Origin of the sequence: Blautia hominis, assembly GCA_002270465.1 — a bacterium.
Classification (GTDB): Bacteria; Bacillota; Clostridia; order Lachnospirales; family Lachnospiraceae; genus Blautia; species Blautia hominis.
In genome coordinates, this window is the sequence record NQOF01000002.1 from 1 (window position 1) to 57,671 (window position 57,671).

Annotated in this window: 55 protein-coding genes, 2 pseudogenes and 1 riboswitch (1 of these 58 running past the window's edge); of the genes and pseudogenes, 45 read left to right on the plus strand and 12 right to left on the minus strand. The window is 48.4% G+C overall.

What is annotated here, in order from left to right:
- Nucleotides 1–115 precede the first annotated feature (115 nt).
- The 3 genes and pseudogenes from CI595_RS27065 to CI595_RS26570 form a co-directional block, all read right to left on the minus strand.
- Nucleotides 116–214 (minus strand): annotated as a pseudogene (locus CI595_RS27065) (manganese catalase family protein); the annotation flags it as partial.
- Nucleotides 215–232: 18 nt separating this feature from the next.
- Entirely contained in the window at nt 233–493 is a 261-nt protein-coding gene (locus tag CI595_RS06025) for a spore coat protein CotJB (protein WP_065541125.1), read from the minus strand.
- On the minus strand, nt 490–777 hold the full coding sequence (locus CI595_RS26570) for a spore coat associated protein CotJA (protein WP_242987161.1): 288 nt from the start codon (nt 775–777) through the stop codon (nt 490–492). Before CI595_RS26570 ends, CI595_RS06025 begins: the two co-directional genes overlap by 4 nt.
- Before the next feature lie 214 nt (nt 778–991).
- Here CI595_RS26570 and CI595_RS06035 point away from each other — a divergent pair, with 214 nt between their 5' ends.
- Both CI595_RS06035 and CI595_RS06040 read left to right on the plus strand, forming a co-directional pair.
- Entirely contained in the window at nt 992–2,293 is a 1,302-nt protein-coding gene (locus CI595_RS06035) for a phenylacetate--CoA ligase family protein (protein WP_095173222.1), read from the plus strand.
- Nucleotides 2,294–2,310: 17 nt separating this feature from the next.
- Nucleotides 2,311–2,748, plus strand: a complete 438-nt coding sequence (locus CI595_RS06040) for an ACT domain-containing protein (protein WP_018596575.1) — start codon at nt 2,311–2,313, stop codon at nt 2,746–2,748.
- A 96-nt stretch (nt 2,749–2,844) separates the two neighbouring features.
- On the opposite strand, the gene CI595_RS06045 is transcribed toward CI595_RS06040, so the two are convergent.
- Complete coding sequence (locus CI595_RS06045) at nt 2,845–3,369, minus strand: hypothetical protein (RefSeq protein WP_095172414.1); 525 nt, start codon at nt 3,367–3,369, stop codon at nt 2,845–2,847.
- Nucleotides 3,370–3,564: 195 nt separating this feature from the next.
- Between CI595_RS06045 and CI595_RS06050 the strand changes: the two genes are divergently transcribed.
- From CI595_RS06050 to CI595_RS06100, 11 genes are all read left to right on the plus strand, one after another.
- Entirely contained in the window at nt 3,565–5,385 is a 1,821-nt protein-coding gene (locus tag CI595_RS06050; RefSeq protein ID WP_095172415.1) for a glycerophosphodiester phosphodiesterase, read from the plus strand.
- Nucleotides 5,386–5,452: 67 nt separating this feature from the next.
- Nucleotides 5,453–6,667, plus strand: coding sequence for an FtsW/RodA/SpoVE family cell cycle protein (locus CI595_RS06055; protein WP_242987160.1), 1,215 nt, complete (start codon nt 5,453–5,455; stop codon nt 6,665–6,667).
- Between the two features lie 153 nt (nt 6,668–6,820).
- Nucleotides 6,821–7,054 carry an acyl carrier protein gene (acpP, locus tag CI595_RS06060; protein WP_065541130.1) on the plus strand — a complete coding sequence of 78 codons (234 nt, stop codon included), beginning with the start codon at nt 6,821–6,823 and terminating at the stop codon, nt 7,052–7,054.
- A 126-nt stretch (nt 7,055–7,180) separates the two neighbouring features.
- On the plus strand, nt 7,181–8,122 hold the full coding sequence (gene fabD / locus CI595_RS06065; RefSeq protein WP_095172416.1) for an ACP S-malonyltransferase: 942 nt from the start codon (nt 7,181–7,183) through the stop codon (nt 8,120–8,122).
- A 35-nt stretch (nt 8,123–8,157) separates the two neighbouring features.
- A complete protein-coding gene (gene fabG, locus CI595_RS06070) occupies nt 8,158–8,898 on the plus strand; it encodes a 3-oxoacyl-[acyl-carrier-protein] reductase (protein ID WP_095172417.1) in 741 nt (246 codons plus the stop codon).
- Between the two features lie 9 nt (nt 8,899–8,907).
- Nucleotides 8,908–10,143: a beta-ketoacyl-ACP synthase II gene (gene fabF / locus CI595_RS06075; RefSeq protein WP_095172418.1), complete on the plus strand. Its 1,236-nt coding sequence runs from the start codon at nt 8,908–8,910 to the stop codon at nt 10,141–10,143.
- 10 nt (nt 10,144–10,153) lie between these two features.
- Nucleotides 10,154–10,651 carry an acetyl-CoA carboxylase biotin carboxyl carrier protein gene (gene accB, locus CI595_RS06080; protein WP_095172419.1) on the plus strand — a complete coding sequence of 166 codons (498 nt, stop codon included), beginning with the start codon at nt 10,154–10,156 and terminating at the stop codon, nt 10,649–10,651.
- Between the two features lie 11 nt (nt 10,652–10,662).
- Nucleotides 10,663–11,091, plus strand: coding sequence for a 3-hydroxyacyl-ACP dehydratase FabZ (fabZ, locus tag CI595_RS06085; RefSeq protein WP_095172420.1), 429 nt, complete (start codon nt 10,663–10,665; stop codon nt 11,089–11,091).
- A 10-nt stretch (nt 11,092–11,101) separates the two neighbouring features.
- Nucleotides 11,102–12,442, plus strand: coding sequence for an acetyl-CoA carboxylase biotin carboxylase subunit (locus CI595_RS06090; RefSeq protein ID WP_095172421.1), 1,341 nt, complete (start codon nt 11,102–11,104; stop codon nt 12,440–12,442).
- Nucleotides 12,443–12,597: 155 nt separating this feature from the next.
- Complete coding sequence (locus CI595_RS06095; protein ID WP_095172422.1) at nt 12,598–14,355, plus strand: acetyl-CoA carboxylase carboxyltransferase subunit alpha; 1,758 nt, start codon at nt 12,598–12,600, stop codon at nt 14,353–14,355.
- 18 nt (nt 14,356–14,373) lie between these two features.
- On the plus strand, nt 14,374–15,423 hold the full coding sequence (locus tag CI595_RS06100; RefSeq protein ID WP_095172423.1) for an NAD(P)H-dependent flavin oxidoreductase: 1,050 nt from the start codon (nt 14,374–14,376) through the stop codon (nt 15,421–15,423).
- A 126-nt stretch (nt 15,424–15,549) separates the two neighbouring features.
- Here CI595_RS06100 and CI595_RS06105 read toward each other — a convergent pair whose 3' ends face one another.
- Together CI595_RS06105 and CI595_RS06110 are read right to left on the minus strand one after the other, a co-directional pair.
- Nucleotides 15,550–15,879: a hypothetical protein gene (locus CI595_RS06105; protein ID WP_095172424.1), complete on the minus strand. Its 330-nt coding sequence runs from the start codon at nt 15,877–15,879 to the stop codon at nt 15,550–15,552.
- Between the two features lie 128 nt (nt 15,880–16,007).
- Nucleotides 16,008–17,891: a beta-N-acetylhexosaminidase gene (locus CI595_RS06110; RefSeq protein ID WP_095172425.1), complete on the minus strand. Its 1,884-nt coding sequence runs from the start codon at nt 17,889–17,891 to the stop codon at nt 16,008–16,010.
- Nucleotides 17,892–18,506: 615 nt separating this feature from the next.
- Nucleotides 18,507–18,604: riboswitch (purine riboswitch) on the plus strand.
- A 70-nt stretch (nt 18,605–18,674) separates the two neighbouring features.
- Between CI595_RS06110 and CI595_RS06115 the strand changes: the two genes are divergently transcribed.
- From CI595_RS06115 to xdhC, 4 genes are read left to right on the plus strand one after another with little or no spacing between them, the layout of a single operon-like run.
- Nucleotides 18,675–19,967 carry an amidohydrolase family protein gene (locus CI595_RS06115; protein ID WP_095172426.1) on the plus strand — a complete coding sequence of 431 codons (1,293 nt, stop codon included), beginning with the start codon at nt 18,675–18,677 and terminating at the stop codon, nt 19,965–19,967.
- Nucleotides 19,968–20,027: 60 nt separating this feature from the next.
- The gene (xdhA, locus tag CI595_RS06120) at nt 20,028–22,430 is read left to right on the plus strand and encodes a xanthine dehydrogenase subunit XdhA (RefSeq protein WP_095172427.1); all 2,403 of its coding nucleotides are present in this window, start codon (nt 20,028–20,030) and stop codon (nt 22,428–22,430) included.
- Nucleotides 22,423–23,316 (plus strand): xanthine dehydrogenase subunit XdhB, encoded by an 894-nt coding sequence (gene xdhB / locus CI595_RS06125; protein WP_095172428.1) that lies wholly within the window; start codon nt 22,423–22,425, stop codon nt 23,314–23,316. The genes xdhA and xdhB overlap by 8 nt, the downstream gene beginning before the upstream one ends.
- Nucleotides 23,309–23,803, plus strand: a complete 495-nt coding sequence (gene xdhC / locus CI595_RS06130) for a xanthine dehydrogenase subunit XdhC (protein WP_095172429.1) — start codon at nt 23,309–23,311, stop codon at nt 23,801–23,803. The genes xdhB and xdhC overlap by 8 nt, the downstream gene beginning before the upstream one ends.
- A 51-nt stretch (nt 23,804–23,854) precedes the next feature.
- Here the strand turns inward: xdhC and CI595_RS06135 are convergent, their stop codons facing one another.
- From CI595_RS06135 to CI595_RS27310, 3 genes and pseudogenes are all read right to left on the minus strand, one after another.
- Nucleotides 23,855–24,352 (minus strand): AraC family transcriptional regulator, encoded by a 498-nt coding sequence (locus CI595_RS06135; RefSeq protein ID WP_147737695.1) that lies wholly within the window; start codon nt 24,350–24,352, stop codon nt 23,855–23,857.
- 150 nt (nt 24,353–24,502) lie between these two features.
- Complete coding sequence (locus CI595_RS06140; protein WP_095172431.1) at nt 24,503–24,757, minus strand: AraC family ligand binding domain-containing protein; 255 nt, start codon at nt 24,755–24,757, stop codon at nt 24,503–24,505.
- Nucleotides 24,738–24,821: pseudogene (locus CI595_RS27310) on the minus strand (DUF6783 domain-containing protein); the annotation flags it as partial. The pseudogene CI595_RS27310 and the gene CI595_RS06140, both read right to left, overlap by 20 nt.
- Before the next feature lie 216 nt (nt 24,822–25,037).
- Here CI595_RS27310 and CI595_RS06145 point away from each other — a divergent pair.
- The 8 genes from CI595_RS06145 to CI595_RS06180 all read left to right on the plus strand — a co-directional run bounded on the left by CI595_RS06145 (nt 25,038) and on the right by CI595_RS06180 (nt 35,128).
- Nucleotides 25,038–26,396, plus strand: coding sequence for an ABC transporter substrate-binding protein (locus tag CI595_RS06145; RefSeq protein WP_095172432.1), 1,359 nt, complete (start codon nt 25,038–25,040; stop codon nt 26,394–26,396).
- A 139-nt stretch (nt 26,397–26,535) separates the two neighbouring features.
- The gene (locus CI595_RS06150) at nt 26,536–27,429 is read left to right on the plus strand and encodes a carbohydrate ABC transporter permease (RefSeq protein WP_095172433.1); all 894 of its coding nucleotides are present in this window, start codon (nt 26,536–26,538) and stop codon (nt 27,427–27,429) included.
- A 15-nt stretch (nt 27,430–27,444) separates the two neighbouring features.
- A complete protein-coding gene (locus CI595_RS06155) occupies nt 27,445–28,278 on the plus strand; it encodes a carbohydrate ABC transporter permease (RefSeq protein WP_095172434.1) in 834 nt (277 codons plus the stop codon).
- A 166-nt stretch (nt 28,279–28,444) separates the two neighbouring features.
- Complete coding sequence (locus CI595_RS06160; protein ID WP_095172435.1) at nt 28,445–29,077, plus strand: YesL family protein; 633 nt, start codon at nt 28,445–28,447, stop codon at nt 29,075–29,077.
- A gap of 20 nt (nt 29,078–29,097) precedes the next feature.
- Nucleotides 29,098–30,990 (plus strand): beta-L-arabinofuranosidase domain-containing protein, encoded by a 1,893-nt coding sequence (locus tag CI595_RS06165; protein WP_095172436.1) that lies wholly within the window; start codon nt 29,098–29,100, stop codon nt 30,988–30,990.
- A gap of 111 nt (nt 30,991–31,101) precedes the next feature.
- Complete coding sequence (gltX, locus tag CI595_RS06170) at nt 31,102–32,562, plus strand: glutamate--tRNA ligase (RefSeq protein ID WP_095172437.1); 1,461 nt, start codon at nt 31,102–31,104, stop codon at nt 32,560–32,562.
- 80 nt (nt 32,563–32,642) lie between these two features.
- The gene (locus CI595_RS06175) at nt 32,643–34,511 is read left to right on the plus strand and encodes an ATP-dependent helicase (RefSeq protein WP_095172438.1); all 1,869 of its coding nucleotides are present in this window, start codon (nt 32,643–32,645) and stop codon (nt 34,509–34,511) included.
- A gap of 2 nt (nt 34,512–34,513) precedes the next feature.
- Complete coding sequence (locus CI595_RS06180; RefSeq protein WP_095172439.1) at nt 34,514–35,128, plus strand: 4'-phosphopantetheinyl transferase family protein; 615 nt, start codon at nt 34,514–34,516, stop codon at nt 35,126–35,128.
- A gap of 44 nt (nt 35,129–35,172) precedes the next feature.
- On the opposite strand, the gene CI595_RS06185 is transcribed toward CI595_RS06180, so the two are convergent.
- Entirely contained in the window at nt 35,173–36,159 is a 987-nt protein-coding gene (locus tag CI595_RS06185) for an aldo/keto reductase (RefSeq protein ID WP_095172440.1), read from the minus strand.
- A 368-nt stretch (nt 36,160–36,527) separates the two neighbouring features.
- On the opposite strand from CI595_RS06185, the gene CI595_RS06190 reads away from it, so the two are divergent.
- Entirely contained in the window at nt 36,528–36,938 is a 411-nt protein-coding gene (locus tag CI595_RS06190; protein ID WP_095172441.1) for a MerR family transcriptional regulator, read from the plus strand.
- A gap of 237 nt (nt 36,939–37,175) precedes the next feature.
- Here CI595_RS06190 and CI595_RS06200 read toward each other — a convergent pair whose 3' ends face one another.
- A complete protein-coding gene (locus tag CI595_RS06200; protein WP_095172442.1) occupies nt 37,176–38,177 on the minus strand; it encodes a helix-turn-helix domain-containing protein in 1,002 nt (333 codons plus the stop codon).
- Between the two features lie 88 nt (nt 38,178–38,265).
- Here CI595_RS06200 and CI595_RS06205 point away from each other — a divergent pair, with 88 nt between their 5' ends.
- Nucleotides 38,266–40,209 (plus strand): glycoside hydrolase family 127 protein, encoded by a 1,944-nt coding sequence (locus tag CI595_RS06205; protein WP_095172443.1) that lies wholly within the window; start codon nt 38,266–38,268, stop codon nt 40,207–40,209.
- A gap of 676 nt (nt 40,210–40,885) precedes the next feature.
- A complete protein-coding gene (locus CI595_RS06215) occupies nt 40,886–41,773 on the plus strand; it encodes an Rpn family recombination-promoting nuclease/putative transposase (RefSeq protein WP_095172445.1) in 888 nt (295 codons plus the stop codon).
- A gap of 323 nt (nt 41,774–42,096) precedes the next feature.
- Here the strand turns inward: CI595_RS06215 and CI595_RS06220 are convergent, their stop codons facing one another.
- Nucleotides 42,097–42,657: an HD domain-containing protein gene (locus CI595_RS06220; protein WP_095172446.1), complete on the minus strand. Its 561-nt coding sequence runs from the start codon at nt 42,655–42,657 to the stop codon at nt 42,097–42,099.
- Nucleotides 42,658–43,009: 352 nt separating this feature from the next.
- On the opposite strand from CI595_RS06220, the gene spoIIIAA reads away from it, so the two are divergent.
- From spoIIIAA to CI595_RS06305, 17 genes are all read left to right on the plus strand, one after another.
- The gene (gene spoIIIAA, locus CI595_RS06225; protein ID WP_095172447.1) at nt 43,010–43,981 is read left to right on the plus strand and encodes a stage III sporulation protein AA; all 972 of its coding nucleotides are present in this window, start codon (nt 43,010–43,012) and stop codon (nt 43,979–43,981) included.
- Nucleotides 43,975–44,493 (plus strand): stage III sporulation protein AB, encoded by a 519-nt coding sequence (locus tag CI595_RS06230; protein ID WP_095172448.1) that lies wholly within the window; start codon nt 43,975–43,977, stop codon nt 44,491–44,493. The genes spoIIIAA and CI595_RS06230 overlap by 7 nt, the downstream gene beginning before the upstream one ends.
- A 78-nt stretch (nt 44,494–44,571) precedes the next feature.
- Nucleotides 44,572–44,766 (plus strand): stage III sporulation protein AC, encoded by a 195-nt coding sequence (spoIIIAC, locus tag CI595_RS06235; RefSeq protein ID WP_026255597.1) that lies wholly within the window; start codon nt 44,572–44,574, stop codon nt 44,764–44,766.
- Nucleotides 44,767–44,785: 19 nt separating this feature from the next.
- Nucleotides 44,786–45,172 carry a stage III sporulation AC/AD family protein gene (locus tag CI595_RS06240; protein ID WP_065541165.1) on the plus strand — a complete coding sequence of 129 codons (387 nt, stop codon included), beginning with the start codon at nt 44,786–44,788 and terminating at the stop codon, nt 45,170–45,172.
- Nucleotides 45,169–46,740 carry a stage III sporulation protein AE gene (locus CI595_RS06245; protein WP_243135113.1) on the plus strand — a complete coding sequence of 524 codons (1,572 nt, stop codon included), beginning with the start codon at nt 45,169–45,171 and terminating at the stop codon, nt 46,738–46,740. The genes CI595_RS06240 and CI595_RS06245 overlap by 4 nt, the downstream gene beginning before the upstream one ends.
- A 40-nt stretch (nt 46,741–46,780) precedes the next feature.
- Entirely contained in the window at nt 46,781–47,134 is a 354-nt protein-coding gene (locus tag CI595_RS06250; protein WP_095172449.1) for a stage III sporulation protein AF, read from the plus strand.
- Nucleotides 47,131–47,616 carry a SpoIIIAG-related protein gene (locus CI595_RS06255; RefSeq protein ID WP_095172450.1) on the plus strand — a complete coding sequence of 162 codons (486 nt, stop codon included), beginning with the start codon at nt 47,131–47,133 and terminating at the stop codon, nt 47,614–47,616. The genes CI595_RS06250 and CI595_RS06255 overlap by 4 nt, the downstream gene beginning before the upstream one ends.
- A gap of 60 nt (nt 47,617–47,676) precedes the next feature.
- A complete protein-coding gene (locus tag CI595_RS06260; protein WP_095172451.1) occupies nt 47,677–48,462 on the plus strand; it encodes a SpoIIIAH-like family protein in 786 nt (261 codons plus the stop codon).
- Nucleotides 48,463–48,601: 139 nt separating this feature from the next.
- Complete coding sequence (locus CI595_RS06265; RefSeq protein WP_095172452.1) at nt 48,602–50,194, plus strand: peptide chain release factor 3; 1,593 nt, start codon at nt 48,602–48,604, stop codon at nt 50,192–50,194.
- A gap of 240 nt (nt 50,195–50,434) precedes the next feature.
- Complete coding sequence (locus tag CI595_RS06270; RefSeq protein WP_095172453.1) at nt 50,435–50,974, plus strand: M48 family metallopeptidase; 540 nt, start codon at nt 50,435–50,437, stop codon at nt 50,972–50,974.
- Between the two features lie 238 nt (nt 50,975–51,212).
- The gene (locus CI595_RS06275) at nt 51,213–52,019 is read left to right on the plus strand and encodes an ATP-binding protein (protein ID WP_242987157.1); all 807 of its coding nucleotides are present in this window, start codon (nt 51,213–51,215) and stop codon (nt 52,017–52,019) included.
- A 15-nt stretch (nt 52,020–52,034) separates the two neighbouring features.
- Nucleotides 52,035–53,240: a 2-hydroxyacyl-CoA dehydratase family protein gene (locus CI595_RS06280; protein WP_095172454.1), complete on the plus strand. Its 1,206-nt coding sequence runs from the start codon at nt 52,035–52,037 to the stop codon at nt 53,238–53,240.
- Nucleotides 53,233–54,879: a 2-hydroxyacyl-CoA dehydratase family protein gene (locus tag CI595_RS06285; RefSeq protein ID WP_095172455.1), complete on the plus strand. Its 1,647-nt coding sequence runs from the start codon at nt 53,233–53,235 to the stop codon at nt 54,877–54,879. The genes CI595_RS06280 and CI595_RS06285 overlap by 8 nt, the downstream gene beginning before the upstream one ends.
- Nucleotides 54,880–54,906: 27 nt before the next feature.
- Nucleotides 54,907–55,701 (plus strand): acyl-CoA dehydratase activase, encoded by a 795-nt coding sequence (locus CI595_RS06290; RefSeq protein WP_095172456.1) that lies wholly within the window; start codon nt 54,907–54,909, stop codon nt 55,699–55,701.
- 13 nt (nt 55,702–55,714) lie between these two features.
- On the plus strand, nt 55,715–55,915 hold the full coding sequence (locus tag CI595_RS06295; RefSeq protein WP_095172457.1) for a hypothetical protein: 201 nt from the start codon (nt 55,715–55,717) through the stop codon (nt 55,913–55,915).
- Nucleotides 55,915–56,628 (plus strand): hypothetical protein, encoded by a 714-nt coding sequence (locus CI595_RS06300; protein ID WP_095172458.1) that lies wholly within the window; start codon nt 55,915–55,917, stop codon nt 56,626–56,628. The genes CI595_RS06295 and CI595_RS06300 overlap by 1 nt, the downstream gene beginning before the upstream one ends.
- On the plus strand, nt 56,625–57,671 hold the 5' portion of the coding sequence (locus CI595_RS06305) for an oxidoreductase (RefSeq protein WP_243135114.1). It continues 1,236 nt past the right edge of the window; 1,047 of the gene's 2,283 nt are visible here — the first part of the coding sequence; the start codon lies at nt 56,625–56,627; its stop codon lies off the right edge, out of view. The genes CI595_RS06300 and CI595_RS06305 overlap by 4 nt, the downstream gene beginning before the upstream one ends.

Sequence of the window (57,671 nt, forward strand, 5' to 3'; positions counted from 1 at the left end):
TTCTGATTATACTGCCAGAGAACAGAGAATCTAAATAGGAACCACCAGCCCGGCGCCGGGTCATATGCCGGACTTATATGTTTATCTATATAAATCTATATAATAGGTTATTACACTCCGGTCCACCATACTGACTCATAATATACAAAGCAGCCTTGGCATTCGGAGTCTTAATATTAATCGGATACTGTAATCTCTTCTCATAATTCCACATATTCTAGCAAACTCCTTTCTATTCCCAAGGCCACGGCTGCATCACCCAATCCCAGGAGTTGCTGCAGTCATCATCAGCAGTTGCAATGGTAAGCGGGCCATAGTACATGGCATATTCTTTCAGTGCTTCTTCGCGGATGCGGATTTTATCGCACATAAATTCCATGGCGGACTTGTCATCCGGATGGGTGTCAAGATAGAGGTTCATATCGTTGACAGCAAAGCTGACTTCATTGATCAGCTGCATTAACTGCGCTTTACTGCGTCTGCATTCTTTCATCGACAGCCACCTCTCTTTCCGCAGAATGGCTTGCACAGTTCAGGGAAGATGGTTCCCATCTGCAGGCCTTTGCAAAGTTCAAATGTTTTTTTGTATTTCTGCATAGGTACATATGCCATGGTAAGCGGCAGCTTATCGGCATGTTCATAGATTGAAGTGTTGTCTACCATATCGCAGTTACAGCCGCAGGGGGTACGGCGGCCGCAGTTGTCCCGGGCCGGCATTTCCCTGTTCGGCGGATAATACGGACGGACGCCCTGATAATTCATTCGACATTTTTCCATATCTGGTTATCCTTTTTATTTACTTATACAGTAATATCTTATGAAAGAAAGCATAAAATGTTAAATATTCTTTACGCTGAAGCGCTAAAATGGTATAATAACAAAAACGAGCCGCTGCGGGACAGGTTTCGGCGGCAGGCGTGTCAGGACCCAAACAATATATGGTCCGGGATGTTGTTTTTATAGTAAAATGGATGGAAAGGAATTTACAGTAATGGAGAATTATTATCAGCCGGAAGTCGAATGTGCCTCAAGAGAGCAGATTCGGGAGTGGCAGGACGAGCGCCTGGCAAAACAGGTAAAGCATGTATATGACAACGTGCCCTATTACAGAGCGAAAATGGAAGAAAAAGGCATAGTGCCTGAGGATATCAAATCCGTGGATGACTTACATAAGCTTCCCTTCTTGACAAAAGAAGACCTGCGCGAGGCATATCCCTACGGACTGCTGGCAGTCCCTCTCTCTGATTGTGTGCGTATTCAGTCAACCAGCGGCACTACGGGCAGAAGAGTGGTGGCATTTTATACCCAGCATGATTTGGATCTGTGGGATGACTGCTGCGCCAGAGCGATCATGGCTGCAGGCGGTACAAGAGAGGATGTGGTACATGTATGTTATGGATATGGACTGTTTACAGGCGGTCCTGGTCTGAACGGCGGTTCCCACAAGGTAGGCTCTCTGACACTCCCTATGTCCTCCGGAAATACGGACAGGCAGATACAGTTTATGTGTGACCTTGGCTCCACTATCCTCTGCTGCACCCCTTCTTATGCGGCGTACCTGGCAGAAACCATCTGTGAGAGAGGCCTCAGGGACAAGATCAAGCTGAAAGCAGGTATCTTTGGAGCAGAGGCTTGGAGTGAGGAAATGCGCCGTGATGTGGAGGACAAGCTTGGAATCCGCGCGTATGATATTTATGGCCTCACAGAGATTTCCGGCCCTGGTGTATCTTTTGAGTGCAGCGCACAGGGTGGTATGCATATTAATGAAGACCATTTTATTGCTGAGATCATTGACCCGGCCACAGGTGAAGTGCTGCCGGACGGAGAGAAGGGCGAACTGGTATTTACCAGCATTACAAAAGAAGCATTCCCTCTTCTCCGCTACAGGACCAGAGACATCTGCGTGCTGAACCGTGAAAAATGTTCCTGCGGCAGGACTCATGTGCGCATGTCCAAACCAATGGGCAGAAGTGATGATATGCTCATTGTCAAAGGCGTCAATGTATTCCCAAGCCAGATTGAAACCGTACTTCTCAACAAGGGTTATCCGGCTAACTACCAGATCATCGTCAGCCGCGAAAAGAACAGTGACAAGCTGGAAGTTCAGGTGGAGATGACACCGGAAATGTTCTCAGACTCCATCCGCGAGATCGAAGTGAGAGAGCGGGAGCTGATCGAGGCCCTGAAGTCTATGCTGGGTATCTATGCCGTTGTGAAACTGGTTGCGCCCAAGACCATTGCCAGAAGCGAAGGAAAAGCAAAACGTGTGATTGATAACCGCAATCTTTACTAGAAAAAGGGGGGATTTTTATGACAGTAAAACAGATTTCCGTATTTGTGGAAAATAAACCGGGTATGCTGGCAGAGCTGGCGAACGCTCTGAATGAAAATAAGATCAATATGAGAGCCTTGTCTTTGGCTGAGACCAAAGATTTCGGAATCATCCGCCTGATCTTGGATGATCCCTTTAACGCAGTCAGAGTTTTAAAAGACTGCGGATACATCTGTTCCATCACAAAGGTATTGGCCATAGCCATTTCCAACAAACCGGGAAGCCTTGGAAAGGTGATGCAGATTCTGGGGGATAATCAGATCAATGTGGAATACACATATGCCTTCACCGCGGGCGTGAAAGATAAAGCATGTATGATCTTAAGAGTAGGTGACAATGAAAAAGCAATCGAAGCCCTGACAAAAAACGGTGTGAAACCACTCTGCCAGGATGACCTGGATGAACTGTACAAATAATTATATTTAGAAAAAAGATGCTGCTGGATTACTTAATGATATGCCCCTTGTCAAGAGGACAAGGGGCATATCAAACAGTAACCGGCGGCATCTTTATTAAACTTCCACAAGCATTCCCTGTACTTTGTCATACCTGCAGTATTTTCCGTTTTCGGATATAAATGGGAAATAGTCTCCTGTCCGGATGTTTTTTATGTACACAATATTGGTGGCCTTCATATAGACAAAGGAAAATCTCTCATTGGGTGAGGAGATCCATTCAAAGAGATTCTGTTTGCCATCTTCGGCAAGAACCAGCGAGTAGCCGCCCTCACAGGCATCCAGATGGAAATAGCTCCTCTTTTGTTCACGTTCCTCTGCGAATACGTGGTCATAGATATAGTCGGAAAATGTATTTTCCACAAATTTCCGAAAGCTTTTCAGATTTAAGACATCTCCGGAATCCTCCACAGTGATCCTGTCCCCACGCTCCAGACGTGCCCGGAAAACACTGAGGATCTCAACGGCCTGGTTTAGAAACGAAATACTGCTGTACTCCAGCGATTCCAATAAAGTATCGGTTACTTCCTGTGACAGGACCGAAGATTCCTTGGCCTGCGTATACAATTCATCTGGTGTCATAACGTTACCCTCCACTACATGTTTTTAACTACCTAAATTCATTATAATATAGAGGGGGAGAAAGTCAAGGTTTGCTTTGCAGCATAAATAATTATTTGTATACTTGTGTTTCGGGTATAATATTTGTTAAAATAGAAGAAACGGCCAGCGCGGCATCTGTGGGCTGACAGAATCATAGGCGGGAAGTGACAGGGCATGAAGCAGATTTTCAGAAGTATGTTAAGAGCAGTAAAAAAGAATATGGTAAGTCTTATACTTTTTGAGACAGGTTACAGGACGGCATCCTTTCTGCTGGTGATGCACGCTGTCTCCGCTGCAGTCAATTACTCACTGAAAGCACAGAACTTCAGTTACCTCACAGCGGAAAACTATCTGAAATTTCTGGCAAGTCCTCTGTCCATTGTGCTGCTGCTGGGGATTCTGGTGCTTATCCTTTTATTGTTTTTGATAGAGATTTCTGCCCTCCTGTCCTGTTTCCGCCACTCTTATCAGGGCAGGAAGATTTATATCAGTGATATGCTCATTGAAGGTGTGAAGCGTTCCTGGGATTTTCTGAAAAACAGTCATGTTTCCTGGTTTTTATGTATCATTCTGGCGGCTCCCTTTTTGTCCATGTATTTTCTTATTCGGGAAATTTCATATATTAGGGTTCTGGAATTTACGGCCAGACAAATCTATAAAGTGATAAGGCCGCACTGGATCTTGTATGGCCTTTTGGGGATCATACTGTTGGTCTCCTTCTTATTTATCTTTTCCCTGCCTTACTGTCTTTTAGAGGAGCAGAAGAGTATTAAGGGAATGAAGGATGGTCTCAGGCTGCTGAAAAAGCAGTGGAAAAAAACGCTTGGCGGATTTGTCCTGCTTCATATAGGAATGCTGGTATTTATCGCTGTGGTCTACGTTCTGGTGCTGGCAGGTATGACCGGGGCTGCCATGCTTACAAAATCCGGTTCCTCGGTAGTCAGTACCGTGCTCATATACAGCAGCTGGATCGACATGGGCCTTGGAATCTTTGCCGGTGCGGTGCAGCTGATCTGCAGCCTGGCATTTGTGTATGTGATATATGCCAGATTCCACGTACAGCCCCAGACAGAGGCTGCCATGGAGGCGATCATCCGAAACCATATCTGGTTTTCAAAAGTGGGCAGGCGTAAGATCGCAGCGGCACTTACCTTGATACTGCTTATGGGAGAGGGGGCTTATCTTGTGGTTTTGGCTTCCTCCCATGACAGTGTGGTGAGCAGCCAGCTGACTACCATGGGAGTTACGGCCCACCGGGGCGGGGCTTTGATGGCACCCGAGAACACGATAAGCTCTCTGGGCTATACCATTGACAGCGGCGCGGATTTTGCAGAGATTGATGTGCAGGAGACAAAAGAGGGGGAGCTGGTGCTGCTTCATGACAACTCCTTGAAGCGGACGGCAGGTGTCAACAAAAATGTGTGGGAAATGGAATACGCGGAGATTGAAAAACTGGATGCCGGTTCCAGTTTCCATAAAAAGTTCAGAGGTGAAAAAGTCCCCACTCTGGATGAGGTTTTAAAATTTTGTAAAGGAAGACTGGACTTAAATATAGAGATTAAGTATAATGGTAAAAATAAGGGCATTGTAAAAAAGGTGGTCAGGGTCATCGAACAGAATGGATTTGAAGACCACTGTGTCATAACTTCCATGAATTATGGTTTTCTGCAGCAGGTGAAAAAGGCAAATCCCAATATCAGAACCGGCTACATCATGACCATGACATACGGAAGTGTCTCACGGATCACAGCAGCGGATTTTTTCAGCGTAAAGTACACCTACATTGACGAAGCCTTTGTCAGAGAAGCACATTCCCTGGGTAAAGAAGTTCATGCTTGGACAGTCAATTACCGTGGTGATATCAAGCGCATGATGGATGTGGGAGTGGATAATATCATCACAGATAATCCGGTTCTGGTGCGAAAGGTCATGAACCGGGAAAGTGAGACGGAGACAGGTTTTTGGGAGCTTATGAAATATGCCCTGAGGATATAAGACAGCATAAAATGCAAGGCGTCATTTTAAGAAGGCACGACAGATGTGAGTAAAGTGGAGGAAACAGATGGCATTAAATGTGGCTAAAAAAGCCGGAACAGCAAAAAAGAGAAAAAGAGGCCAGCCCATAGGCAGATTTGCGAACAGAGTCCGCTACTATGATTTTAATCTGGTGGCAGTGGTTATTCTTCTCACCTGCTTTGGCCTGGTAATGCTTTACAGTACCAGTTCTTATCTGGCACAGGTAAAGAGGGGCAGTGATATGGCTTATTTTGGGAAACAGGCAGTGATCAGTGCGGTCAGTATTGGCGTTGCGCTGTGGCTTTCAAGATTTGATTATCATGTGCTGTTTCACCTGTCACCCATTATCTACATGGTATCCATGTTCCTGATGTGTCTGGTTCCCACACCGCTTGGTGTTACAGTCAACGGTGCAAAGCGTTGGCTGAAATTCGGTCCATCCTGGACACAGTTCCAGCCCTCTGAGATTGCCAAGATAGCTGTGATCACGTTCATTCCCTGTCTGATCATCAAGATAGGGCGGAAGATAAAGCAGTGGCAGTCCATGGTCCTGCTATTGGCGGTTGGCGGTGTGCTTGCACTCGGAGCTTTCCTCTTGACAGATAACCTGAGTACAGGTATTATAATCGGAGCCATCACTGTACTTCTGATATTTATGGCACATCCAAAGATGAAACCGTTTCTGATCAGCGGAGCCATATTGGGTAGTGTAATTGTGGCTGTGATCATTATCCTGCATATGACACTGGGAAGCGGTGTGGGCAACATTGAGGATTTCCGTCTCCGCCGTATCATGGTGTGGCTGCAGCCTGAGCAATATTCTAAGGATGGCGGCTATCAGATCATGCAGGCCCTGTATGCCATCGGCTCCGGGGGATTTTTCGGGAAAGGGCTTGGCAACAGTGTGCAGAAGCTGGGACCGGTTCCGGAAGCACAGAATGATATGATCTTCTCTATCATCTGTGAAGAGCTTGGGGTGTTTGGCGGGATGATCGTCCTAGCACTGTTTGGCTATCTTTTGTACCGGCTGTTTTTCATTGCACAGAATGCGCCGGACTTGTACGGTTCCATGATCGTGAGCGGGATATTTTTCCACATTGCCCTTCAGGTCATCCTGAATATCTGCGTGGTCATCAACCTGATCCCAACTACCGGAATCACACTGCCTTTTGTCAGTTACGGAGGTACATCTATTCTCTTTCTTATGATAGAAATGGGGATTGCCCTAAGTGTATCAAAACAGATAAAATTTGAAACATAGAAGTAACTGTACAGTTACCCTTAGAAAAGGGTTGACAAATGGTGGTAAAGAAGATATACTTTGGTCATCAAAGTATTTCAAAAAATCAAATCAGAAAAACAAATTCACAAGATGGATTTGAATAAGATGTATTTTAAAGGAGAATAAGAAATCATGTTAGAAAAAATGAGAGAAATCATTGCAGAGCAGTTAAATTGTGAAGAAAGCGAAATCAATCCGGAAACAAATTTCAAGGATGATTTAGGAGCAGATTCTCTGGATTTATTCGAACTGGTTATGGCACTTGAGGATGAGTATTCCGTAGAAATTCCTGCTGAGGAATTACAGGAACTGACAACTGTGGGCGCTGTTATGGAGTATCTGAAAAATAAGGGCGTTGAAGAATAAATGTAACTGTATAGTGCAGATGGATGGAATCTGCCGCGGCGGTCTGTACTGCCATGGCAGGTTCTATTTTTAAAAATAATTACTTTGAAATACAAAATATTCTACAGCCAAAGGAGTTTGAGCCATATGAGTAAAACAGCATTTATATTTCCGGGCCAGGGAGCACAGTATGTGGGAATGGGCCAGGACTTTTACGATAAAATGCCTGTCTGCAGACAGGTGATAGAGAAAGCAAGCCAGGTTTCCGGCCTGGATCTCCCCAAGATCTGCTTTACGGAGAATGAGGAGATTCATATTACAGAGTACACACAGATTGCTATGCTGAGCGTGGAAGCTGCCATATTAAAGGCACTGGAGCAGGAAGGCCTTATGCCTGATGTGAGCGCAGGCTTGAGCCTTGGCGAGTATGGAGCCTGTATCGCATCAGGAGTCCTCTCTTTGGAGGATGCCTTCTATGTGGTAAGGAAAAGGGGAATCTTCATGCAGGAGGCAGTGCCCGCAGGCGGCGCCATGTCCGCGGTTATGGGCACAGACGCAGAGGTCATCGAAAAAGCCTGCCGGGAGACGGAAGGGATCGTCTCCATAGCCAATTACAACTGTCCCGGACAGATTGTGATCACCGGGGAAGAAGGGGCAGTGGCAAAGGCTTCCGAAAAGCTGAAGGAGCTGGGAGCCAGAAGGATCGTTCCACTGAACGTGTCAGGGCCGTTTCATTCGGCCATGCTGGCAGGAGCCGGAGAAAAACTGGCAGAGGTCCTACAGAGTGTTGCGGTTGGGGAGCCAAAGATACCCTACGCCACCAATGTGACGGCAGAGTATGTGACAAAAGCTTCCCAGGTAAAGGAGCTGCTGGTAAGGCAGGTGTCCTCCTCAGTGAAATGGCAGCAGTGCGTGGAGAAAATGATCGCGGACGGAGTGGATACTTTCGTGGAGATCGGACCTGGCAAGACCTTGAGCGGCTTCATGCGGAAAATCAGCAGGGATGTAAAAATGCTGAATATCCAGACCGTGGAGGATTTTGAAAAAGCAGTGGAAACGCTGAAAAACCAGACGGCAGATAGAGAATAGAGGCAGTATGAGCCTGAAAAGTGAGGGAATGTATTATGTTGGAAAATAAAACAGCTTTAGTGACAGGAGCAAGCCGCGGCATAGGCAGAGCCATTGCACTTGCCCTTGCAGCACAGGGGGCAGCAGTGGTTGTAAATTATAACGGTTCCGAAGAACGCGCCCAGGAAGTTGTGGATACGATCAAAGCCCAGGGAGGCCAGGCGTCCCTGTATCAGTGCAGCGTGGGAGATTTCCAGGCGTGCCAGGAAATGATACAGCACGTGATAAAAGAATACGGACATTTGGATATCCTGGTAAACAATGCAGGCATCACAAGAGATAACCTGATCATGAAAATGAAAGAGGAGGATTTTGACGCGGTCATTGAGACCAACCTGAAAGGGGCTTTCAATACCATCCGCCACACTTCCCGCCAGATGTTAAAGCAGAGAAGCGGAAAGATCATCAATATCTCCTCTGTATCGGGAATTCTGGGGAACGCCGGCCAGGCCAATTATGCGGCCAGCAAGGCAGGGGTCATCGGACTTACAAAGACCATGGCAAGAGAGCTGGCAAGCAGAGGGATCACAGTCAACGCCATAGCTCCCGGATTCGTGGAGACAGAGATGACGGATGTGCTGAAAGAGGATATCAAAGAGGCAGCCTGCCGCCAGATACCCCTTGGAAAATTCGGAAAACCGGAAGATATTGCCGACATGGTGGTATTTCTGGCATCAGAAAAAGCAGATTATATTACCGGCCAGGTCATCAGTGTGGATGGCGGTATGAACATATAGGAGGATTTCATGAGAAGAGTAGTAGTGACAGGAATGGGTGCCATTACCCCGCTGGGATTAAACGTAGAGGAATTCTGGAACGGCATAAAAGAAGGAAGGCACGGGTTCGGAGAGATAACCAAATTCGATGCTTCAGAATATAAAGCCCATCTTGCAGGGGAAGTAAAAGGCTTCGTGGGCAAGGAATACATGGATGTGAAAGCGGCAAAACGTATGGAACTGTTCTGCCAGTACGCAGTGGCAGCAGCAAAAGAAGCCATTGCCCAGTCAGGGTATTCCCTGGAAGAGGAGGACCCGTACCGGGTGGGATGTTCCATCGGTTCCGGCATCGGAAGCCTGCAGACGATTGAGAGAGAGCACAAGAAACTGCTGGAAAAGGGACCGAACCGGGTAAATCCGCTGATGGTCCCCATGATGATCTCCAATATGGCAGCAGGAAACGTGTCCATCCAGTTTGGTTTAAAGGGAAAGAGTATCAATGTGGTGACTGCCTGCGCATCCGGTACCCATTGTATCGGTGAAGCTTACAGAACCATCCAGTTCGGCGATGCGGATATTATGGTAGCCGGCGGCGCGGAATCCTGTATTACCCCGGTGGGTGTCAGCGGATTTGCAGCTTTGACAGCCCTTTCCAAATCCACGGATCCGGACCGCTGTTCCATTCCTTTTGACAAAGAGAGAGATGGCTTTGTTATGGGGGAAGGTGCAGGCATTGTGGTTTTAGAGGAACTGGAACATGCAAAGAAGCGTGGAGCTGCAATACTGGCTGAGGTTGTGGGATACGGCGCAACCAGTGATGCTTATCACATCACATCCCCTGCAGAGGACGGGGAAGGCGCGGCCAGAGCCATGAAGAACGCGGTGGAGGAAGCAGAGATCTCTCTGGAGGATGTGACATATATTAACGCCCATGGTACCAGCACACATCACAACGACCTATTTGAGACAAGAGCCATCAAGAAGTTATTTGGGGAACATGCATATAAAATGAAAGTCAATTCTACAAAATCCATGATCGGACATCTGCTGGGGGCAGCAGGAGCCGTGGAGTTTATTGCCTGTATAAAAGAGATGGAAAATAATTTTGTACATGTTACAGCAGGATACCGGATGCCGGACGAAGGCTGTGATCTGGATTATGTGACAGGAAACGGCGTGGAGATGGAAATCCCCTACGCACTCACCAATTCCCTGGGCTTTGGCGGACACAACGCCAGCCTGCTGATCAAAAAGTACGAAGACTAGGAGGCCGCATATGGAATTTGAAAAAATCATTCAGCTAATTAAAACAGTCAGCGACTCAAACCTGACACAGTTTGCCATGGAGGAGGGAAACCTGAAAATCTCCATGAAGACAAATAAACAGACTAAGGTGATCGCAGCGCCCATGATGGCACCTGCACCGGGACCTGATATGGGACCAGCAGCCGGCGGTCCTGTTATGCAGGCTGTCCAGGCACAGGCAGGGCCGCTTCAGACGGAAGTCTCTTTTCAGGAAGCAGGAGAGACAGTCCTTTCCGGCAATGTGGTGAAGTCCCCGCTGGTAGGTACCTTCTACAACGCACCCTCACCGGATGCGGAAACATTTGTAAAAGTCGGAGATACTGTAAAAAAAGGCCAGGTATTGGGAATTGTGGAGGCCATGAAACTGATGAATGAAATCGAATCTGAATTTGACGGAACCGTGGAACAGATTCTGGTGGAAAATGAGGAAGTAGTAGAGTACGGACAGCCCCTGTTCGTAATCCGTTAGGAGGCATAACTATGAAATTGACTACAAAGGAAATCATGGAAATCATCCCTCACAGACAGCCCTTTCTGCTGATCGATACTATAGAGGAGCTGGAACCCGGTGTCCGTGCGGTGGGGAAAAAATGCGTGAGCTACAACGAACCGTACTTTGCCGGACATTTTCCCCAGGAGCCTGTAATGCCGGGGGTGCTTCAGTTAGAATCGCTTGCCCAGGTAGGCGCTGTGGCCATTCTCAGCAAGCCTGAAAATAAAGGAAAGACAGCTTACTTTGGAGCCATCAATTCCGCAAAATTTAAAACAAAAGTAGTACCGGGGGATGTACTGACTCTGGAATTGGAGATCATTAAGGAAAAAGGGCCTGTCGGCGTGGGAAAAGCAGTTGCCAGAAACCAGGACGGCAAGATAACCACATCCGCTGAGATGACATTTGTAATCGGATAGGAGAACGGATATGTTTCAGAAGATATTAATCGCAAACAGAGGAGAAATCGCGGTGCGCATTATCCGTGCCTGCAGGGAAATGGGGATCAAAACGGTTGCCGTCTATTCTGAGGCGGACAGGGATGCCCTCCATGCGCAGCTGGCGGACGAGGCGGTCTGCATCGGTCCGGCTGCTGCATCGGAGAGTTATCTGAACATGGAGCGGATCTTAAGTGCCACCATCGCTACAAAAGCGGAGGCCATACATCCGGGATTCGGCTTTTTGTCTGAGAACAGCAAATTTGTGGAGATGTGTGAGAAATGCAATGTGACATTCATCGGTCCATCTGCTGCGGTGATCAATAAAATGGGAAATAAATCAGAGGCCAGAAGAACCATGATGGAGGCAGGCGTTCCGGTGGTGCCGGGTACAAAAGAGCCGGTGTACACAGTGGAGGAGGCTCTGACGGAGGCGGAGAAGATCGGTTTCCCTATTATGATCAAGGCCTCCTCTGGCGGCGGCGGAAAGGGTATGCGTATATCGGAGAGCATAGAAGACTTCCGGGAGAATTTCAGCACTGCCCAGAGAGAGTCTGTAAATGCTTTCGCGGATGATACCATGTATCTGGAGCGCTACGTTGGCAGACCCCGCCACATAGAGGTGCAGATCATCGGGGACAGACTGGGAAATGTAGTGCAGTTAGGGGAGCGTGACTGCTCCGTCCAGCGCCGCCACCAGAAGATGATCGAGGAATCCCCCTCCTGCGCCATCACTAAAGAGCTGCGCAGGATCATGGGCGAGACGGCTGTGCGTGCCGCGAAAGCGGTGGGGTACGAGAGTGCCGGAACCATTGAGTTTCTGCTTGACGGAAATGGTGATTTTTTCTTCATGGAAATGAACACCAGGATCCAGGTGGAGCATCCGGTGACAGAATTTGTCTCAGGTGTTGATTTGGTAAAAGAGCAGATCCGGGTGGCAGCAGGCCTTCCCCTGTCTGTGAAGCAGGAGGATATTTGTATGAGAGGTCATGCCATTGAGTGCAGGATCAACGCGGAGAATCCGGCGAAGAATTTCATGCCGTGTCCGGGGGTGATCGAGAACCTGCATGTGCCGGGCGGAAACGGTGTCCGCATTGATACAGCCGTGTATAACGGCTATCAGATACCGCCCAACTACGATTCCATGATCATGAAGGTGATCGTCCACGACAAAGACAGGGCGGGAGCCATAGCAAAAATGCGGAGTACCCTGGGTGAAGTGATCATCGAGGGCGTGCAGACAAACCTGGATTTCCAGTATGATATATTGAACCAGAAAGATTTTCTGGATGGAAATGTGACGACACATTTCATAGAAGAGCATTATGAGTAACAGTTCAGACAGGTCTGTGCATTCACTGCGCTGACCGTATGAATGTGCGATAGCTGTAAGTATCCGGCCCATTGAGAACTGATTTTTAATGGCTGGATGCATGTAACAATTTAGGCATCTGAACGGTTACCATTACGAGTAAGGAGCAGGCAGATATGTCCAGATTAAAGGATTTATTCAAGAAGACTACCAATGTGCAGGAGCCGGAGACTGAGGAGAGCAAAGTGTCCGGGGAAGAGATATCCGGCAGTGAAAACACACCCTCCGTTCCGGAAGGTTTATGGGTGAAATGCCCGAAGTGCGGAGAACTTCTATACAAGGAAGACGTTGTAAAAAATGATTATGTATGTCCGAAATGCAAGGGATATTTCCGGATCAAGGCCAAGACCAGAATCCGCATGGTGGCGGATAAAGGGTCTTTTAAAGAATGGTGTACAGGGCTTCATACCTTTAATCCCCTGGACTATCCGGAGTATGAGGAGAAGATCGCAAAACAGCAGGAAAAGACCCATCTGGAGGAGGCCATCCGCATCGGAGAGGCCAGGATTGACGGTACTAGGGTTGTGCTGGGAGTCTGTGACGCCCGTTTTCTCATGGGGAGCATGGGATATGTGGTGGGAGAGAAGATCACCCGTTCTTTTGAGCGGGCCACAGAGGAAAAGCTGCCGGTCATCCTGTTCTGCTGCTCCGGCGGGGCCAGAATGCAGGAGGGGATGGTATCCCTGATGCAGATGGCGAAGACCTCTGCTGCCATCAAAAGGCACAGCGAGGCAGGTCTTCTCTATATTCCGGTGCTCACAGACCCCACGACAGGGGGCGTGACAGCCAGCTTTGCCATGCTGGGTGATATCATCCTGGCCGAACCGGGAGCCTTGATCGGTTTTGCAGGCCCAAGGGTCATTGCCCAGACCATCGGACAAAAACTGCCGGAAGGGTTCCAGAAAGCGGAATTTCTGGTGGAGCACGGCATTATAGATGGAATCGTGACCAGAAATTTGTTGAAAAAGACGCTGTCAGGTCTTGTTAAATTTCATGAGAGAAAGAATGGTTACTGCCAGTTCACCAGGATCACTCTGCCGGAAGCAGCAGGGGAAGAGGAGAAAAGGCACAGGCGCAGAAATAAGGAAAAGCATATGACTGCCTGGGAGCGCGTGGAGACTGCAAGGGACTCCAAACGTCCCACCAGTCTGGATTATATAGAAACTGTTTTTGAAGAGTTTATGGAACTGCACGGAGACCGGGCATTTCGGGATGACGGTGCCATTGTGGGAGGTCTGGCAGTGCTGGACGGGCAGCCGGTAACTGTGATCGGTGTACAGAAGGGGAGAAACACCAAGGATAATATCCTGAGAAACTTTGGTATGCCGTCCCCGGAAGGATACAGAAAAGCACTGCGTCTTATGAAACAGGCAGAAAAATTCAACCGCCCTATCATAAATTTTATTGACACGCCTGGGGCGTTCTGCGGCATTGAGGCGGAGGAGAGAGGGCAGGGGGAGGCCATCGCCAGAAACCTGCTGGAAATGTCTGCGTTGAAAGTACCTGTGCTGAGTATTGTCATCGGCGAAGGCGGAAGCGGCGGTGCGCTGGCTCTGGGAGTAGGCAATGAAGTCTGGATGATGGAAAATGCCACGTACTCCGTTCTCTCACCGGAGGGATTTGCATCCATTCTCTGGAAGGACAGCAAGAGGGCAAAAGAAGCGGCAGAGGTCATGAAGATCACAGCCAGGGATTTGAAGGATTTGGGGATCATTGAGCATGTGATCATGGAGGATACGCCTGCCTGCGCGCAGAACCTGCCGGAGATCGCAGAGGATATGAAGAACCGGATGCACCAGTTCCTTACAGAGATGGAAGGAAAGACACCGGAAGAGCTGGCAGCCCTCCGGTACGAGAGATTCAGAAAAATGTGAGCCAGAAAGAGTTAGAATATGAGGAAACCATTAATTATAGGTGATTTGACAGCTAAGATCCCAGTGATACAGGGCGGCATGGGAGTGGGCATCAGCCTGTCCGGTCTGGCGGGCAGTGTGGCTGCCTGCGGCGGTGTGGGGGTGATATCCACTGCACAGATCGGATGGCGGGAACCGGATTTTAGAAAACATCCTTTTGAGGCAAATTACAGGGCCATAGAAAAGGAAATCAGAAAAGCCAGGGAAATTGCAAAAGGCGGTATCATTGGCGTGAACATTATGGTAGCCACCCAGAGATATGAGGAATATGTGAAGACAGCGGTGAAGGCGGGGGTGGATCTGATCATCTCAGGAGCTGGACTGCCCATAGATCTTCCAAAATATGTGGAGGGTACCAAAACAAAGATAGCCCCTATTGTGTCCTCCCTGAAATCCCTGAATGTCATCTGCCGTATGTGGGACAGAAAATATAAGAAAGCACCGGACCTGGTTGTCATCGAAGGGCCGAAAGCAGGAGGCCATCTGGGATTTTCCAGGGAAGAGCTGGATACCTTCACCGATGAATCCTACGATAAAGTGATCCGTTCTATTATAGAGAAAGTGAAGGAATACGGGAAAACATGCAGCAAAAAGATTCCTGTGGTCGTAGCGGGCGGTATATATGACAGGGCGGATATGGACCATGCACTTTCGTTGGGCGCGGACGGGGTACAGATGGGAACCCGCTTTGTGACCACCAAAGAGTGTGATGCAGCACCGGAATACAAGCAGGCATATCTGAACGCACAGAAAGAGGATATCTGCATTGTACAGAGTCCTGTGGGAATGCCGGGAAGAGCCATCAAAAATCCTTTTATGGACAGGGTGAAGACTGAGAAATGCAGGATTGAACACTGTTACCACTGTATCGTTACCTGTAAGCCCGCAGAGATACCTTACTGTATCACCCAGGCATTGGTGAATGCAGCGGAGGGACGGGTGGAGGATGCACTGCTGTTTTGCGGTTCCAATGCTTACCGTTCCAATAAAATAGAAACAGTGGAAGATATAATGAGAGAGCTTGGCTGACAGTATGGCAGCCTGCCTGTTCGCTGTTGTACTAGTGCAGATAAAATGCAAGAGGCCTGGCCGAGTGATTCGGACCAGGCCTCTTAAAATGAGGATTTATTGTAACACGATTTATTTTTGAAATAACTACATGTTGACCTTCATTTTGAATTTTTTCTCATGGTATCTGCTTCCCTGTTTTCTGCCCTCGGTGTGTTCATCTGCCTCTGCAGTATTTTTTGTACTGTGAAGAGGATTCAGGTGGGCACTTCCGAATTCTTCTTCCATCCATATGTGGCGGAAGTTCTTTTTCTGCTGAATGGCCTGGCAGAACCGGCCGATCACTAAAATGGTTTTATCTCGTAACCCCGTTTCTGTTGTGCGTCTGGAAGAACGAAGCCAGTATTCCATCAAAGTCCAACAGACTAACAGGAATCCGGTAGCAAAAATCAAAGTGATAATCAATCTTTCCAACATTATGAACACCCCTTTCCACATTTATTTGTTATCTTTATATTAATTCTTTTGAAAACAATAGTCAATGATTAAATGGAAGAAAAAACAAATTTTCTAAAAATTTAAGATTATAATTGTATGTAAACAGTTTACATCACAGAGGCAGTCACCATCTCGCGCCAGATATTATCGCAGACCGGGGAGAGGGGCTGCCCTTTGTCATCTGTAAGTATGGGCAGACGCGTTTCCTCCAGTTCCTCAATGCAGGTGATCTTTCCTTCCGCATAATCCGCCATGCGGGCAGCACAGCTTTTAAGTCGCTCCATCAGACCGCCTAAGCGGATATCCAGGACCTCGAAGCCAAAGGCTTTATTTTCCTGAAACCACTGGTCTTTTAATGCGTGTTTAAACTGTTCCACCAGCCCGGCAGTTTTGATGCAGATATCCGCAGTCTGCAGGAGTGCGGCTTTGTCCTCCCCGTCATAGGCTGACTTTGCTTCAAGTCCAAGGGTGGCTTTTTTAGCCAGCACTTCACTTAGGAGTGCCAGTGTGCGGAACATGCAGGCATACTCCCCGCCCTTTTGGGCGATCGCCCGGAACTCTTCGGCACAGTGGCGGTAATGGGATTTAAAGGACATATCCACATGGCAGTCATAGATACCCATAAGAACATCCTGATACAGCAGATATCTGGCAGGGGCCGCACTCATCTTTCCCGGCAGCGGATTATCAGGTGTCAGGTTAGGGAGGTCCAGCTTCAGGAAATCCTCCAGCACAGCTCCGGTACACGCCAGGAAGCGCGGGGCCAGGTCACTGTCATTTACCGTCTGCCCATAATCATACTCTGCGAAGAGGGAGAGCACAGGCAGAACGGCAGACTGGGATGCCTCACTGCCGTCATCTCCCCAGCCGGTTACCAGTACATTGGTTATGCCGTGTTTTTGGCACTGTCTGAGGGCAAGGCGGGAGACCTGCATACTGTGGTTCAGAAGCGGTGCGTATCCGTTCCATTTCCAGGCACCTCCGGCAAAGCCAACGTTTCCTGCCAGTTCCCTGTGGTATTTCATCATCTGGTCATAGGTCTTTTCCTCTCTGGAATAGTAATCCCAATAGAGCAGTTCCACATTTTGCGGGATCTTCTTTTTGATCTCCTCTGAGATATGAAATTCCTTTCCGTAATATTCCCCGCCGGAGATCATTTTGAAAAACATGTCACTCCACATCATGGCAGTATATCCATACTTTTCACAGATTTCAAGGACGCGGTGCAGATGGCGCTCCATAATGTCGATACGTTCCTCATATCCGAATTGGTTCAGGTAAGAGCCCCGGCCGATCATCTCCGCTTCATCCATCCCAATATTGATCACACGGCTTTTAAAGGTTTCCGACCAGGTGCGTATCATGGCTTCGATCAAGTTATAGGTGTCGTCGCTTCCGCACAGGAGAATGTCCCCCGTGTCGTGTACCTGTTTAAAGGCAGGCCAGCGGAAAATGGCATTTAAGTGGGCCAATGTCTGGATGCAGGGAACCATCTCAATGCCCAGTGAGGCCGCAAATCCGTCCAGTTCCCGCAGTTCCTGTCTGCTGTACCTGCCCCGGAAATGGCCGAAGTAAGGGTAGCCCTCCACCTGGTAAGTGTCCTCTGTGTAGAGCATTAGGCGGTCATATCCCATCAGGGAAAGTTTGACCATGAGCCGTCTCAGATAATCAGGGCTGCATACCCCATTGCGGGAGCAGTCAGCCATATAGGTGAGATGTTCAAAGACGGGATGTTCTTCCCTGGCAGCAACGGTGCGGTTTTCCGTTATCCATTCTTTTACAAAACCCAGGCCCCGGAAAAACTCGGAAGTTTTACTGTATGTAATGCTGGCAAGATCCCGGTCCAACCGGACAGACAGGCCGCTGCCGCCTTTTTCGGCAAGTATTTTTACACGGGATCCCCCGGTCATGTTTTCTTCCAGATATTCCACAGCACATACGGCTCCGGGTATTAGGGACGGGTCTATACAGGCAAGGTTAAAAAATTCCATAAGCAGTCTCCTTTTCGTGATTTGTCATGATAGAAAACCTGCGAAGCGTAGTTTCTATTATCGCAGTGCTCTTTCATTGTAAAGGAGTTTCAGGCAGGAGTCAACGAAAGAATCTGCAAGATCAGGAGAGATATAACAAATATGCACAAGGCCGGAAAACGGATGGTGGACAAAGTATACAAGGATGGCGTATATTGTTATGAGAAATAAGTTAAGAATGACAAAAACAGGGAAAGGACATATGGACGGGCCGGACGGTAAGGCTGCAGTGTGATCTTTAGATATGATGTCTCCTGCAAATTTCAGGGATCTTATCCTGCAGCTTCTGAGAAACCGTAACTGTTCATAGTATACTAAAAAGGTAATTCTTCGCACAGTAACACGCTTCGCGATGCACAGTTCTGCCCTTTAGGGTACAAAATACAATGAGTTGCATTTTGGCGCTGGCCAACTCGGGATTTTGCTGCGCATCGCGCAGCATCCCTTTGGGAAAACACCTCCCGGGAATTGGACTGTGAACAATAACGGGAAACCGGGCAATTGAAAGAATCCTGTTTCATGAATATTGACTTTTACACCTGTGTATACTATACTAATAATAGTAGTTCGCCGTAGTAATACGGTGAAAACAGGACTTATATATGTTCATAATGCGGGTTGAACGTTTCTACCAGCTACCGAAATAGCTGACTATAAGTCCCCTGATCTTGGGGGCTTTGCAGTCTGGCTTTGGTGGCTGGTTTTTTATTGTTGGCAAAGGCTCCTCATATAGGAGGAAGTGACATGAGAAAAGAGGAAAAAAAGGCAGATACCTTTATATTGAAAGGAAATATCTGCTACAGCAAGACCGAAAAAGAAGTAACTACGATCCCCCATGCATATCTTTTATGCAGGGACGGCATCTGCCAAGGCGTATTTGAGAGTCTGCCGGATGATTACAAAGAGTATCCCCTGACAGATTACGGGGATGCGTTGATTCTTCCCGGGCTGGTGGATCTGCACCTGCATGCGCCCCAGTATGCATTTACAGGGCTTGGCATGGATATGGAGCTTTTGGAGTGGCTGGATACCAGGACATTTCCCGAGGAGGGCAGGTACGGGGATATGGAGTATGCCAAAAAGGCATACCGTATTTTTACAGAGGATCTGAAAAAAAGTGCAACCACCAGGGCCTGTGTTTTTGCCACACGCCATGTTCCGGCTACCATTCTTTTGATGGATATGCTGGAGGAGACAGGTCTGCAGGCAATGGTGGGAAAAGTAAATATGGACCGGAATGCGCCGGACTACCTCTGTGAGGACAGCCCGGAAAAATCCGCGGAGGACACCCTGAAGTGGCTGAGGGAAGTAAAGGGGAAATACAGGAATATAAAACCAATCCTTACCCCCCGGTTTATTCCAAGCTGTTCGGACCGTCTGATGGAAATGCTGTGTGAGATCCGCAGGGAATATGACCTTCCGGTGCAGTCCCACCTCTCCGAAAATAAAGAGGAGATCACATGGGTGAAGGAGCTTTGCCCCTGGTCTGCTTTTTACGGGGATGCGTATGAGCGGTTCGGCATGTTTGGGGGAGACTATCCGGCGGTCATGGCACATTGTGTGCATCCCACGGAGGAAGAGATTGCACTTATGAAGAAAAACCGAATCTTTGCCGCTCATTGTCCTCATTCCAACACGGATCTGTCTTCCGGGGCCGCACCCATTCGGAGATATCTGGAGGAGGGCATACATGTGGGACTGGGAAGTGATATTGCCGGGGGCCATGTGCTCTCCCTGTTTCAGGTGATGGTGGGGGCTGTGCAGGCATCCAAACTCCGCTGGCGGCTGTTGGATGAAACACAAAAGCCGCTCACGGTAGAGGAAGTGTTTTATATGGGTACAAAGGGAGGCGGTGCCTTCTTTGGACAGGTGGGAAGCTTTGAAAAAGGATATGAATTTGATGCGGTGATCGTGGATGACGCCAGATTGCAGACACCTAGGGAACTGACTTTGAAAGAGCGTCTGGAGCGTGTGGTATATCTGTCAGATGACAGGGATATAGCCGGGAAATATGCGGCTGGGAGAAGGATCATTTAATTATTTTATGCGGTGTACAGGAGATACTGGCTGTCCACCGCCGGAAAAGAGGGATGATGTATGGGAGTTGGCAGTTCAATGAATCGTGTGGATGCCTGGGAGAAGGTCACGGGTCAGGCGAAATACACGGCAGATTTGATGCCGCAGAATTTGTATACGGCAAAAGTGGTGCACAGCACCATTGGGAACGGATGGGTAAAAAGTTTTGATCTGGAGGATGCTTTAAAGGTACCCGGTGTGATAAAGATCGTCACCTGTTTTGATGTGCCGGATATTCAGTTTCCCACACCGGGGCACCCCTGGTCCGTGGAGAAGGCGCACCAGGATATTAAGGACAGAAAGCTGTTAAACCGACGGGTCCGCATGTACGGGGATGATATTGCGGCTGTCATCGCGGAGGATGAGATCGCAGCCAGGCGGGCAGCGGATAAGATCAAAGTGGAGTATGAAGAATATCCTGTGATCCTGGATCCGGAGGCATCCATGAAAGAGGGCGCGCCTCTTCTGCATGAGGAGAAGCCGGGAAACGTAATCGCACATACCAGTTTTGTGCTGGGAGACGAAAGCTTTGAGGAGGCTGTAAAAGAGGAAGGTCTGACCATAATAGAAAAAGAATACAGAACCCAGCCGGTACAGCACTGCCATATAGAGGTGCCGGTTTCCTATGCCTACATGGAGAAAGGGAGGATCGTTATTGTGACCTCCACCCAAATCCCCCATATTGTGAGACGGGTGATCAGTCAGGCTCTTGGGATCCCTGTCGGTCAGATCCGGGTGATAAAGCCTTATATAGGAGGCGGTTTTGGCAACAAGCAGGATGTGCTTTACGAGCCTCTGAACGCATTTTTATGTACCCAGACAGGCGGCCACGGCGTCAGGCTGGAATTGTCCAGGGAGGAGACCCTTGGCTGTACCCGTGTGCGCCATGCATTTACCTGGAAGATCAAGGGCGCAGTGCGGGAAGACGGTACACTGGTGGCACGGAAATATGTGGCATATTCCAATCAGGGTGCATACGCATCCCATGCCCACGCCATTGCAGCCAACGCGGCCAATATTTTTAAACAGCTTTACCGGGATGAGAAGGTGCTGGAATCCGACAGCTACACGGTCTACACAAACCTGATGACAGGCGGAGCCATGCGGGGATACGGGATTCCGCAGGGGGATTTTGTGACCGAGTGTGTGGCGGATGATCTGGCCCATGCTGTGGGCATGGATCCGCTGGCATTCCGGCTGAAAAATTGTGTGAAAGAGGGGTACATGGACCCTCATCTGGGCATTGCGTTCCATTCTTACGGACTGAAAGCCTGTATGGAAAAGGGAAAGGACTATATAGGCTGGGAGGAGAAAAGGAAGGCTTATGAAAAGCAGTCCGGGCCTGTGAGAAGAGGCGTGGGGATGGCAATTTTCAATTATAAGACAGGGGTTTATCCCATCTCCCTTGAGACTTCCTCCTGTCGTATGGTCCTGAATCAGGACGGCTCCATGCAGCTTTTCATGGGGGCAACGGAGATCGGTCAGGGTGCGGATACGGTGTTTACCCAGATGGCGGCAGAGGTCACCGGAATCACGGAGGACAGGATACATATTGAGACCGTGCAGGATACGGATACCACACCTTTCGACACGGGGGCCTATGCCTCCAGACAGACATATGTGAGCGGAAAAGCGGTCAAAAAGACAGGTGAATTGTTCAAACAGAGAATACTGGAATATGCGGCATTTAAACTGAAACTGCCAAAAGAAGATGGGCCGGCAGCTACAGCGGAGGATACCGGAACATCCGGCAAAAGTACAGAGACTGCTGCCTGGAAGAGGCTGGATATAAAAGAAGATCAGGTAATCGACAAAGTTTCGGGGGAGGTCCTGCTTTCCCTTGCGGCACTGGCGGAGGAAGCGCTGTACAGCTTGGAAAGATCGGTACATATAACGGCGGAGACCACCAGCCACTGCAAAGAAAATTCCTTTGCCTCAGGCGTCTGTTTTGCAGAGGTGGAAGTGGATATGCCGCTTGGCAGGATCCGGGTGCTGGATATTATCAATGTGCACGACAGCGGGAAACTGATAAATCCCAGCCTTGCCAGAGCCCAGGTACACGGAGGGATGAGCATGGGCATGGGGTATGCCCTGAGTGAAGAACTGCTGGTGGACGAGAAGACAGGAAGGCCGCTGAATGCCAATCTGCTGGACTATAAGATTCCTACGGCCATGGATACCCCTGGGCTGCATACGGATTTTGTGGAATTGGATGACCCTACAGGTCCTTTCGGAAATAAAGCCCTGGGTGAACCGCCGGCTATTCCGGTGGCTCCGGCTATCAGGAATGCGGTGCTTCATGCCACGGGGATCGCTTTTGATTCCCTGCCTCTGTCACCCCAGAAACTGGTGGAACGGTTTCTGAAAGAGGGGCTGATCGGAGGAGAAAAGGATGCTGTGAAAGGGGGCGGGACACATGTATGACATTGAAAAATATTATCAGGCCAGGGATGTAGAAGACGCTGTGAGAGCGCTTGCGGCAGATAGGGATGCTGTTGTGATTTCCGGCGGAAGTGATGTGCTGATCAAAATAAGGGAAGGAAAACTTGCCGGCTGCTCACTGGTGAGTATCCATGGGATCCCGGCTCTCAAAGGGGTCAGGATGGAGGCGGACGGGACCATTGTGATCGGCCCGGCCACTACATTTTCCCATCTCACCTATGACCCTGTTATACAGCGGTATATCCCTGCATTGGGCTGGGCCGTGGACCAGGTGGGAGGCCCGCAGATACGGAATATTGGAACCATCGGGGGCAATGTCTGCAATGGTGCGACCAGCGCGGACAGTGCGGCGGTTCTCTTTACGCTGAACGCAGTCTTGGAACTGACAGGTGAAGAGGGCACGAGAATGGTGCCTGTCACAGAATTTTATACCGGTCCGGGCCGGACGGTACGGGAACACGCAGAGATCCTTACCGCTATAAAGATCACCAGGGATAACTACGAAGGATTTTACGGGCATTATACTAAATACGGGAAACGAAACGCAATGGAGATTGCCACCCTGGGCTGTGCGGTACATGTGAAATTAAGTGGAGATAAAAAACAGATGGAAGACTTCCGGCTGGGGTTCGGGGTGGCTGCGCCTACACCCATACGCTGTTATCAGACGGAGAAAAGGGTAAAAGGCATGGATATAACAGACCCGGAATTATACGAGAGGATACGGGAAGGGGCAGTATCTGAGGTGACACCCCGTTCAAGCTGGCGCGCATCCAGGGAATTCCGCCTTCAGCTTGTGCGTGAGCTGTCTGTGCGTACTGCAAAAGAAGCCATAGAAAAAGCAGCGGGAGGTGAGGCGGATGCTTAAGATCATAACGATGACAGTCAACGGCAGGGAGACAGAACTGGCTGTTGATGACAGGGAAGCGCTTCTGGATACACTGAGAAACCGGCTGGGACTTACCAGTGTAAAACGCGGCTGTGAAGTGGGAGAGTGCGGGGCCTGTACCGTTTTAGTGGACGGAGAGGCAATTGATTCCTGTATTTATCTGACCATGTGGGCAGAGGGAAAGCATATCATGACGGTTGAGGGCTTAAAGGGCAGAGACGGTGACCTTTCCCCTATCCAGAAGGCCTTTGTGGAGGAAGCAGCAGTCCAGTGCGGCTTCTGTACGCCGGGTCTTATCATGAGTGCCGTGGAGATCGTGGGAACAGGGAAAAGATACAGCAGAGAGGAACTGAAAAAGCTCATATCCGGACATCTGTGCCGCTGTACAGGATATGAAAATATCCTGAATGCCATGGAACGGATCGTGGAGGAGACTTACCGGACCGTGAACAGTAATAGAATTTGATGAAAATGTGTCAGCGGGACACGTCTGCATTCAGGCAGCGTGTCCCGCTTTTTATGTCAGATTGATCTTTTTCTGATGAAAGGCCTTTCTGTATTGCGTGGGAGTGATCCCCTCATAGCGTTTAAACAGCTTCATAAAATATTTCTCATCCGAGAACCCGCACATATCCGCAATCCGGTAAATAGACAGGGTACGGTTGGTGAGCAGGTTTTTTGCCACGGCGATCCGTGTACGGTTCACATATGTGAGAATGGGATATCCGGTGTATTTCTTAAAAATATTGGTCAGATAAGTGGGATGATACCCAAATTGTTCCGCAATGGAAGCCACGCTGAGCGGCTGGTCGTAATGGGTGCGGATCCATTCTATGACATCCAGAACATGGATGGGAACGCTGGAATCCAGAAAACGGTTGATCTGGAAAGATTCATTTGTGGCTTCCATGAGGAGCAGGTTCAGAGCATAGTGGCACCTCCATGTGGGCATATAATTTTCCCTTTTGGCAATATCAAGAAGCTGCACGAAGAGAAGCCGTGAACGTTTCTCCACAGATAACTCCCCGTATTCGGGAAGTAGAAAATTTTCCCTGGGGGGGGGGGTAGAAGTGATATCTGTAGATTCCTTGAAAATAGGGCGGTTCCTCAGGAGACTGCCCCTGTTATAGATGGAATAATCCGGGTCTTTCACATAGAAGTGCACCTAGTAATAAGACAGTTCCCCCTCTGTCTGACGGTATCCGTAATGGAGCGTATCAGGAAAAAGCAGGATAAATTCGTTCTCCCTCACGTCATAATTTGTCATGTTTTGGGTAATGTGCAGGGTCCCTTTTATTACAATGATCAACACAAAAGAATCAATGTTTCTTTTTGGGTGTACAAAACCATCTTTGCTTGCCAGGTTGCCGCAGGAGATATATTCCACCGGTTTGCTGGCATCAGAAATAAAATAGAGCATGGTATTCCCTCCTGGAGTGTGTTTGAAAATTCATTCCGGCAATCTGCACGCTCCATTTTGCCGAAAGCGATTTTCAATCACACGCTTGTCTTGTTTTATAGTATCACAAAATCGCAGACTATGGACGGGGAAAATGGCAGATAATTGGAAATGACCACTTTTTCTTGTGTATTGTACGTTGTTTGAGAATTTCAGTATGGTAACATAATGTCATCAAATAAAAAGCGCTTGCAAGCAGAGTAACTGATAATAAGAATGATAGATCAGGAGGGTTTATAACATGAAAAAGAGACAGATCATGGCGTTATCTCTGGCAGCAGCAATGGCTGCAGCGGCTGTAACAGGCTGTGGTGCGCCGTCCAGACCGGACGGCTCCGGTGAGGCAGGCAGTACAGATGCTTCCTCTGATTCCGGTGGAGAGTCAAAAGATGGTGTGGTGGAACTTACCTTTATGGGGTGGGAGGCATCCCCTCTGGAAACCCAGGCCGTGAAGGACGGCATTGCGGCTTTTGAAAAAGAGAACCCCAATATAAAGGTGAATTATACACCTGGACTTGCCGGTTCTGAGTACAATGCAAAACTGCTTTCCTCGGCAGCGGCCGGCTCCCTGCCGGATGTTATGTTCGTGGCAGCGGAGAGTTACCGTGCCATTGTCTCAAAGGGCGCATTGTGGGATATTACAGATCAGTTCGATGAGAATTATCCGCTGGATGATTTCATAGATTCCTCCCGCCAGATCATGGAGGTGGACGGGCATGTGTATGGGATTTCATCCTGTACCGTATCTCCCATAGTCTACTACAATAAAGATGTATTTGACGCAGAAGGACTGGAATATCCCAGTGCAGACCCGGAGAATTGCTGGACCATTGATGAATTCAGGGAGATCGCGAAAAAGCTCACATCAGAAGATATTTACGGTGTGTACGGACTGGAGACGGTGGCAGATACTTTGAACGCACAGCTCCTTTCAAACGGTGGAACCAGATACAATGAAGATTACACCAAGAGCACAATGAACTCCCCGGAGAACAAAGAAGTGTTTGAGACCATCAAGGCGATCCGTACAGAGGACGGATCCGCGCCGGATGCTTCCACCTTAGACGCTGTGGGAATGTCCGCAAAACAGATGCTTCAGACAGGTAAAGTGGCTATGCTGGTGGATGGTTCCTGGTCCCTTCAGGAGCTGGCTGCATCCGATATGAATATTGGGATGGCCCCCCTTCCGTCTTACGGAAAAGTGCTTACCACAGGGCAGGCCCACCTGCATTGTATTTCAGATACCAGCAAACATAAAGAGGAGGCCTGGAAATTCCTTCAGTTCCTGTCCGGAATGGATTATCAGGGAGCACTTGTAAAGAGCGGACTCTGGATGCCAAACCGCTATTCCATGTATGAGGATGACGCTGTGGCACAGTGGTATGATGAGAAAGTACATGGGGACAGCTACAAACAGATGCTTACATATTTTAAGGATGCAGTTGTTGACCCCACGGCCTTACAGCTCACCTCACAGGCAAGGGACATTATTGCGGAAGAGACGGATATGTACTTTAAACAGGACCAGGATATTGATCTGACATTAGAGAATATGGATACCAGAATCGACGAGGCAATTCAAGACGCATTACAGCAGTAAGTGGTAAAATTTGATGCATCCTGCACACTGCTTTGTGCAGGATGCATTTTTATGCGGACAGGTGTCCGGCACCGCCGTGTGTAAGGGATAGGGAACGGATTTACGCACCGCAGTACCGGTCCGGGACAGGAGGGTAAGAGTGGGAAATACAAAAAAAATAAGTAAGTTAAAGGATGACAGCAAATGGGCTTGGCTCATGCTGGCTCCAAATGTGATCGGATTCTTGTTATTTATGCTGATACCGGTGGTGGCAACCCTGGTCCTCAGCTTTACGAAATATGATATGCTGACAACGCCCAAGTTTATAGGGCTTCAGAACTACATTAACATGGCAAAAGACCCGATCATCTGGGAAGTAACGAAAAATACCATTATTTATACAGTTATCACCGTACCTATCGGCATGTGCTTTTCTTTGCTCTTGGCGGTTATGTTGGACCGTGAGATTGGATTCCGCAGATTTTACAGGGCGGCGTTTTTTCTTCCGGCAATCACATCCATGGTTGTTGTTGCCATTGTGTGGCAGTGGATCTATAACCCGGACTACGGTATTTTGAATTACGTGTTATCCCTGTTTGGGATTCAGGGGCCAAAATGGCTGTTAAACAGCTCCACATCCCTGATTTCCCTGGCCATCGTGGGGATATGGAAAAATGCAGGCTACAATATGATCATTTTCCTGTCAGGGCTCCAGGGCATCTCCACCAGTTATTATGAAGCTTCTGAACTGGACGGGGCAAATAAATGGCAGCAGTTCAGGTATATAACCTTGCCTATGCTGCGCCCTACAACCTTCTTTATTTTTGTCATGTCCATCATCAGCTCCTTCCAGGTATTTGACCAGGTAATGCTTATGACAAAGGGCGGGCCGGGACGTTCTTCCTCTGTTCTGGTACATTATCTGTATCAGAATGCTTTCCAGTATTTTAAACTGGGCTATGCCTGTGCGATCGCGTATCTGCTGTTTTTCATTGTTATGATCATAACAGTGTTCAATATGCGCATGGAAAAGAACATGCGGGAAATTTATTAGAGGGGGAGTCGGGTCATGAGTAATAAGAAAAAAAAGCTGATTGGTAAAGTGATAGCTCATCTGATCCTGATCTTGGGGTCTGTGATCATGCTGGTTCCCTTTTTCTGGATGCTGTCTTCATCTTTTAAAAGTCTTGGGGAAGTGTTTGTATTCCCTCCGACTTTGTTTGGAGAGCGTCTGGTGTGGGAAAATTACACGCAGATCTCCAGCAGGTTTGATTATTTTGCATATTTCCTGAACAGTGTAAAAGTGTCTGCCTGGGTTGTGTTTTTTCAGGTATTTACATCTGCCACGGCAGGTTATGTGTTCGCGAAGATGAATTTTAAGGGCAGGGATAAAATCTTTACGCTGTATCTGGCAACTATGATGATCCCGTTCCATGTAACGGTTATCACAAACTTCCTGCAGATGTCCATGTATGGGCTGGTAAACACCCTGTGGTCCCTGATGCTTCCTGCATCTGTTTCTGCCTTCGGAACGTTCCTTATGCGGCAGTTTTTTATCACGGTGCCAAATGAGCTGGTGGAGGCTGCCAAAATTGACGGCTGCAATCCTATTGTGACATTCTTAAGGATTGCGTTTCCCATGGCAAAGTCCACCATTGCCACGCTGTGTATTTTCTGTTTTATGAATGTATGGAACGATTATTTTACACCGCTTATTTATATTAATGACGCCAGAAAATATACGCTGCCTCTGGGACTTGCCAGCATGAAGGGCATGTATTCCACGGACTGGCCTGTGCTCATGGCGTCCTCAGTGATCGCGGTACTGCCGGTGCTGATCGCATTTTTATGCGCCCAGGATGCCTTTGTAAAAGGTGTAATGATGTCGGGAATGAAAGACTGATGGTAACTGTTCAGTACCTTCACAGTTACAGGCAAAAATCCATGCAGAATCGCCTTTGGCGATGGGATTTTTGCTTGGCCGTGGTACACTTTCTTACGGTCAGCGCAGTGAATGCGCAGACCTACTGAATAGTTACGACTGATGTACAAAAGAGGGAGATGATACGATGAGTTTTATGGAATATGATTCCCCGGTCATGGCAGGGATCGGCAAGGTGACGGATATCTTATGGCTCAGCATCCTGTGGTTTCTCTGCTGTCTGCCGGTTGTGACCATAGGGGCATCCACCACGGCCCTTTATTACACATCGGTGAAAGCGATCCGAAAGAACAGGGGATATGTGACCAGGACATTTTTTCATGCATTCAGAATGAACTTTTTTCCTTCATTGGGTATCTGGGTCCTGTATCTGCTGGGAATCTTATTGTTCTATATGAATTTTATATTTGCAGCGGCGATCAGGGATGAGAGTTTCCGGTTTTTTACCACAACAGTTTATGGATGCCTGGCCTTTGCCGTATTATCCATTGGATGTTATGCCTTTCCTGTTCTTTCCAGATGCAGTATGAAATGTTTTGAGATTCTGCGGTTTTCTGCCGGGTTAATGGTAAAGCATTTTCCGTATACATTTCTCATGGTCCTGACTGTGGCTTTGTGTGCGGTGGTCATGTGGTACATCCCCTTGTCCGCTTTTTGCCTTCCTGTTGTGGGAACACTGTTATTCTCTGTTTTTATGGAAAAAGTTCTGATTCGCTACACGCCTGAAACAGAAAAAAGCGGCTGGTACGCGGAGCAGTAAAATAAGATTGGAGATGAAATATGAGTAAATTAAAAATGGCAAAAGGCCGTCAGGTCAAAGTCTTTGACCCTGAGTTGGTACGCCGCCGTGAGGAAAACAAAAAGTATCTGCTGGAACTGGAGAATGAAAACCTGCTTCTTCCCTATACACTGGAGGCAGGTCTCTATAAGACATCAGAACTGCCCCCGGGTATCCATGGGGGCTGGGAATCCCCCGTCTGTGAACTGAGAGGGCATTTCCTCGGGCACTGGCTTTCCGCCGCAGCCATGCATTATGAGGCAACCGGGAATGAGATGGTTAAGGCAAAAGCAGATGAGATCGTAGATGTCCTGGAAAAGTGCCAGAAAGAAAACGGCGGCAGATGGGCCGCTTCGATTCCGGAGAAATACTTTTACTGGATTGGGAACAAAAAGCGTATTTGGGCACCCCAGTATACGGTGCACAAGACATTCATGGGGCTTCTTGACATGTATGAACTGGCCGGAAATGAAAAAGCCCTGGAGATTGCCGTACATTTCGGGGAGTGGTTCTATGACTGGAGCGGACGGTATACCAAAGAGCAGTTCCAGGGGATCTTGGATGTGGAGACAGGGGGAATGCTGGAAATATGGGTCCTTTTGTACCGGATCACTAAAAAAGGTTTGTTCCGTGAGTTGATGGACCGCTATTACCGCTGCGACTTGTTCGACGGCCTTCTGGAAGGAAGAGACGTGCTGACGAATATGCATGCCAACACCACGATCCCCGAAATCCTGGGAGCTGCAGCCGCTTACGAGGCGACAGGGGAAGAAAAGTGGCTGGATATGGTGAAGGCCTACTGGGACATGGCAGTCACCAGGCGGGGCACCTATGCAACAGGAGGACAGACCTGCGGAGAGATATGGAGCCCCCGGATGCATCTGGCCTACAGGCTGGGTGACAAGAACCAGGAACACTGTACCGTATATAATATGATGCGGCTGGCAGATTTTTTATTTAGGTGCACAGGGGATGCTGTTTATATGGATTACTGGGAAAGAAATCTATACAATGGCATTATGGCCCAGGGATATTGGAGGGGAAGCTTTACCCACGGCAGGAAATCCGTGTATCCGGAGGAGGGGCTTTTGACTTATTTCCTGCCTCTGCGTGCAGGGGGGCAGAAAGCGTGGAGCAGCAGGACACAGGATTTCTTCTGCTGCCATGGCTCTCTGGTCCAGGCAAACGCGGCGCACAATACGGGAATGTATTACACGGGAGAAAACGGCTTGTATGTATGCCAGTATTTTGACTCGGAATACAGGGGGATGATAGGGGATACAGCCATATCAGCGGAGCAGGTCATAAATTCTCTGAGCGGGAGCGAACATCTGTCCAGTGATTCCCCCGGACGGCAGAAGATCACCGATGCCACGGCAAGGCAGCTCTTCCATCCTGACAAGCTGGTATTTGACCTTAAAATAAGGGCAGAGCGGGAAACAGAATTCTCCATCCGGATCCGAGTGCCCTGGTGGATGCAGGGAACGCCGGTTTTCCTTGTGGATGGGAAGGCCGTGGATCTTAGGGCAGAGAAGGGCAGTTTTGCAGAGATCAAGAGAGTCTGGAAGCAAAACACCATCCATGTTGAGATCCCGAAAGGAATCCATGCAGACTATCTGCCGGGCAGACCGGATATGGCTGCTTTTCTGGACGGACCCGTGGTGCTGGCCGGGCTGTGCGGGGAAGAGCGTACCTTGTACGTGGATCCGCGGGAACCGGAGCAGGTCCTGGTCAGTGACAATGAGAGGGAATGGGCTTACTGGCAGAATACATATAAGACCATCGGGCAGGACACAGGCATCCGGTTTGTTCCGCTCCATCAGGTGGGGTATGAGGAATATCAGATTTATTTTCCGCTTAAGGGGAAAAATCATGATTCCCCACTTGAAAAGTAGAAAACCTTACGGTATAATTTCAATGATATGGGGTATTTGGCCAATGTCCATGTACCCCTTTTTTGTGGAAAGACCAGAACAAAACAGGAACCGATAAGGAGATTAATGATAATGAGTACCGTAAGAACAAGATTTGCCCCAAGTCCCACCGGAAGGATGCATGTGGGAAATTTGAGAACCGCTTTATATGCATATCTCATCGCAAAGCATGAGAACGGAAGTTTTATGCTCCGTATTGAGGATACAGACCAGGAACGTTTTGTGGACGGTGCGCTGGAGATCATTTACCGCACACTGGCTAAAACAGGGCTGATCCATGACGAAGGACCGGACAAAGACGGCGGATACGGTCCATATGTCCAGAGTGAGAGAAATGCCCAGGGTATTTATCTGAACTATGCAAAACAACTGATCGAGCAGGGAGATGCCTATTACTGCTTCTGTACAAAAGAGCGCCTGGATTCCCTGAAAGCCAGCGTGGGAGAGGACGGCAAGGAGATCGCGGTCTATGATAAGCACTGCCTGCATCTTAGCAGAGAAGAGGTGGAAGCAAAGCTTGCGGCTGGAGAACCTCATGTTATCCGTTTTAATATGCCCACAGAGGGAAATACAACCTTCCATGATGATATTTACGGTGATATTACGGTGCCGAACAATGAATTGGATGACCTGATCTTAATAAAATCCGACGGATATCCCACTTATAATTTTGCAAATGTTATTGATGACCATCTGATGGGCATCACCCATGTGGTGCGTGGAAATGAATACCTGTCTTCCTCACCGAAATACAACAGGATATACGAGGCATTTGGCTGGGAGATTCCCACCTATGTCCACTGTCCTTTGATCACCAATGAGGAACACAAAAAGCTGAGCAAGCGTTCCGGTCACTCTTCCTATGAGGACTTGACAGACCAGGGATTTCTCACAGAGGCTATTGTAAATTATGTGGCGCTGCTTGGATGGTGCCCGGAGGACAACCGTGAGATCTTCAGTCTGGAAGAGCTGGTGAAAGAGTTTGACTATCATCACATGAGCAAATCCCCGGCAGTGTTTGATATGACAAAACTGAAATGGATGAACGGGGAGTACATCAAGGCTATGGACTTTGACAAGTTCTGTGACATGGCGATCCCGTTTGTGAAAGAGGCTGTAAAAAGGGATCTGGACTTAAAGAAGATCGCCCAGATGGTTAAAACAAGAATCGAAGTATTTCCGGATATTCCGGCACTCATTGACTTCTTTGAGGAAGTACCGGAGTATGATGTGTCCATGTACACACACAAGAAAATGAAGACAAACCCTGAACTTTCACTGGAGGTCCTGAAGAAGATCCTTCCGGTCCTGGAGGACTTCGAGGACTATACAAACGATGCGCTGTATGATCTGCTCTGCGGTTTTGCGAAAGAGAACGGCTATAAAAACGGACAGATTCTCTGGCCGATCCGTACCGCGCTTTCCGGCAAACAGATGACACCCGCCGGTGCTACCGAAATCCTGGAAGTGCTGGGAAAAGAGGAGTCCATGAAACGCCTGCACGCAGCTGTGGAAAAGTTAGAGTGTGCGTAACCGTTCAGACAGCTGAACTTTTTTAAGTGCGCAGCATTTTAAGCCAGGCATAAACAAACCGATAATGGAGTAACCCATATATGCAGAAAAATTCCGCACAGGAACGAGCAGTTTCCCATAACCAGGGCCCCATGATGCTTCTTGCAGGCCCTGGTTCCGGGAAGACCACCACCATCACCAGGAGGGTGGCTAATTTAATAAAGAAATATCAGGTGACTCCTTCGTCCATACTGGTGGTGACGTTTACAAAAGCGGCTTCCAGGGAGATGAAGGAGCGTTTTTTACGCCTGTGTGAAGAGGAGGGAATGCAGGGGGCATACAGGGAAGTGACCTTCGGCACCTTTCACGGTATCTTTTACGGGATCCTGCGCCATGCCTACCGGCTGTCCGCAAAAAATATTCTGGGTGATGAGCGGAAATACGACATCCTAAAAGAGATCGTTTACCGCCAGAAAATGCGGATTGATGATGAGAAAGAATTTTTTGAGGGTCTGGTACAGGAGATCTCAATTGTTAAGAACGGCAGAATGCCCATAGAACATTACTACTCCGCCAACTGCCCGGACGATACATTCCGAAAGATTTACCATTCTTATGTGGAGGCCTGCAGGCAGTCCAGGCTTTTGGATTTTGATGATATGCTGCTGTATTGCTATGATCTTCTGACAAAGAGAAAAGATATTCTGGCGGGATGGCAGGGAAAGTTTCAGTATGTGCTTGTGGATGAGTTCCAGGATATCAACCAGCTTCAGTATGACATTATAAAGCTTTTGGCAGCGCCGCAGAATAACCTTTTTATTGTAGGGGACGATGACCAGTCTATCTACGCATTCAGGGGAGCGAAACCGGAGATCATGCTGCATTTTCCAAAGGATTTTCCCGATGCGGGGACAGAACTTCTGGCCTGTAATTACCGCTCCACAAAGCAGATCGTAGAGACTTCCAAAAGAGTGATCGGGAAGAATAAGAACCGTTATCCAAAAGAATTTTTTACGGATAATGAGGAGGGAAAACCGGTAACGGTATGTGGATTCGAGGACGGCAAGGAGGAGGAGCTTTTTGTGAAGGAGTGTATCCAAAAAGCGGTGAAAGAGGGGACTCCTTATGAAGAGATCGCTATACTCTACCGAACCAATCTTGGGGCCAGATTTCTGGTGGAGACACTGATGGAGTACCAGATCCCATTCCAGATGCGGGATGCCCTGCCAAATCTGTATGAACACTGGATTTCCAGGAATATCATCTCCTATATAAAACTGGCCCAGGGTGACCGGAGCCGCCGGGAATTCTTACAGGTGATGAACCGTCCAAACCGTTATATATCCAGGGAATCCCTTGACGATGCCACAGTATCTTTTGAAGGCCTTCGCTGGTTTTACGAGGGAAAAGACTGGATGTGCGACAGGATTGACAAACTGGAGGAAGATTTGACCACATTAAAGCGCATGACCCCCTACGGCGCCATCAACTATATCCGGTATGGGATCGGATATGAAGAATATCTGAAAGATTACGCGTTTTACCGGAAGATCAAAGTGGATGACTTGTATGAGGTCATGGAGGAGCTGGCTGAGAGTGCAAAGGGATATAAAAGCTTCGGAGAATGGTTTGCCCACATAGCGGACTACACGGAAAAGCTGAAAGAGCAGGCAAAGAAACAGGATATGGAGAAGAAAGGCGTTACCGTATCCACCCTTCACAGCATCAAGGGACTGGAATATGACAGGGTATTTCTCATGGATGTAAATGAAGGGACGATACCGTATCACAAAGCTGTTTCGGACAGCAGTATTGAGGAGGAGCGGAGGCTCTTTTACGTGGGTATGACAAGAGCCAGGAAAGAGCTTTACATACTCTATGCAAAAAGCCGGCATGATAAGGATTTGGAAGTGTCCAGATTTCTGGTGGAAAGCAGGCTGGTGCCGGAGGAGTTGAAAAGAGGGCAGTGATCATGGAAAAGGTTTGGATCTTTTATGGAAAAACAGATGCATTATCCGGTAAAGCGGCGCCAGGAGGGGAAAAAGGAAGGTATGAAACCCGGGCCGGGAGGCTTCTGCTTTGCCATGCCCTGAAAGAGGTGTACGGATTGTCCCTGCCCAAAGGAGAAGAAGGGCTTGCGCAGCTGGAGCGTATGCTGTCAAAGGGAAAAAACGGAAAACCTTATCTGCACGGTTACCCGGAGATCCATTTTAATATCAGCCATTCCGGCGCATATGCGGTCTGTGCTGCAGCGGGGGTTTCGGTAGGAATCGACGTGCAGATAAGACAGCCGGTGAGAGGCAGAAGACTTTTGGAACGGACCATGAATATCCGGGAACAGGAAGTGATCAGAAGTGCGGATGACCCGGAAATGGCATTTGCGGATTTCTGGGCACAGAAGGAGAGCTATCTCAAATGGAGCGGGGAGGGGATTACCAGGGACCTTTCAAAACTTTCCATGGAACATGCGGTTATGGAGGAGATCCCCATCGAAAAAGGATATGTCTGCCAGGTCTGCGCAGCCGTACCGTTTTATTGGGAAAAAATAAAAGTACCGCTTCACAGCCTTTGGACTGTGCAGCGGTAATATGCTAAATACATTGGAGGAAATGCGCAGACCTGTCTGAACGGTTACGAAAATTCGTCTATTTTCTTCAGTTCCTCTTCTGTAAACGGTGCGCTTTTTATGACCTTCAGATTATCAAGGATCTGTTCGGGCTTGGATGCGCCCACAAGCACACTGGTCACCACATTATCTTTTAATACCCATTTCAGCGCCATCTGCGCAAGACTTTCCCCTCTTTCGGATGCGATCCGGTCAAGCCCCCGGATACTGGCAAGACGGCTGTCTGAGAGCTGGTCTGCATTTAGGAAACGCCCGTCTGTAACGATTCTGCTGTCAGAGGGGATTCCTTTCAGATAACGGTCCGTCAACATGCCCTGAGCCAGAGGACTGAAGGAGATGATCCCTTTTTTCTCCTCTGTACAGGCATCTTTCAGACCATTCTTTTCTATGGTACGGTTGAAAATGTTATAGGAATTCTGATTAATGATAAAGGGGCATTTCAGGTCCTTTAGTATGGCTGCCGCTTTTTTCATAGTTTCCCCATCGTAGTTGGAGAGACCAACATACAGGGCTTTTCCGCTTCTTACCGCTTGGTTCAGGGCCTCCATGGTCTCCTCAAGGGGCGTTTCCGGGTCCATTCTGTGGTGGTAGAAAATATCCACATACGCAAGGCCCATTCGCATCAGGCTCTGGTCCAAGCTGGCAGTCAGATATTTTTTACTGCCCCAGTCGCCGTAAGGACCCGGCCACATATCATAGCCTGCCTTGGTGCTGATGATCATTTCATCTCTGTAAGGAAGAAAGTTCTCCTTAAGGATCCTGCCGAAGTTTTTCTCCGCGCTTCCGGGCTGGGGACCGTAATTGTTAGCCAGGTCAAAGTGGGTGATCCCGTTGTCAAAAGCAGTGAAACACAGTTTTTTCATGTTGTCATACACTGCGGTGTCTCCGAAATTATGCCACAAGCCCAGGGAGACTTCCGGAAGCTTTAAGCCGCTGTATCCGCAGCGGTTGTATTTCATAGTATCATATCGTCTGTCGTTTGCTCTGTACATGTGTGTTCTCCTTTACTCCATGATGATTGCATATTGCATTCTTTTGGTACCATTTCAGACAGGTCTGTGTATTTAATGCACGGATCGTATGAATGCGTGGCGTTACTGTTCACAGGCCACTGTACCGGGAGGCGTTTTCATGCCGGAAGCATGAAAATCCCGAGGCGGTCAGCGCGATATGGTGCAGAATGCTCCATAGCTGTGCATCGCGAAGCGTGTTACTGGACACGTAGTGTACAGTAACATATGTGGCAGCAGTAAGTATCCGGCCCATCTGTTCTGTCTTTACAAAGTCTAACACCTCAAGTATACTTGAAGTCAATGAAAATCTGAATTTCGTCACATTTACGGAAAATGAGGAGGTTATTATGGCAGCATACACAATAAGACAAGTTTCTCAGATGTTTGGACTTCCTGCATCTACACTGAGGTATTATGAGGAGATTGGCCTTCTGCCTGTTGTGGAGAAGACGAAGGCAAAACAGCGTATTTATACAGAAGAACACATAAACCGTCTGGGAGCCGTCTGCTGTTTTAAGGAGACAGGTATGTCTATGGCAAAGCTTTTGGAGTTTTTTGCATACGAAGAGCAGGAACAGGAGCACATTGATGAGATTTTAGTCCTTCTCAGAGAGCAGGAAAAGCACGTAGCCGGGCAGATAGAAAAACTAAAGTCTGCCCAGAAGCAGTTAAATCGCAAGCTGAACTATTACAAGGACATTAAGAAGTCCGTGGACAACGGCAGTGCGTATCCTTGCTGGGCTGACTATTGGGAATAGTTTTTCAGTTTCGTTTGGAGCCTGTAATCTCCCTTGATTTTGCGGACTGCATCCTGATTGCAAGGCACAGGGTATTGGGAGATGAGGCTGCAAGTTTTGATAAAAAGCTGAATAAGATGCTATAGCAGAAATGTGGCAAAAGGCGCTTTGTATCGTATATGCAGGGCGCTTTTTTCATGCGGAAAATTTGGATGGGGGAGGTGTTTTCATGTATCCGGCCAGAAACATACGCCAGCACTAAAGTGTATTGATCTTTTTCTGGTTAAAGGCTTTTCGGTACTGCGTGGGTGTCATGCCCTCAAACTGCCGGAACAGTTTCATGAAATGTTTTTCATCGGTGAATCCGCACATGGAGGAAATCTGCCGGATGGTCAGGGTATGACTGTTCAGCAGATTTTTTGATACTTGGATGCGGGTGCGGTTAATGTAAGTGACAAGGGGATAGCCCGTGTATTGTTTGATCAATGCGGACAAATAAGTGGGATGGTACCCGAACTTTTCAGCCAGGCCGCTGACCGTCAAAGGCTGGTCAAAATGACTCTGTACCCATTCCATAATATCCTGCACGGAAGTTGGCAGCATGCCCAGGCCAAAGTATTCAGCCTGCCGGTATTCACGGCTCATTTCCAGTAGCAGCAGATTCAGTGCGTGATGGCAGCTCCAGGTGATCTCATAACGATTCCGCTTTGCTAAGTCCAAAAGTTGAAGAAACAGGAGCTGGGAACGTTTCTCAGGGGAGATTTTGCCGTGTTCCGGGAGACATATCCTTTCCTGTAATGCAGGATCCAAAGGGGGGATGCCTTCTGCCGGACAATGATTTTCGGAAGAACGGGGCAGATTTTTGACAGTATCAGCCGGACTGCCCGGCAGCATAAAATGTACCCAGCAGTAGGAGAGGAATCCCTGGGTTGGCTTATAGCCGTAATGGGTACTTCCGGGAAAAAGGAGAAAAAATTCACCGGGGCGTACATCATATGTCCTGTCATTTTGACACATATGCAAAGTTCCCTCCTGCACTAAGATTAAAACAAAAAAATCCAGGGTTCTGCAAAGATGCACAAATTCATTCTCGCTGACAAGATTTCCGCAGGTCAGATATTCTGCCGGTTTTGAAGCGTCACAAATACAAGATAACATCTGGGATATGACCACCTTTTCTTTTGTTTTATAAGTTGTATCAAAAACGGAAAATGGTACAATCATTTCAGGATACAGCCGCTGCTGTGTATGGTTTTCCATCGCTCTATGATAGCACAAAGAATCTTGGAATTCAACAGATCAGAGCGTGTTTGAAAATGAAAATAACAAGATATTTAGGAGGTACAGCATGTTAGAAAAGAAAGTGAAAATGATGCCCCTGGGCGATGTTTCCATTCAGGATGATTTTTGGAAAGAGTATATGGAATTGGTGAGAAAGCATGTGATCCCTTACCAGTGGGAAGCTTTAAATGACAGGATAGAAGGAGCAGAACCCAGTTACTGTATGCAGAATTTCCGGGTTGCGGCGAAAATGGAGGAGGGAAGTTTCCAGGGAATGGTTTTCCAGGACAGTGATGCCTATAAATGGCTGGAAGCTGTGGCCTACTCTCTGATGTGGCACCCTGACGAGACATTGGAGGCGACGGCAGACCAGGCCATTGATATTATCAGTGCGGCACAGCAGCCGGACGGTTATTTGGACACCTATTATATCCTGAATGGCCTGGAAAAGCGATTTACCAATCTTATGGACCACCATGAGCTTTACTGCCTGGGACATATGGTGGAAGGGGCTGTGGCTTATTATAAGGCAACCGGAAAGAGAAAATTCCTGGATACAGCCATTGGCTATGTAAATTGTGTCTACGATAATATTGGGAATGCTCCGGGTAAGAAACCCGGATATCCGGGACACGAAGTGGCTGAGATGGCTCTGGCGGCACTCTATGAAGTGACTAAAGATCCAAAGCATCTGGAGCTTGCCAAATATTTCATTGACCAGAGAGGACAGGCACCTCTGTATTTTGCCCGGGAGAGAGAACAGAACAAGAATGACTTCTTCTGGAAAGACAGCTATTTCCAGGATCAGTATTACCAGGCCGGCAAACCGGTCCGCCTGCAGGATCGGGCAGAGGGCCATGCAGTGCGCGCCGTATATCTATATACGGGAATGGCTGAGGTGGCCAGTGCGTCCGAGGACATGGAATTATTTGAAGCCTGCCAAAGGATCTGGAACAACATTGTGGAAAAACAGATGTATGTAACAGGTGCTATCGGTTCCTCCCAGTACGGGGAGGCGTTCACGTTTGATTACGATCTGCCCAATGATACGGTTTATGCGGAAACATGTGCTGCGATCGGTCTGATATTCTTTGCCAGAAGAATGTTTGAAATTACCCGGGACAGCAGATATGCGGATGTGATGGAGCGCTGTCTCTATAACGGAGTCATCAGCGGCATGTCTTTGGACGGCAAAAAATTCTTCTATGTAAATCCCTTGGAAGCCGTGCCGGAGGCGTCCGAGAAGGATTTTTACAAAAAACATGTAAAAGTGGAACGCCAGAAATGGTTTGGCTGCGCCTGCTGCCCGCCGAATGTGGCGCGTCTTCTCTCTTCCATCGGCGGCTATGCCTATGAATATAATGAAAAGGAATTTTTCATGAACCTGTTTATCGGCGGCAGTATGCATGCGGTTCTGGACGGGAAAGAGAATCAGTTCAGGGTAGAGACCGAATATCCATGGAACGGCCATGTGAAAATACAGGTTGAAAACGAAGCGGATACAGCATTTACCTATGCTGTCCGTGTGCCTGGCTGGTGCCGCGGTTATAGTCTGAAGCTAAACGGGGAGGCAGTCAAATGTCCTGTGGAGAACGGATATCTCCTTATGGAGCGCTGCTGGAAAAATGGGGATGAGATTGTCTTTTCCATGGAAATGCCGGTGGAGCTGGTGGCTGCCAACCCAAGAGTCCGGGAGGACATTGGCAAAGTGGCGGTTATGCGCGGACCTGTTGTATATTGTCTGGAGGAAGCGGACAACCAAGACCAGCTTCAGGAATTATACCTGAGTGAAAATCCGGAATTTGCGGTAAAATACGAAAAGGATTTACTGAAAGGAGTGGTGACACTGACCACGGAGGGAAAACGCCTCTCAGAGGAAGCGTGGGATGAAAAGACACTTTATAAACCTTATACGGGCAGAAAATTTGTGCCTCAGACATTGAAATTCATACCTTACTATGCCTGGACAAACAGGACAGTGGGAGAGATGCTGGTATGGGTTAGGATCTGAGGACAGCGTAGCCAATAAATCTGTCTTTCAAATGTGTATGAAAGAAAGCCGGATACTGTGGGGATATTTTATTTCCCCGGTATCCGGCTTTTATAGATTTGGTATTTGGTGTGATCTGGATAAGGTCACTGTTCACTCTGTATCCAGTAACACGCTTCGCGATGCACAGATATGGAGCATTCTGCCCCATATGGCGCTGGCTGCCTCGGGATTTTCATGCTTCCGGCATGAAAACACCTCCCGGTACAGTGGCTTGTGAACAGTAAGTGGATAAGAGCCATAGATATATCTGATTTTTCATTGACAAACCTGCCGGGAAATGGTAGAGTATCCTTATCTTTTGATGTATCACTATATAGATACATAATCAAAGTCCCTGATCGGGGACGGATTACCCTATTTACAATATTAAATTAATAAGGCTGTAGTTTGAAAGATGTTGAGAAATCTGTTTATCCAGGTTATACTGTGATATAGATAATTGATATTCTGTAACTGTTCAGAATCTTCACAGATACGAGCAAAAAACCATGCAGAAATGCCTTTGATGTTGGGATTTTGCCTGTCTGCCGAAGGTTCTTCCAAAATGGGACTTTTTTATGGTCGCGCAGCGAATGTGCAGACCTGTGGAACAGACACAGTATTTTCCCATCGTTCAGACTCGGAGAGGAGAAGGATGGGAGAGCATATAAAAATTGAATTTATCATGAAGCCCAAAGTGGATTTCTGTTTTAAGGAGCTGATGGAGGAGAAAGAAGTACGCAGGGGATTTACAGCCGCCGTGCTCCATATCCATCCGTCAGAAATCAGGGAGACTATCCTGCTCCCTACAAATTTGAGGGTAAAATATGAGGAGGATAAGCTGGGAATCCTGGATGTGCGTGTACTGTTAAATAATAACACACAGATTGATATAGAGATACAGGTCAGTCCATTTCCGTTATGGCCGGAACGATCTCTGTTTTATCTGGGGAAAATGTATACAGACCAGATTGAAAAAGGAGATGATTACGGGATACTGGAAAAATGTGTCCATATTGGAATCCTGGATTTTATCTTGTTTCAGAAAGAGGAGGCTTTTTATTCCTGTTTTCATATGAGAGAAGATACGAGCGGTATCCTCTATACAGACAAGCTGGAAGTACATATTCTGGAACTGCCTAAGTTAAAGACATACGATTACCCCGAAACAGAGCTTCTGGACTGGGCAAAATTCATGAATGCCGAACGGCAGGAGGAATTTGAAGAGATGGCGGAGAAGAATGAATACATTGGAAAGGCGTACAAAACTCTAAAGAATATCAGTGCAGATGAAGAGAAGCGGTTGGAATATGAGGCAAGGGAAAAAGCTCTGAGGGATCACAATTATCTGATGAGGAGTAATTGGGAGGCCGGCGTAGAGGCTGGAAAAAGTGAGGGCTTAAAAGAGGGTATGAAACGTGGGGAAGGCAGGGTAAATCAGCTAATCCAAATCTTAATAGCGAAGTCCCGTACAGATGAAATTGAAAAGGCCGTGAATGATACGGAATATCAGGAAAAACTGTTTGAAGAATTTAAGCTGTAAATGAAGTTCGACACACATCTGGTCCTTCCGTAAAATCCTGTTTGTTGAACAGATCCAGATGTGTGGTTCAGTATATACACTCATTTCCGTCAGGATTTATGCGTGAAATGCCATTGCGGCCACCATAATCCGGCAGAGCAAAAAAGTGTTTAACACACTCTGGAGATATCCCGATTTTTAGCCAAATATATCATAAATCAGGCCATAGCTGAAATGCGTCATTATTTCAGCCATGGCCTGTTAGCCTGATCCCCAGCGGTTCGTTGGATTATTTACTGTCTGTGACATCCCAAACAGGCAGCCGGAAGGGGTTACCCTCATAGTTATAATAAATGTTCTTTTGTCTCCTCATCCAGTGCGCTCCGCATTTTCTCAAGCAGGGCATCCTCCGTAAAATACGGTTTCCCATACTGCAGATTAAAGTCATAATCAAAATCCTGCGGGTTTTTTCCTATATTATGCTGGATTATAGTCTCAGCCTTATCCAGAGCCTTTACAAGCTTGGCTTCTGGTGTTTTGCCATCCTCGTATTCCTGCCAGACAGACATAAAATGTTCTCTTTGTTTCTCCGGCAGCAGAGAGAATACTTTGTGGACAGCGCGGTATTCCTCCTGATATTTCCGGGAACTGTCAGGAAGGAGTGCGGCAGAGATATCGCCTTCATAGATTTCCCCCATATCGTGAAGAAGACACATAAGCAGTGTCCTTTTAGCGTCCAGCTCCGGATATTGCTCCAGCATGATACCGGCAAAGAGGGCCAGGTGCCAGGAGTGTTCCGCGGTGCTTTCCTGTTCGCCGGTCCTTGTCCATGCTGTTCTCAGTACAGACTTTAACAGTTCTGTTTCTTTCATAAAAGCCAAATAGGCGTCTATGGTTTCTTTCATGGTCTACCATCCTCCCTGAATAAATTATGAAAATAAAAATATTTGGACTTGCAGAGATATTACCAGCATAAGATAAGAAGAAAAAAAGGTCAATAGTTTCCATGCCAATATAAGCAGTTTACTGGTTCCTGTTCACTGCCGCTGTACCGGGAGGCGTTTTTATGCCGGAAGCATGAAAATCCCGAGGCAGGCAGCGCGATATGGGGTGGAACGCTCCATATCTGTGCATCGCGAAGCGTGTTACCGGACACGGAGTGATCAGTAACGTTCTCTGAGAACAGAGTGAACAGTAATGATATTTTTCGTATGAAATAGGGATTGTCCTCATATATTATTTTAAAGAGGTGAGACAATGAGAGAAAGGGATATTATACGTTTATTTCCCCAAAAGATCAGAACAGCCCTGGAACATGCGGAGTTTGATATGGAGCATCTGTATGAGATACGGCTGAGGGTGAATGCGCCGCTGATCTTAATTTACAAAGGGAATGAGTATTTTCTTACAAAGGATGGAAAATTGACCAAGCAGATGCAGGATGTCTGCCAGGTGGAGGCAAAGGACCTGCGGGAAACCATGGAGTACGTGAGCAATTACTCCATGTACGCATTTGAGGAAGAGATCCGGCAGGGATTCATCACCATTCAGGGAGGCCACCGTGTGGGAATTGCCGGTAAAACGGTACTGGACGGAGCAAAGATCAAAAGCCTGAAATACATATCTTATATGAATCTGCGACTTTCACACCAGATAAAGGGATGTGCCAACCAGATTCTTCCCTATGTGGTCAATAAGGGAAATGTGTGCCACACGTTGATCATTTCCCCGCCCATGTGTGGGAAGACCACTCTGCTTCGTGACCTGATACGGCAGGTCAGTGACGGCAATTCCTACCTGCCGGGTATGTCTGTAGGGGTGGTGGATGAGCGTTCAGAGATCGCAGGCTCCTATCAGGGGATTCCCCAGAATGACTTGGGGATACGGACCGATATTCTGGACTGCTGTCCAAAGGCAGAGGGCATGATGATGCTGATCCGTTCCATGTCCCCGGAAGTGGTGGCAGTGGATGAGCTTGGGGATTATGAGGATATCCACGCCATAGAATCAGTTATCCACTGCGGATGCAAACTGTTTGCCACGGTTCACGGAAGCTCGATCGAGGATATTAAGAGAAAGCCTCTCATGCAGCGTCTGGTGCAGGAAAAAATATTTGAGCGGTACATTATCCTGCATAATAAGGACAAGGCAGGGAAAGTCAAGGCCGTGTTCGATGAGAGAGGCACCTGCCTGTTTGATGAAAAAAGGAGGAGAGGAACCCTATGCTGAAAGTGCTGGGCGTCTGTCTTGTGGTACTCTCCTGTACGGCTCTGGGTTTTGAGAGAAGCCTTAAGCTTACCAGAAGGCTTGCCGGCCTTCGGGAACTTCAGCGGATGGCGCTTCTCATAAAGGGAGAGATCAGCTACCGCAAGGAGGCCCTTCCTGAGGCTCTTTTGCGGGCTGCGGGCAGATTGACCCCGCCGTTCTCGGATTTTTTGAAGAAAGTTGCAAAACGGGCGGATGCCTACGACGGAATCATATTTGCCGATATTTTTATGCAGGAGGCAGAATCCGCATTCAGGGACAGCGCATTTACAAAAGAGGATAAGGAGGAATTAAGACAACTGGGACAGTATCTGGGATACCTGGACATCACCCAGCAGGAAAACGCCATGGCTTTATTTCAGCAGGAATTGGAACGGAAGATCCAGTTGATCCAGTCTGAGATCCCTGCAAAAAAGAGGCTCTATCAAAGTCTTGGGTTACTTGGGGGGATTTTTTTGGCGATCACTCTTATCTGAATGTAAGATAACGGGAAAACAGCAGACGAAAAAGGCAAGGCACGCGGGACAGAAGGTGAGAGGAAGGGAGGAAGAATCTTGGAGGTAACAATTTTATTCAAAATCGGTGCAGTGGGGATCCTGGTCTCAGTGCTGTGCCAGATTTTAAAACACAGCCAGCGGGAAGAACTGGCTTTTTTGACAAGCCTTGCCGGACTTTTACTGGTACTGTTCTGGGTGCTGCCTTATATCAATGATCTATTCCAGACCATACAGGAGTTATTTGCGCTGTAGAGGGAAAGGAGGGCTTTGGATGGAAGTGGTGAAAATCGTCATGCTTGGCATGACAGGAGTGGTGCTGGCTCTGTTTTTAAAAGAGACAAAGCCGGAGTACTCCCTGTATCTGAGCCTGGCAGTGGGAATCTGCATCTTTACCTTCATGGCGCAGAAGCTCTCCTATCTGCTGGACTCTGTGCTGAAGATACAGGAATATGTGCCGGTGGACACAAAGTATCTGACCATACTGCTGAAGATGATAGGGGCCGCCTACATCGGCCAATTTTCAGCCAGTATCTGCAAGGACGCGGGATATGGAGCTATTGGGAACCAGATTGAGATTTTTGTTAAACTCTATATCATGGTAATGTCCATGCCGGTGCTCCTGGCTTTGATGGAGGCCATATACGGGTTTTTGGTATGAAAGGGGGGATTGGAAAAAGAGTCAAGGCAGCAGCATGTGTGCTGGCAGTGCTGTTTCTGGTATTGTCTGCAGCGGTGGAGGTGAAAGCCTCTTTTTTTTCGGCAAATGCGGGACAAGAAGTGATGAAGGACCGGCCACAAGGGACAGCATCACAGGATGGACAGCCAAATGAGGAAGCGAAGGATAAGGCAGCACAAGAAGATATCGCAGAGGAAGCCCCAGGAGAGAACGGAAGTGCAGCAGGGGAAGCCCCAGGAGAGGGCGGAAGTGCAGCAGGGGAAGCCCCAGGAGAGAATGGAAGTGCAGCAGGGGAAGCCCCAGGAGAGAACGGAAGTGCAGCAGAGGAAGCCCAAGGAGAGAACGGAAGTGCAGCAGGGGAAGCACCAGGAGAGAACGGAAGTGCAGCAGAGGAAGCCAAAGGAGAGGATGGAAGTGCCCCAGGAGAGGATGAGGATACAGCGGTACCGGAGGAAGAAAAGTCAGAGGAGGAGATCAGGCAGGACACCCAGAGTGCCACAGCAGAAAAACTCATGGACGACATGGAGATGGAGCAGATGCAGGATGCCATCAATGAGCTTTTGGGAGAAGAGAGTTTTAGTCTGGAGGATGCCCTGCACAAGATCCTAAGCGGAGAGAAATTATTCTCAAAAGAATATTTCATGACCCTTATCAAAAATTTTCTCTACAAAAACCTGGCCGCTGAGAGGGATACCATGATCCATGTGGTCCTGCTGGTCCTTGTGGCAGCACTTTTTTCCAATTTTTCCAATGTATTTAACAACGGCCAGATGGGGGAGATCAGTTTTTATATTGTATACATGCTTCTTCTGGCAGCTTTGGTGCATTCCTTCGGCACACTCAGCATAGAGATAAGTGAGGGGCTGACAGGCTTTGTCACTTTTATGAAGGCGCTGATGCCCTCCTACTTCCTGGCAGTCACTGCAGCCACGGGAAGTGCCACGGCCATGGTGTTTTACGAGGTGGTCCTGGTATTGGTGTATGTGGTACAGGTTATCTTTTTAAAAGGTGTTCTGCCGGGCATCCATATATACGTGCTGCTGCAGCTTGTAAACTTTCTGCACAGTGAGGACTTTCTTTCCAAGATGGCAGAGCTTGTGAGGACTGTGGTGGAATGGACCATGCGCACCTGTATCGCGGTCGTGATAGGGATGCAGATCATCCAGAACATGATAGGGCCTGCCATAGACACACTCAAGCGGGATGTCATCGGCAAGACTGCGGCCGCCATTCCCGGCATTGGAAATGCCATAAACGGTGTGACGGAGGTGGCATTGGGGACTGCGGTTCTGGTGAGAAACGGGCTGGGGGTGATCGGTATGATCGTTATCCTGTGTGTTGGACTTCCCCCTGTCATCCGTCTGGGAATGACAACCCTGCTCTACAAACTGCTGGCAGCCATTGTACAGCCCATATCTGACAAGAGAATGGTGGGGGCTTTGGCCACCATCGGAGATGGCTGTATGCTGCTGTTAAAGGTACTGCTGACTATGGAACTGCTGTTTTTGATCACCATTGCAGTTCTCACCATTTCTTTTATCGGACATTAGAGTGCGTTTGAAAATTCATTCCGGGGAGGAGGCAGGCAATATGACAGAGACACTTTACGGCTGGATGCGGAACCTGGCGTGTTACTTCATATTTTTATCCGCGGTGATGCATTTTCTGCCGGACAACAATTATAAAAAGTACATTCAGTTTTATATGGGATTGCTGCTGATACTCCTTTTACTCTCACCTGTCCTGGATTTTCTGCATCTGGAAAATAAAATTGATGCAGGGGTGGACCGGTATATGGAAGAGGAGGAGCGGGACCGGGAGGAATGGGAGAATTATGCACGGGAAATCGAGGAGGAGTACGGGTGGAGCAAAGACGGTAGCAGTCCAGAGGCAGAACAACAGCAGGAAGACAATTCCCTGCAGGAAGGAGCGGTGGGCCCATGAAGCCATTTCCGGAAATGCTGAAAAAAGAGCAGATCGTGGTAGTGCTGCTGGCAGGAATCCTGCTGCTTATCATTGCCATGCCTGTAAAGAAAAAAGATACGGAGGAGCAGACGCAGAAGAGTACACCGGCAAGTGAAACCAGCCAGCGAGCCAATTATGAGGACCAGCTTCAGGACCGGCTGAAAGAAGTCCTGGCTGAGGTAAAGGGGATAGGGAAGACAGACGTTTTCGTCACATTTGAGGATACGGGGGAGAAGGTGGTGGAGAAAGACGGCACAGACACAGTATATTCCAAGGATTCCAAAGGCAACCAGGAGCCTTATCTGTCCAATGAGCGCTATCCGAAGATCAGCGGCGTGGTGGTTGTGGCAGAGGGCGGGGAGGACCCCCACGTAATTCAGAATATTCAGGAGGCTGTGCAGGCATTATTTCAGGTGGAAGCCCATAAAATTAAAGTAATGAAGATGGTGACTGGCCGCTGACGTCCAAGCGCGTGTCTTTCGGCAGGGCAGTTGCTAAAAAGAATTAAAGGAGTAGCTCGCATGAAAAAAATCTTTAAGAAGAATCAGGTCATTATCACCGCGCTGGCAATCATGATTGCGGTTGCCGGGTACATCAATTATTCAGATAACCATCTGGGGATTGACAAAACACTGAAGAAAGCCAGCACAAACACAGCGGATGATAAGAGCAAAGAGACAGCGGACGCAGACGGGATCGTGGAGGATATTGACAGTCTGGATTACGACCTCACAGACGAATCCGCATTACTGGAGGAGAACGCAGCGGCAGAAAACGGGGACACAAATACCACGGAAGACCAGAATACAACACAGGACCAGAGTTCCTCATCCACAGACGGAACCGCCACAGGGGAAGACGGAAACACGACGGACAACAATGCAGACAGCAAAGATGCTTCCGCCGAGACACCGGGTGAGGCCGTGCTGACAGGGGCTTCCAATTTTGTGGCACAGGCAAAAGTGAGCAGGGAACAGGTGCGCTCCGCCAACAAAGAGACTCTTCTTGAGATCATCAACAATGAAAACATTGGAGACGAGCAGAAACAGGAAGCCATTGCCTCCATGGTCAAAATGACAGACCTGGCAGAGCAGGAGGAAGCTGCGGAACTGCTGCTGGACGCAAAAGGATTTGAGAACGTGGTAGTGAATCTGACAAACGATTCCGCGGATGTGATCGTTCCCCAGGAGTACATGGCAGATGACAAGCGTGCCCAGATTGAGGACATCGTAAAACGGAAAACAAGCGTTCCTGTAGAGAATATTGTGATCACACCTATGGATGAAGGGACTTCTGACGGGGAATAATAAAAGTTGATGTTCAAAAGACCCTGTTCCGCCAGGTGTTTTGCGGAGCAAGATCCCGAAAGTTCAAGAAAACCTTGACACCATATTCCCGGTATACTAAAATGTTTTAAGCGTGTAAAAGAATAAGGAGGTCCCTCAAGTGGCTGACTATACGAAAGAAATTACGAAAAGACGTACATTTGCAATTATATCCCATCCCGATGCCGGTAAAACGACCCTGACGGAAAAATTCCTTCTCTACGGAGGTGCGATCAACCTGGCAGGTAGTGTGAAAGGCAAGGCAACCTCACGCCATGCGGTTTCTGACTGGATGGAAATCGAAAAAGAGAGGGGTATTTCTGTTACTTCCTCTGTACTGCAGTTTAACTATGACGGTTATTGCATTAACATATTGGATACTCCGGGACATCAGGATTTCTCGGAAGACACATATCGTACCCTGATGGCAGCGGATTCTGCAGTCATGGTCATTGATGCCTCAAAAGGTGTGGAGGCCCAGACCAGAAAGCTGTTTAAAGTCTGTGCCATGCGTCATATCCCCATTTTTACCTTTATCAACAAGCTGGATAGAGATGCCAACGATACCTTTGACCTGCTGGATGACATTGAAAAGGAACTGGGGATTCCCACCTGCCCCATTAACTGGCCCATTGGTTCCGGCAAAAAGTTCAGAGGTGTGTATGACAGAGATACCAGGAAGGTACTCACCTTCTCTGATACCATGAAAGGCACAAAAGAGGGTATTGAGGAAGAGATCAGCGTCGACGAGCCCCGCCTGGATGAGGTGCTGGATGCGGAACAGAAGGAACAGCTTCTGGAAGAGATCGAACTGCTGGATGGTGCGAGTGCGGAATTTGACCAGGATCTGGTCAATGAGGGAAAACTGTCTCCCGTATTTTTTGGCTCCGCCCTCACCAACTTCGGTGTAGAGACATTCCTTGAGCATTTCCTGAAAATGACATCCTCCCCTCTGCCGAGGACTGCAGATATTGGAGTGATTGACCCCATGAAGGAAGAATTCTCTGCCTTTGTATTTAAGATCCAGGCAAATATGAACAAAAACCACAGGGACAGAATTGCCTTTATGCGTATCTGTTCCGGAAAATTTGATGCTTCCCAGGAAGTGTTCCATGTCCAGGGAAATAAAAAGATGCGCCTTTCCCAGCCCCAGCAGATGATGGCTTCAGACCGGCATGTGGTGGAGGAAGCCTATGCAGGCGACATTATCGGTGTCTTTGACCCGGGCATTTTTGCCATCGGAGATACGGTGTGTACACCGGGGAAAAAATATGCCTATGAGGGGATCCCCACCTTCGCACCGGAGCACTTTGCCAGGGTGCGTCTCATGGACAGCATGAAGAGAAAACAGTTTGTCAAAGGTGTCAACCAGATTGCCCAGGAAGGTGCGATCCAGATCTTCCAGGAGTTTATGGGAGGCATGGAGGAGATCATTGTAGGTGTTGTAGGTGTCCTGCAGTTTGATGTGCTGAAATACAGACTGGAAAATGAATATAACGTGGAAATACGTCTGGAGAACCTGCCATATGAACATATCCGCTGGATCGCAAACAAAGAATCTGTGGATATAGAAAAGCTGACAGGTACCTCAGATATGAAGAAAGTAAAAGATATGAGAGGAAATCCGCTGCTTCTGTTCGTCAATGCCTGGAGCGTTGGCATGACACTGGACAGAAATGAAGGTCTGGAGCTTGCGGAGTTCAGCAGAAACTGACAAAAAGAAATAATAATAAAATCCCTGCCCCGAAGCTGCCGGGAGGCGTCCCATATAGAAGGATGCCTTTTGGCAGAAACTGTCGGAAACAGGGATTTTTTTTATATAATTACCTGTTTTCACGGGAGTGAAAATACAGTATAATGAAAAGGCAGTAGTTTCGCCAAACGATATTGTCCACGCCGTGGACCGCGACTGCCAAACAGAGAGGGGAGAGTGTACAGCAACGGGGGTTATAAAATGGAATACCAAATAATATACGGCAATAGGACTACGCTGGGAATCCAGATCACACCGGAAGGGCATGTGGTAGTCAGGGCACCCCGGCATTACCCTAAGCGTAAGATCAGACAGTTTGTACGAATGAAAAAAGAATGGATACATAAAAAGGCAGAGGGCAGGAAAACAGATGCCTGGTATATCAATGCCCAGCCATACCAGAAGGAGGAAAAGGTGCAGTACCTTGATTCTGCCCTGGAAATCTTCACCGTGAAAGCAGATTACTATGCTGCGCTTATGGGGATTTCCTACGCGCAGATCGAGGTTATGGAAAAATACGGCCAATGGGGAAAATGCACAAAAGACGGCAGGCTCCTTTTTAACTGGAGACTGATCCTGGCACCTGAGGAGGTGCTGGACTATGTGGTCATCAATACACTGGCCCGTGTGAAAAATTATCCCTTTTTAACGATCAGGATGGTGGAACAGGTTATGCCGGACTTCCAGGTATGGAAGCAATGGCTGAAGGAACGGTCCATTTTGTTATGGAGCCGTGAGTAAACAGAATAGGTATCTGCTGAATCGTGGAGGCAAAGCTGTGAAAAGGCTTTGCCTCCATTGCTGTTTTAGGGTGACTTTTTCAGATATGGAAACAATATTTTGAAATACAAAGTAATATGTTTGCAATTTACAGAAAAATATGACGGAAATAAACAAATTGCATTGACTATAATCGAACGAATCCCTATAATGAAAGTATCAGTGCAGGCCCCTGTTCGGCAGGTCTGCAGATAAGAGGGTGAACCGCTGCCGGCGCAGCGTGTTTTCAGGAGGTGAGAAGGCATATGGGGTAGCAAAGATCATTGCCGTTGCAGGAAAGGGAGGTGTTGGAAAGACATCCATATCCGCTATGATCGTCCGTATCCTGACGCGGAAGTATCCGGATGCCAGGATATTGGCCATTGATGCGGATCCGGCGGTGGGGCTTGCCACAGCTTTGGGGGTTTCGGTGGAGAGCACAATGGATGATATACGGAAGGCAATTGTGGAAAATGTACAGAAAGGACAGAAGGAGGAAGCGGTGGAGTGTCTGGGTGAGGCCAGGAATTTAATGTTTGATGCCCTGGAGGAACAGGAGGGATTTGCATTTCTGGCGATCGGGCGCCCGGAGGCCGCGGGCTGTTACTGTGCGGTGAATGCCTATCTGAAAGAGGTCATCACCGTGATGGCAGAGCAGTTTGACTATGTGGTGATTGACGGTGAGGCGGGAATTGAACAGATTAACCGCCGTGTCATGGAGCATGTGACACACCTGATCCTCATTACTGATCCAAGCCAGAAAGGGCTGCAGGTCATCAAAACCATAAAAAAGGTGGCGGATGAACTGGTCATGTATGAGGTCTGCGGGGCGTTGGTGAACCGTCTGCCGGAGGCTGGGATGCTCCGGTTTTTGGATTTTGACGGGATCCCTTTTCTGGGATCCATCGGACCGGACAGCAGCCTGACAGAGTTTGATTTAAAGGGGAAGAATATTTTAGACCTGCCTGACAGTTCCCAGCTGGCAGCAGGGGTGGGGGAGGCACTTGCAAAACTACATATTGTATAAGGAGGTGTGAACCGGGTGAAAGATTTAAAGCACTTGTTTTACTTTGAAAATCTGCTTCAGGAGGCAAACAATGAGCTGGTGCAGCAGGCAAAGAAGGAAGGAAAACTGGCCATTGGATACACCTGTTTCCATATGCCGGAGGTCCTGCTCAATGTGGACAATTGTTTTTCCCTCAGGATGAGGGCACCCAGGACAGGTTCCCTGGAAATTGCCACATATTATATGTCCAACTATACCTGTGAATATTGCCGTGCTCTTTTGGAGCGGGCAGTGGAGGGCGGCTACAATTTTCTGGACGGTATTGCCGGAGTGGACGCCTGTGCCCAGATGAACCGTTCCATGGAAAATATTTTGGTGCAGAAACTGATACCGGGGGATAAATTTTTTATGTCCCATGTGGATGTGCCCTATAAAGTCACAGAACACGGGGTGGAACACCAGGCAGAGCAGATTCGGACGAAAGTGTTTCAGAAGCTGGAAGAAAATTACGGGGTGGACACCTCGGACGAGGCCATAAGGAAAGCCGTGGAAGAACACAATGAAATCTGCCGCATCATTACTGAGATGGGAGAATACCGCAAGGAGGATAACCCGCGCATCACCGGATATGAATTCCATATCCTGAACCTGGTAACCTATGTATGTCCCAAATATCTGATCCTGGAAAAACTGCGGGAGACTCTGGAGGAGATAAAGAACAGGGAACCGGATGAAAAAAAGAACTACCGGGCCAGGGTTGTCATGGCGGGAAGTGAGATTGACGATCCTGATTTTACGAAGCTGGTGGAGGAGGCGGGTGCCCTTGTGGTGGCAGACCGTTTCTGCTTTGGCTCTTTCCCGGGAAGACAGGAGATACAGCTTGGAAATGAGGAGGACGCACTGAAGGCCGTGTGCCGCAGATACATGGAGGACAGCCAGTGCGCCCGTTATATGAGCCATGAAAAGATCCAGGCAAGGCGGGATTTTGTGAGAAAGCTTTACGAGGATTACCATGCGGACGGTATCATTTACGAACAGTTAAAATTCTGTGACTACTGGGGATATGAAAGAGCGCTGGTCAGCCATATTATGCAGGAGGAATACCAACTTCCGGTATTGTCTGTGGACCGTCCTTACCGGGCAGGTTCCTCAGGGCAGATGCGCACCAGAATCCAGGCTTTTGTGGAACGGATGGAAATTAAAAAAATCCAGAACCAGAGAGGAGGCACCCTCCATGGATAAAAAGATCGAAGAACTGCTGGAAAAAGGAAAAGAAATAAAAAACCAGGGGCAGGATATCCTGAAAAAGGAGAGAAAAACCGTCTCCAGGGCATTCCAGGCATGGAAGGATATGGACCATCACAAGGGGGATGTCCATACCGGTGAGCTGACCACTGCATTCAGGGAGTGGAGGGGCGTTAAGGACACTGCCTACGATTTTGCCAAATGGCTGCAGGTGTGGGGAGATATGAGCCTCATGATCATGAAAAATCCCGTAGGTTCTGTAAAAGGATTGTGGAAATACAGATGGTTCAGTTCGTATCTGCAGACGCCCATGTTTATTGATGCCCAGCTCACAGGCCTGCGGGGCCCCCAGCTCCGTATTGCCAGGGAGCACATGAGGATGATCGTGCGGTTCTGTACCCGCCTTCTGGAAAATACCTTCAAGGCAGACGAAAATCTGAATGGCCCCAATGCCCTCAGTGACAAGATCGTACTTTTTGATGAGATGATGCCCATACATATCATGGCAGGTTTTCCAAATCTGATAGGTATGCCCTCCCAGATGGCGCCTGTGTATATCACCTCCCTTCTGGACCAGCAGATGCAGGTCCACTATCTGGACGAGACAGAAAATTACGGGCTTCCGGCAGATGTGTGTCCTCTGCCCTCCGCGGAGGCCGGGTGTGGGATCGCCGGGGATTATCCGGTATTTGGAAAATGCTACATAACCAGCAGTATGCCCTGTGACGGAAGCGTCATGACGAATATCTTCCAGGACAGATACTTTAAGCTGCCCACCTATCCCCTTACCCTTCCGGTGCGTTACCTGGATGAACAGGCAGTGGACTACGCGGTGGAAGAAATAAAGGGTATGATCCGCTTTATTGAGGAGAACACCGGGGAGACATTTGATTGGGACGCTTACTTTGAAGCAATGGAAAGATACAATCGGGAGACGGAATATGAACAGGAGAAGTGGGATGTAAACCAGACTGCATATCCCCAGATTACAGGCTCCATCCTGGCTATATACCGGGAATTAAGCTACATGGCAGACGCAGGCCGGGATCCCAGATTCCTGAAAACAGATGAGAGAGTAAACAAGATCATGATGAAGGCCTACCGGGAGAAGAATCCATGTGCAAAAGAGATGCGGCACCGGGCCGTGGTCTGGTCCTGTCCGGCACATTATTACGCCAACTTCGGAAACTGGGCGGAGCAGTGCTGGGGCATTGACGTGCTTATTGATATGGAGAGCATGATGTCCATGAAGTTTATCGACACAGAGGACAAGGAGGAATCCCTGAAGGATATTGCGTGGACATATGAGCGCATGGCAATGAGAAAACATACAAACGGCGGGTATGCCAATGTGCTGGACGAACTCTGGAAAGTCTGTGAGCAGTTCCATGCGGACATGGTCATTATGTACAGCCATATTTCCTGCAAGACTATGGCAGGGCTTCAGGGATTGTTTGATGACCAGGCAAGGGAACGGGGAATCCGTTTTATCTGGGTGGAGCACGATTTGATGGACCCCAGAACGGTTTCCAGGCGGCATATGAGAGAGTCCGTGAACCGCTACATGCGTACGGTTATGCATGAGGAACCCGTGGACCCGTCTCTGGAAGACTTTGACGATGAGAAAGAATGGTAGATACCCGGGAGAAGGAGGTTGCAGGCAATGAAAAAATATTATGGCGGATGTGACGTGGGCTCCACCTATACCAAATGCGTGATTCTGGATGAAGAGGGAAATATAGCTGCCCACACAACAATAAAAAGTAAGATCAATCCATCGGAAAGCTCCGTGATCGCCATGGATGAAACCGTAAAACAGGTGGAGGAGCTGAACAGCCCCAAAGACCTGGCCTATCTGATCGGAACCGGATATGGCAGGAACAAGGTACCCTTTGCGGATGAAAATATTTCAGAGATAAGCTGCCATGCCATGGGCGTCCATGTGACAAACCCGGAGGTGAGCGCCATCATTGATATCGGCGGTCAGGATGTGAAAGGAATCGCCATAGATAAAGACGGAACCGTTAAAAATTTTGCCATGAATGACAAATGTGCAGCCGGGACCGGACGCTTTTTTGAGACCATGGCAAATGCTTTTGAAATGTCCCTGGAGGATTTTTCAAACCTGTCTTTAAGCGCAAAAAATGTGATACCCATCACGGCCCAGTGTACCGTGTTCGCGGAGAGCGAAGTCATTACCCTGGTAGGCGAGGGAAAGGCCAGGGATGAGATCGCAGCCGGGATCGAGCTGGCAGTGGCAAAGAGATGTTTTGTCATGGCAAAAAAAGCCGGTGTTACGGACAGGATCACGCTGACCGGAGGCTGTGCCAAAAATGCAGGGCTGAAAAAGGCCATCGAACATGTCCTGAAAGTAAAAGTGATCGACCTGGACGTGGACCCGCAGCTTATGGGAGCGCTGGGAGCAGCGGAATATGCCCGCCAGAAAGGAAGAAGGTAAAGGAGGAAGTCCTATGAAGAAAGAGTGCTGTGTAAAAACATGCTGTATCAAAAAACACGGATGCATCCTGAAAAAGGTACTGGCAGTGAGTACCGTCGCAGCTGTCCTGCTGTTTATCATATACATATTCAATCTGGATGTGAAGCTGATCGGTTTTGTCTACAAGCTGCTGGGAAAGCATTATGACGATATGGACAGGGAGAGAAAACTTTAATGGAGATACAGGACCGGATCATTCGGGACACCCGTTTCCTGCTGCGGGATATCCCGTCCGCCTGTTTTCCCTATGACGCAGAAAACTGTGCACCGGCCAGGAAGGAGAGCCAGGTACTGCTCCAAAAAGAGACGGCCTTTGAGCTTGGGGGAAGGGAGAAAAAGAGTGCGGCATACACCTGCATCTCCTCCACGCCCGGTATTGTAGGGCAAAGCGCCACCCTGGTCTACGGTCCCGATCTGGGGCAGATAAAAGGCCCCCTCTCCTATGCCAGGATCACTTTTGCGGAGACCGGGGATATAGGGGAAGACGACAGGGCATATCACATCTGTAAAGATATTGACCTGATAAAATACAGCGTCTACCCGGAAGGTTTTATGGTGAGGGCCTCCTCCATGGAGGTGCGGGAACAGGTACGTGTGGGAAAAAAGGCTGTGAAGGACGGGCTTACCTTTGCGCAGACAGGAAATCTGTTTATCAGAAACTATTTGGAATACCCCGGTGTAAAAGCCGTGCAGGTCCTTTTCATAACCGGGGATACCGTAGATTTCAAAGCACTGGATCAGCTTGCCAAAAAGAATAAAATGATAACAAAAGCACTGAATAAGATCATGGAAAAGGCAGATAAAGAGTGCAGCACCTGCGGATTAAAAGAAATCTGCGATGAGGTGGAGGGGCTTCGGAAGATGCATTTCCAGAACAGAGAGAGGTGACACATTTGAAAACAGATAAAATCGTTCAGAAGCTGGTTGACAGCTACGGCAATTGGGTACAGGAGGAGAAAGAAAACTGTCCGGGGCACACGGCTGTCATGAGCAAAGAGCTGTATCCCTATGACGCAGTCTTTTCACCCATACGGGTCAACCGTATCACCCTGAAAAACAGGGTGGTCATGGCGCCCATGGGCAATCTGAATATGTGTGAGGAAAACGGACGGCCAAATGACAAGATGCTTCAGTATTTCTTTGCCAGGGCAAAAGGAGGGACCGGCCTTCTCACAACCGGGCTGATCCCTATCAGCCATGGCATTGACAATACGGTTACCGAGCCTGGAAAATTAAGCTTTTTCCCTAGGATTGACAGAAGCAGGACCGTTTTCTCCGGATGGCGGGATTTGGCACAGGGAGTACATGCATATGGAAGCCGGATCTTTATTCAGCTTACCCCCGGACTTGGAAGGGTGGGACCGCCCCAGTGCGTGATCAATGAGATGAAGCTGCCCTGTTCCGCATCCCTGAATCCCAATTTCTATATTCCGGAGCTGCCCTGTCTGCCGCTCACCGACCTGGCGCTTCACAAGATCATTAAAAATGGCGGCCAGGCTGCCTCAGACGCAAAGACGGCAGGTCTTGACGGCGTCTATCTCCACGGGCATGAGGGCTATCTTCTGGACCAGCTCACAAACCCGGCGTTCAACCGGAGAAAAGCAGGAAGATATGCGTACTGGCAGAATTTTGGCCTGGACCTGGTACGGGAGATCAGAAAACGTGTGGGGGACAGCTACCCGATCATGTACAGGATCGACCTATCCCTGGCCCTCAATGAGACTTACAAAGAGCGGATGGAGACGGTGAGATCCTTAAAGAAATTTACAAACGGCAGAACCATCTATGACACGCTGCGCTATATGGAAAACCTGGTAAAAGCAGGTGTGGACATGTTTGATGTGGATTTGGGCTGCTATGACAACTGGTGGCTGCCCCATCCCCCGGCAGGAATGCCTGCAGGCTGCTTCCTGGATATTTCCAGGATCGCA

What these genes read in the sequence shown, in the direction of transcription:
- CI595_RS06190 (WP_095172441.1), top strand. Translation starts at nt 36,528, where the DNA reads ATGGCAGCATACACAATAAGACAAGTTTCTCAGATGTTTGGACTTCCT.
- fabF (WP_095172418.1), top strand. Translation starts at nt 8,908, where the DNA reads ATGAGAAGAGTAGTAGTGACAGGAATGGGTGCCATTACCCCGCTGGGA.
- fabZ (WP_095172420.1), top strand. Translation starts at nt 10,663, where the DNA reads ATGAAATTGACTACAAAGGAAATCATGGAAATCATCCCTCACAGACAG.
- CI595_RS06250 (WP_095172449.1), top strand. Translation starts at nt 46,781, where the DNA reads ATGACAGAGACACTTTACGGCTGGATGCGGAACCTGGCGTGTTACTTC.
- CI595_RS06270 (WP_095172453.1), top strand. Translation starts at nt 50,435, where the DNA reads ATGGAATACCAAATAATATACGGCAATAGGACTACGCTGGGAATCCAG.
- CI595_RS06295 (WP_095172457.1), top strand. Translation starts at nt 55,715, where the DNA reads ATGAAGAAAGAGTGCTGTGTAAAAACATGCTGTATCAAAAAACACGGA.
- CI595_RS06285 (WP_095172455.1), top strand. Translation starts at nt 53,233, where the DNA reads ATGGATAAAAAGATCGAAGAACTGCTGGAAAAAGGAAAAGAAATAAAA.
- CI595_RS06220 (WP_095172446.1), bottom strand. Translation starts at nt 42,657, where the DNA reads ATGAAAGAAACCATAGACGCCTATTTGGCTTTTATGAAAGAAACAGAA.
- CI595_RS06290 (WP_095172456.1), top strand. Translation starts at nt 54,907, where the DNA reads ATGAAAAAATATTATGGCGGATGTGACGTGGGCTCCACCTATACCAAA.
- CI595_RS06180 (WP_095172439.1), top strand. Translation starts at nt 34,514, where the DNA reads ATGGAAAAGGTTTGGATCTTTTATGGAAAAACAGATGCATTATCCGGT.
- CI595_RS06025 (WP_065541125.1), bottom strand. Translation starts at nt 493, where the DNA reads ATGAAAGAATGCAGACGCAGTAAAGCGCAGTTAATGCAGCTGATCAAT.
- accB (WP_095172419.1), top strand. Translation starts at nt 10,154, where the DNA reads ATGGAATTTGAAAAAATCATTCAGCTAATTAAAACAGTCAGCGACTCA.
- CI595_RS06255 (WP_095172450.1), top strand. Translation starts at nt 47,131, where the DNA reads ATGAAGCCATTTCCGGAAATGCTGAAAAAAGAGCAGATCGTGGTAGTG.
- CI595_RS06050 (WP_095172415.1), top strand. Translation starts at nt 3,565, where the DNA reads ATGAAGCAGATTTTCAGAAGTATGTTAAGAGCAGTAAAAAAGAATATG.
- gltX (WP_095172437.1), top strand. Translation starts at nt 31,102, where the DNA reads ATGAGTACCGTAAGAACAAGATTTGCCCCAAGTCCCACCGGAAGGATG.
- CI595_RS06240 (WP_065541165.1), top strand. Translation starts at nt 44,786, where the DNA reads ATGGAAGTGGTGAAAATCGTCATGCTTGGCATGACAGGAGTGGTGCTG.
- CI595_RS06160 (WP_095172435.1), top strand. Translation starts at nt 28,445, where the DNA reads ATGAGTTTTATGGAATATGATTCCCCGGTCATGGCAGGGATCGGCAAG.
- CI595_RS06200 (WP_095172442.1), bottom strand. Translation starts at nt 38,177, where the DNA reads ATGGAAAACCATACACAGCAGCGGCTGTATCCTGAAATGATTGTACCA.
- CI595_RS06300 (WP_095172458.1), top strand. Translation starts at nt 55,915, where the DNA reads ATGGAGATACAGGACCGGATCATTCGGGACACCCGTTTCCTGCTGCGG.
- xdhB (WP_095172428.1), top strand. Translation starts at nt 22,423, where the DNA reads ATGTATGACATTGAAAAATATTATCAGGCCAGGGATGTAGAAGACGCT.
- CI595_RS26570 (WP_242987161.1), bottom strand. Translation starts at nt 777, where the DNA reads ATGGAAAAATGTCGAATGAATTATCAGGGCGTCCGTCCGTATTATCCG.
- CI595_RS06040 (WP_018596575.1), top strand. Translation starts at nt 2,311, where the DNA reads ATGACAGTAAAACAGATTTCCGTATTTGTGGAAAATAAACCGGGTATG.
- CI595_RS06110 (WP_095172425.1), bottom strand. Translation starts at nt 17,891, where the DNA reads ATGGAATTTTTTAACCTTGCCTGTATAGACCCGTCCCTAATACCCGGA.
- CI595_RS06055 (WP_242987160.1), top strand. Translation starts at nt 5,453, where the DNA reads ATGGCATTAAATGTGGCTAAAAAAGCCGGAACAGCAAAAAAGAGAAAA.
- CI595_RS06035 (WP_095173222.1), top strand. Translation starts at nt 992, where the DNA reads ATGGAGAATTATTATCAGCCGGAAGTCGAATGTGCCTCAAGAGAGCAG.
- CI595_RS06215 (WP_095172445.1), top strand. Translation starts at nt 40,886, where the DNA reads ATGGGAGAGCATATAAAAATTGAATTTATCATGAAGCCCAAAGTGGAT.
- acpP (WP_065541130.1), top strand. Translation starts at nt 6,821, where the DNA reads ATGTTAGAAAAAATGAGAGAAATCATTGCAGAGCAGTTAAATTGTGAA.
- CI595_RS06165 (WP_095172436.1), top strand. Translation starts at nt 29,098, where the DNA reads ATGAGTAAATTAAAAATGGCAAAAGGCCGTCAGGTCAAAGTCTTTGAC.
- CI595_RS06185 (WP_095172440.1), bottom strand. Translation starts at nt 36,159, where the DNA reads ATGTACAGAGCAAACGACAGACGATATGATACTATGAAATACAACCGC.
- CI595_RS06230 (WP_095172448.1), top strand. Translation starts at nt 43,975, where the DNA reads ATGCTGAAAGTGCTGGGCGTCTGTCTTGTGGTACTCTCCTGTACGGCT.
- spoIIIAA (WP_095172447.1), top strand. Translation starts at nt 43,010, where the DNA reads ATGAGAGAAAGGGATATTATACGTTTATTTCCCCAAAAGATCAGAACA.
- CI595_RS06175 (WP_095172438.1), top strand. Translation starts at nt 32,643, where the DNA reads ATGCAGAAAAATTCCGCACAGGAACGAGCAGTTTCCCATAACCAGGGC.
- CI595_RS06115 (WP_095172426.1), top strand. Translation starts at nt 18,675, where the DNA reads ATGAGAAAAGAGGAAAAAAAGGCAGATACCTTTATATTGAAAGGAAAT.
- xdhC (WP_095172429.1), top strand. Translation starts at nt 23,309, where the DNA reads ATGCTTAAGATCATAACGATGACAGTCAACGGCAGGGAGACAGAACTG.
- CI595_RS06140 (WP_095172431.1), bottom strand. Translation starts at nt 24,757, where the DNA reads ATGCTCTATTTTATTTCTGATGCCAGCAAACCGGTGGAATATATCTCC.
- CI595_RS06205 (WP_095172443.1), top strand. Translation starts at nt 38,266, where the DNA reads ATGTTAGAAAAGAAAGTGAAAATGATGCCCCTGGGCGATGTTTCCATT.
- CI595_RS06245 (WP_243135113.1), top strand. Translation starts at nt 45,169, where the DNA reads ATGAAAGGGGGGATTGGAAAAAGAGTCAAGGCAGCAGCATGTGTGCTG.
- xdhA (WP_095172427.1), top strand. Translation starts at nt 20,028, where the DNA reads ATGGGAGTTGGCAGTTCAATGAATCGTGTGGATGCCTGGGAGAAGGTC.
- fabD (WP_095172416.1), top strand. Translation starts at nt 7,181, where the DNA reads ATGAGTAAAACAGCATTTATATTTCCGGGCCAGGGAGCACAGTATGTG.
- fabG (WP_095172417.1), top strand. Translation starts at nt 8,158, where the DNA reads ATGTTGGAAAATAAAACAGCTTTAGTGACAGGAGCAAGCCGCGGCATA.
- CI595_RS06090 (WP_095172421.1), top strand. Translation starts at nt 11,102, where the DNA reads ATGTTTCAGAAGATATTAATCGCAAACAGAGGAGAAATCGCGGTGCGC.
- CI595_RS06260 (WP_095172451.1), top strand. Translation starts at nt 47,677, where the DNA reads ATGAAAAAAATCTTTAAGAAGAATCAGGTCATTATCACCGCGCTGGCA.
- CI595_RS06105 (WP_095172424.1), bottom strand. Translation starts at nt 15,879, where the DNA reads ATGTTGGAAAGATTGATTATCACTTTGATTTTTGCTACCGGATTCCTG.
- CI595_RS06155 (WP_095172434.1), top strand. Translation starts at nt 27,445, where the DNA reads ATGAGTAATAAGAAAAAAAAGCTGATTGGTAAAGTGATAGCTCATCTG.
- CI595_RS06100 (WP_095172423.1), top strand. Translation starts at nt 14,374, where the DNA reads ATGAGGAAACCATTAATTATAGGTGATTTGACAGCTAAGATCCCAGTG.
- CI595_RS06045 (WP_095172414.1), bottom strand. Translation starts at nt 3,369, where the DNA reads ATGACACCAGATGAATTGTATACGCAGGCCAAGGAATCTTCGGTCCTG.
- CI595_RS06145 (WP_095172432.1), top strand. Translation starts at nt 25,038, where the DNA reads ATGAAAAAGAGACAGATCATGGCGTTATCTCTGGCAGCAGCAATGGCT.
- CI595_RS06095 (WP_095172422.1), top strand. Translation starts at nt 12,598, where the DNA reads ATGTCCAGATTAAAGGATTTATTCAAGAAGACTACCAATGTGCAGGAG.